The following is a 57671-nucleotide window of genomic DNA, read 5'->3' on the forward strand; positions in this document are numbered from 1 at the left end:
TACGTCGTGACGAGTTTAGAGCTTCCAAAGCGATGGTGCACCGCGTGCTCAACACACCCAATATCGAAGTACACTATAACTCGGAAGCGCAAGAAGTATTGGGTGACGGGCAAGTAGTTACGGGATTACGCGTTATCAACAATGTTTCTCAAGAAGTCAAAGATCTAGATATTACAGGATTTTTCGTTGCGATTGGGCATACACCAAACACCGACTTATTTAAAGGAATTTTGGATATGGACGAGACCGGCTATCTCATTACAAAACCTGATGCCACGGCTACCAATATCCCCGGTGTATTTGCTTGTGGTGATGTGCAAGATCATGTGTATCGCCAAGCGATCACGGCAGCTGGTACAGGTTGTATGGCCGCATTAGAAGCCGAACGTTATTTAGCGGCCAAAGAAGTTTTTGCATAGAACTTTCATGGCTTAGCCAAACAAAATCAAAAAAGCGTCGTTTCCCTTAAAAGAAACGACGCTTTTTGCGTTTCCATATCACACTCATTAATATACGAATATGAAATCATTACTATTTATGTTGCCATTGGCTCTGGCCATATCCTGTACATCGGCTAATAAAAATAAAGCTGAATCAAATGATGGACCAGAAGTAAATCCAGCGATAGATTCGCTTCATGCGGCGAGCAACTTTTTAGATTGGCCTGGTAATTACAAAGGTACCATACCCGGAGACGGTAAAGATAGCACGATCATGGAAGTAACTATTAATCGGGATAATACCTTCGCGGTGAAAGTAAATAAGAATGCTGGAGCGGAAATGGTTGAAGATAAGGGAGAAATCAAATGGGAGAGCAATGAGACTTATGTCGTGCTGAAAGGCACCAAAGTTGATTATTCTTTTCGTTTAGGGGATGATGAAATAACCTTCTTGGATAATCCGGAAAATGTATCTGAAACAGCAACTCCGCAAGAATACCGATTGGTGAAACAGCAGGAATATGCGACGCATGATAAACATCAGCGTTTTCCAACAGAATAGGGTAAGTTAAGTGACCAATAAATTCTATAAAATTGTGTAACTTTGCCCTTATTTTTAGAAGCGTAGCTCTGTAGGCCGCGTGGACTTAATTTTTTGAAAAACGATGAAATTATCTCAATTTAACTTTGATCTACCTGAATCGCTCTTGGCGTCAGAGCCTAGCGAAAACCGTGACGAATCCAGATTAATGGTTCTTCACCGCGAAACAGGACAGATCGAGCATAAGATCTTTAAGGACGTATTAGACTATTTTGATGACAAAGATGTCATGATCCTAAACAATACAAAGGTGTTTCCAGCACGTATGTATGGTAACAAGGAGAAAACAGGCGCTACGATTGAAGTATTCTTATTACGTGAGTTGAATAAAGAACTTCGTTTGTGGGATGTTTTAGTAGATCCAGCACGTAAGATTCGCGTAGGTAATAAGTTGTACTTCGGTGAAGACGATTTGTTAGTAGCAGAGGTGGTTGACAATACTACATCACGTGGCCGTACTATCCGCTTTTTGTTTGATGGCACGGATGAAGAATTTCGTCGTAACATCGAGATCTTGGGTGAAACACCATTACCTAAATACATCACGCGTAAAGCTACTCCAGAAGATAAATACCGTTACCAAACAATCTACGCGAAGAATGAAGGCGCTGTAGCTGCACCAACGGCAGGTTTGCACTTTTCTCGCGAATTGATGAAACGTCTGGAATTGAAAGGTATTGATTTCGCTGAAATTACATTACACGTAGGTCTAGGTACTTTCCGTACGGTAGAGGTAGAAGATTTGACCAAGCACAAGATGGATTCCGAGCAAATCATCATCACGGATGAAGCGGCTCGCATCGTGAACAAAGCTATTGATGGCAAAAGACGTGTATGTGCTGTAGGTACGACATCTATGCGTGCTATTGAATCTGCTGTATCTGCCGATAAACACTTAAAAGCGAGTGATGATTGGACTAGTAAATTTATCTATCCACCATACGATTTTAGCATCGCGAATTCGATGATTACGAACTTCCATACGCCAGAATCTACACTTTTGGTGATGATCGCAGCGTTCGCTGGATATGAAAACACGATGAGAGCATATGAAGTAGCTGTCAAAGAGAAATACCGTTTCTATAGCTATGGAGACGCGATGTTGATTATCTAAATCAACAAAATAATAATAACTTTGAGCGTGAGTACTATTCGACTTGCGCTTTTTTTATGTCCGAAAAGTTTGTCATCATTGTTGCAGGTGGGGTGGGTTCACGCATGAATAGCACCCTGCCAAAGCAATTTCATCTGTTGGGAAATTTGCCCGTATTAATGCATACGATTCGCCGCTTCGCGCAGGCAGATTTGGGATTGCGTATCGTAGTAGTCTTATCGGCGGGCATGCAAACCTTTTGGGAGGAGTTATGTGTAAAACATCATTTCACCGAAAATCACCACGTTGTTGCAGGTGGCAGCACGCGTTTCCAATCGGTGCGAAACGGACTAAATTATATTCAAGAAAATTTTACGAGTGAACAGCTGAATCAGGCAAAAATTGCTGTGCACGATGGTGCACGACCTCTAGTATCATCAACGTTAATTCAGAATTTATTCGCGGCGGCGAATGAATTACAGGCGGTAATTCCTGCTGTGCAGAGTACCAATAGCATTCGCATTGGTAACAAGGAAAGGAGTGAGATTACAGATCGTGATCACGTGTGGCAAGTACAGACTCCACAGGTTTTTGCTGCACATTTACTTTTTGAAGGTTATAAACAAGAGGAGGACCGTAGCTTTACAGATGATGCTTCGGTGGTAGAAAAAATGGGCAATATCGTTCGGATTTTAGAAGGTGATCATTTCAATTTGAAAATAACACATCCTGAAGACCTCGATATTGCCCAAGTATACTTGGATAAACTATTTACTTAGTTACGCATTGCCTCGTATTACACGTAAAAGTACCACGATGATTGCGATAACTAATAGGGCGTGAATGATTCCGCCTGTGGCATATCCGCCTAAAAAGCTAATTGCCCAAATAATAACTAAAATTACTGCGATTAAATACAATATGTTTCCCATAGTGATTGATGTTTAATAAAACTTTTGTTCGTTTAAATGTATCTTATCAACAAATAATCACCACATAGGTTTTTGAAGAATTGCAAAAATCTAAAAATTGGGTTTAAGCAGATACTTATCGTAAAACCTACAAATATGTTCTACCGCTTCTTCAGCTGTATCTACCATACGATATAGGTTCAGGTCTTCTTCGCTAATGTAGTGGTTGCCCAACATCGTCTTCTGAATCCAGTCGAACAGGCCCGACCAGTACTCGCTGCCCACCATCACAATAGGGAAACGGGCAATTTTACCCGTTTGAATTAAGGTGATCGCTTCGAAAAGCTCATCCATCGTGCCAAATCCTCCCGGCATCACAATGTATCCCTGCGAGTACTTCATAAACATAACTTTGCGTACAAAGAAGTAGTTGAATTCCAGTAGCTTGTCACGGTCAATATATTTATTGTGAAACTGCTCAAAAGGCAATTCAATGTTTAATCCTACCGATTTTCCACCAGCTTCGTAAGCACCTTTGTTAGCAGCCTCCATAATACCAGGGCCACCGCCAGAAATGACACCATAACCACGTTCGGCAAGCAATCCTGCAATGTCTACCGCCAATTTATAGTATTGATGATCGCTTGGTGTACGTGCTGATCCAAAAATAGACACACAAGGTCCAATTTTAGCTAATTTCTCGAATCCGTCTACGAATTCGGACATAATTTTAAATATTTGCCAAGAGTCTTTTACTTTAATTTCTTGCCAAGTTTTGTTCGCGAAGGAACGGCTTATTCTATCGTCATTTGCCATAAAAAATATCGAAATCTCGCTTTATAATCTATAATTCCATTTTTTTTGTCATGCTTGTTCGCCCGACATAAGCAATATAAGTATTTTCGTTGTCATTAAAAAAGAACGCTGATTACCTTTTTTACGCGAAGCGCAGATATGTATTTTTCTTTCGTAAATTTGTGCATGCATTTCTCGTCTAAACTATTGGAGCAGGCCGTGGAAGAGTTTGGAAAGTTGCCCGGCGTGGGTAAAAAGACGGCTTTACGCTTGGTGTTACATCTACTCAAACAATCTAAGGAAGACGTCAACCGTTTTTCTCAAGCCTTTACGCAGTTGAAGGAACATATAAAATATTGTAAACACTGTTTTAACATCTCTGATACAGATACTTGCGAGATCTGCCAATCTCCGAAAAGGGATCGCACAACGATCTGTGTGGTCGAAGATACACGCGATGTCATGGCCATCGAAAACACCAATCAGTATCAAGGTGTATATCATGTATTAGGCGGATTGATCTCCCCGATGGATGGCGTAGGACCTGCAGATTTGCGCATCGATGGATTGGTGGATCGTGTACGGCAGGGAGATATCAAGGAAGTGATCTTAGCGCTCAGTGCTACGATGGAAGGTGATACCACGATTTTTTATCTCTATCGCAAACTGCAAGAATTTTCGATCGAAGTATCTACGATCGCACGCGGTATTGCCTTTGGTGGAGAGCTGGAATATGTGGATGAAGTGACATTAGGACGCTCCATCATGACCCGCGTACCTTATGAGCGTAAAGTGGGTTAATAAAAATAGGCCAACAACAAAAATGGCGGTGATTCTAAAAAATCACCGCCATTTTTACTAGCTCCACATCTGCTGATCTTCGCGCAAGCTCGGATCAACCGTATAATGCTGAGCTATATAGCGCTTGTTACCGCTTTTCTTATCAAAATAATAATCAATCCGACCCAGATTCACGCCGCCATATCCCATTTGGTTTACCAACGTGATTTCGCCATCCAGATTTTTTACTTCTGTCGGTTTGTCTAAGAAAGTATGCGTATGTCCGCCGATGATCAAGTCAATTCCGCGAGTTTGCGAAGCCATCACCAAATCAGAAACCTGATCCGTCTTGTATTCGTATCCGATGTGCGATAGGCAGATCACCATATCACATTTTTCTACGCTACGTAATTTTTTGCTCAAACGGTTAGCTACTGGTATCGGATCTAAATATTTAACGCCCTTGTGATTATTCGGATCTACCATGCCGTCGAGCTTAATCCCGACTGCAAAGATGCCGATTTTCAAGCCTGACCGTTCTAGAATGATATATTCCTTTGTTTTTCCTGCTAGGATGGTGTCACTAAAATCATAATTTGAGGTAATGAAAGGGAAATTAGCCTTGTCAAAATGCTTGAGCAAACCTGTCAATCCATTATCAAACTCATGATTGCCAAAAGTACCGGCATCATAAGCCATTTTGGACATTAGTTCCAGCTCTACTTTTCCTTCAAATAGATTAAAGTAGGGTGTGCCTTGAAACATATCCCCAGCATCAAGCAGGAGCACATTCTGCTCTTCTTGGCGGATTTTTTTCAATAACGTACTCCGTCTGGCCACACCGCCTAAACCTTGCAGGCGCGATCCATCCATAGGGAATGGTTCAATACGGCTATGCACATCATTAGTATGCAGTATTGTCAGTTTGATTTCTTTGCCGCGATTTCCTTGGCCGAAGGTCGGTAAGGTACCCAAAGTTGCTAATGCGCCTAGCGCACCTGCTTTCTTGATGAAGCTGCGTCTATTGTACAATGATAATTCTTTCATCGCGTTGTGCATTAATTTGTTTTCCTTGTTTGCTTAGAGATTCTATGTAGGCGATCAATCCTTCTCGTACACGAGTGGGCGTATCTACTCTTTTAACGGGCGTAGCAATACCTTCAATATTATCACCACCGTTAGCTAGGTAATCATAAGTGACCAATTTATAGGTTTTATTTTTGTCTACTGGTTTGTCCTGTATTTTCATCGACACGAGTTGCTGATCTTTGATCGTGACCGACATTCCGGCGACCGGTTGTCCGTTGGTCTTCGCAATGAATTTACCAAGCGCTAAAAGGTCCTCTCCGCTCAACGTAAGTACCGTAATGGAATTCTCAAAGGGCATCAACTCAAACACTTTACCGACTTGAATATCTCCCTGCGCTATGTCTACTCGAATCCCACCTTGGGTGCCCAATGAGCAGGAAACTTCCGGATCTAGTTGCTGGCCAAGCGCTAATAAAGCATCTGCAAAGAAATTACCCGCCAAGCTCTGTCCGTTCACAGTAGATCGCGGCAACATTTGTGCAGTTTGGCCAATGACCGTATCCATTTGCGCTTGCAAGCGTTGTTTGTAGGGCGCAATGTAATTGGTGAAACTTGAATCGGGTTCTATATGCTGATCGATCGCTAGTTTGGTGGGTTGATAGTTGTTCTTTTGCCAATGTGTGGTCTTACACGCGCCGAAAGCGAATAATAGAGCAGCACTACAAGGCCAAATAGATCTAAACGAAATATATGTCATACTAAATGGTAATACGAGGCAAAACTATTAAGAATTATCGAAACAGTAGGCTATCGTCCTATTATTTTTACGATAAGTTAGGGGGAACTATTGCACCAGTAAATTGCAACCGCGAATGTCACTATGGTCGAATCTGCCTAAAATTTCGAACTGACCATCGGAATGCAATTTGCCTAAATCTTGGGTAGCGATAAAGGCACAGGAAAGTGTGTTGGCAAGATCTATGATATTGATCGCGCCTGTCTGACGATTTTGTAACAAGGTGAGTGGATCATTGGTGTCGCGCATTAACACTTTCATCCATGGAGGAGTTTGAAAGATTCCGTTTTGCTTTGCATAAGCCTGACTAAGCAGTTCGGTCATTCCGTATTCGGAATGCACATGCGATACACCAAAACCCGCTCGCAGTAGATCGTGTAATTCTGTCCGAATCAGCTCACGACGGCGACCTTTCATTCCGCCGGTCTCCATCACAATCAAATCCGGAAATTCAATCGGATAGGCATCAATAAAATCGAGTAGGGCGTAAGTCACACCGAACAGCATTGTTTTTATGCCTTTTTCCTTTAGCGTAGTAAGCGTTTCAAATAAGGCTTGATGATCATATAGGAAATAGCCGCTTTCTGGTACTTGGCTTTGAGAAATAAGATCGTTGACCATATAGATCAGCGAAGATCCTTCGCGTTCTTGATAGGATGGCAACAAAGCTAGAATGGCCATCTCGGATGGATCACCATAAAACCGCTGAAATGCTTGATTGTAACTTTGCTCGTAGAACGAAGGGTGAGCCACCAAGTGCTTACTGGTTACAGATCCGGTCGTCCCTGAGCTCGTAAAAGTGATTTGAGGATTTTGTCCTTCCGCGATCACTTCTTGCGTTTTAAAAAACTCAATGGGTAGAAATGGGATGTCTGTGTAATGTTGGACATCAGACACATTTCTACCCAGATAAGCTATATATCGCTTGTAAATAGCGACATGATTTGCCTGGAAGCGAAAAACAGCTAGCGCTTGCGCATTGAATGCTTCTTCGTCACGGATGGTGAATATAGCGTCTGCTTCCGGCAACATTTCTTTATATTTTATAACATACCGCCGTCTACTGCCAATACTTGGCCGTTGACGTAGCTGGATAAGTCTGAAGCCAAAAACAAACATGCATTTGCTACTTCTTCGGTTTCGCCGGCACGTTTCATTGGTATGCCAGCTTCCCATCCTGAAACCACTTTTTCATCCAAAATATCGGTCATTTCCGTGCGGATAAATCCAGGAGCGATCACATTGGTACGTATATTACGTGAACCTAATTCTTTTGCAATTGATTTAGAAAAACCGATGATACCCGCTTTAGAAGCAGCGTAATTTGACTGTCCCGCATTGCCTTGAATACCGACTACCGAGCTCATGTTGATGATAGATCCTTTGCGACTTTTCATCATCACTTTTGTAGCCGCTTTGGTCACATTGAAGACCGATTTAAGGTTGATGTCGATGACGTCATTCCACGCATCTTCGCCCATACGCATGAGCAATCCATCTTTAGTAATACCTGCATTGTTAACTACAATGTCCAACGAACCAAAGTCTGTCATGATATCAGCAATTAATTGTTCTGCTTCATCAAATTTAGAGGCATCTGAACGATAACCTTTGACCTGCGTTCCATTTTCCTGTAAGGCAACTTCCAAAGCTTGTCCTTTTTCTACTGAAGAAAGGTACGTGAATGCCACGTTGGCCCCGTGCTGTGCGAATACCTCAGCGATTTTACGGCCTATTCCTTTTGAAGCGCCAGTTATTAATGCGGTTTTACCTGCAAGTAGTTTCATGTATTAAGATCTTTATTTAGTTGTTTTGCATAGATTAAACGCCAGAAGTAGTTTAAAATTGCAGGTGCAAAAATGTTAAATAATTGTTGTAATAACAACTTGGCATCTCAATGATCCAATTATAACTGCAATTTCCATGCTCTAATAAGGTTTAAAAGTTGGCACTGTAAGAACCAAGATGTTGGCAATTTGTTATAATTAATGAAACATTTGTGACAAATTCATTCGCAAAATCATGCCTCAAATGTTAAATTTGCATCACACAAGATTACGATGGGTAAAAAGACGACAAAGACAGAAGTAGATGTAGTGTTGATCGGCGCCGGTATCATGAGCGCGACCTTGGGAACGCTGATCCACGAGCTAAGTCCTGATATCACAATTGAGATTTTAGAACGATTGGATACGGTTGCAGCCGAAAGCTCCGACGCTTGGAATAATGCAGGCACAGGACATTCTGCCCTATGTGAACTCAACTACACACCACAACGACCAGATGGTTCTGTGGATATCAGTAAAGCGATCTCTATCGCGGAGCAGTATGAAGTGTCCAAACAGTTTTGGTCTTACTTAGTGGAACATAATGTCATCAAAAATCCAGAAGAATTCATTCGTCGTGTGCCGCATATGTCGGCCGTATTTGGTGAGAAGGATGTGCAGTTTTTGAAAACACGCTATGAAGCGCTTACGCAGCATAACCTCTTTAAAGGAATGGAATACTCAGAAGACAAATCTTTGTTAAATGATTGGATTCCATTGATGATGCAAGAGCGTGATGCCAATGAGCAGATAGCGGCTACTAAAATGGATATTGGCACCGACGTGAACTTCGGTACTTTGACGCGAGATCTGATCTCTTATTTAGATAAAAAGGAAAATATCAACCTTTCTACAGGCAACGAAGTAAAAGATATCGAACGCTTGCCTGATGGTAGATGGCAGGTAGAGACCAAAGATCTTAAAACGGGTGCTAGAAAAAATATTCAAGCAAAATTCGTATTTATTGGTGCTGGTGGGCATTCCTTATTGCTGTTAGAAAAATCAGGCATTCCAGAATCCAAAGGTTATGGCGGATTTCCGGTAGGCGGACAATGGTTACGTTGTACCAACGAAGAAGTAATAGCCCAGCATCACGCGAAAGTATATGGAAAAGCTTCGGTAGGAGCGCCGCCTATGTCTGTACCACACTTGGATACGCGCTATATTGATGGCAAACAAGCTTTATTGTTTGGTCCTTATGCTGGATTCTCTACTAAATTTTTGAAAAAAGGTTCTTACTTTGATCTTCCTGCCTCGATCAAGTTGTCAAATATTCGTCCGATGCTTTCTGCGGGATTAGATAATCTACCGTTGACCAAATATCTTATTACAGAGGTAATGAAAAAACCAAAAGATAAGTTGGATGCCTTGAAGCAATTCATGCCGACGGCGAAGATGGAAGATTGGGAGATTGAAAAGGCCGGTCAACGCGTTCAAGTGATTAAGAAACATCCTGTTCACGGAGGAATTTTAGAATTCGGGACAGAAGTAGTTTCGAGCGCCGACGGATCCATCGCGGCTCTTTTGGGAGCTTCTCCAGGTGCTTCTACATCCGTAGCAGTAATGATTAACCTCTTGAAAAGATGTTTTCCAGATCGTGCGAAAGGAGATTCGTACAGAAGTAAACTGCGGACGATGATCCCATCGTGGGGCAAAAATCTAAATGATGATGCAGAGCTTTGTGCCAGCACTAGAAAATGGACGCACGATACCTTGAAGCTTAATTAAACATTGACATACATTATAGAGAGCCTGCTAGTCAGGCTCTTTTTATATACTCGAAAAATACCACCGCTACCGAACATAAATGGATATTGTCACCTTCACCACATCCTTAGCGCAAGCATTTGAGCAAACATCGTGGATAGAGCGATTGTCGGTGCTATTTGGCATCTGCCAAGTGCTATTGTCCAAAAACAATAAGATCGCGAATTACCCTGTCGGTATTATTGGTATTGTGCTGGGAATGGCGGCGCTTTATGGTGCAAAGTTGTATGCCGAGATTCTGCTCAATGTTTACTATCTCGTGATGAGCGCCTATGGTTGGTGGTATTGGACGAGCAATCGAATCCAAACCGAACAACCTATTACCAGCGCTAATCGTCGTGATTGGGGCATCGTGATAGCGATTGTCTTGGGCGGTTTCGCATTGTTGTATGTTGCGTTGCGATCATTCACCGATTCGGATGTACCATTGTGGGATGCTTGGGTTTCTTGTACCGCGTGGGCTGGTATGTGGCTATTAGCACGCAGGAAGCTCGAAAACTGGCTCTTACTCAACTTGAGTAATCTTTTTGCGATCCCATTATTGGTGCACAAAGAACTGTATTTGTTTGCCATACTAACTACTTTTCTTTTTATTGTTGCATTTATCGGCTTCGCCAAATGGCGTCGTATCATGAAAACACAAACCACACATGCTTAGCCAAGATATCATCCATCTCATACAAGAACATCAAATTCCTGCTGCCAAAGCGGGAGTGCTGCCCGATGTGATCTTACAGAAAATCAGGGAAAATAGCTGGTTTGATCTTTGGGTGCCAAAGGAATATGGTGGATTGGAGCAGTCCTTAGTCGAGGGATGTCGATTGCTGGAGTCATTGGCGTATTGGGATGGATCCTTGGGCTGGACAGTCACGCTGTGCGCTGGTGCCAATATGTTTGCCGGATTTATTGATGCTGCTACCGCAAATGCTTTATTCAGTACAGGCAATGTTTGTTTTGGTGGGAGCGGACGCGCATCTGGAAAAGCCATCCAAGTAGCAGACGGCTACCGATTAACAGGTAGATGGTCTTATGCGACTGGCGCACCACATCTTACACATTTTACCTGCAATGCCGTTGTGATTGATGGTGAAAAGGAATTTTCTGGGAAACCAGAAGTCATAAAGTCGTTTTTTGTCCCGCGAGATCAGGTTTTGATTGAGCCCGATTGGCAAACATTTGGATTAGAAACGACGGCTAGTCACAGCTTTACCATACAAGATGTCTTTGTGCCTTCCGAGAATAGTTTTGAGCTTAATCCGACTTATGCTACGTACCCTGGCAAACTATTTCAATATCCATTTCAGCCCTTTGCGGAATGCACGCTGTTTGTCAATTATTTGGGTATGTACGCACGCTATACCGATTTGGTACAGAAAAATTTCTATCTACGTGCGAAGCATACCGAATGGCAGGATAAACATGGGAAGTTATTTTTTAAGCAATTAAACATCGCACAGCAGTTAGCAGTAAATACGAGGCAAACTTTGTATGATTTAATGGTACAAAGTTGGAGCAGTTTACTGCAGAGTAGGGAAAAGGATAATGTGGTTATCTATGAAAAGATTGGTAGGCTAACACGACAAAGTTTAAGTGCTATGAGATCTCATCTACTAGATCTGCATGTAAAATGTGGTATCGAGGCCGCTCAGTTAGATTCAGAGCTGAATATCGTGTTCCGTAATTTCTTTACGGCTACGCAGCACGCACTGCTTCAATCTTAGGCAAAAAAAAACTTAAACCGATTGGCTTAAGCAACTTAAATAAAACACCACTGGAGATATAGAAAACTAATCTTCCAGTGGATTTACGTCATCTCCATCGTACAACCATTCCATGGGTTGAATCGGTTCTTGAAATTCTAATTCTTCGTCTTTAATCATGATATTTATATTTTAATTAATTTAAAGATAGTTATTCTATGTTTAATAATTATCACATTGTTGTTATTTTATTGTTAATCAATTATCGTTACAGCATGCTATTCTTAATCCTTGGGCTTGATAACTTGGACCATGCGATCGCTGAAGCTAGTTATGTCAGATTTCAAACCTACCATCACGGTTAGTACGTTAACGGGATTCCCCTGTATATTTCTGAAATGATGCATGTAATCTAATTCCAATCCAAGATAAAAACCTCGGAACTTATAATCTGACCCAATACCAAATTTAACCGCTGGCGAAAAGCTATAAATTTTTTCCATTCGCGTACGATCATTGCCAATATCATTAATCCGAGATTCCACATCCATCGCAAAGGCCGGTCCTGCGTAAGCATATGTATTGAGTCGATTTACTTGTTTCCGCATACCACCAGCCAAGCTAAGTGCATATATGGTCGCTTGGCCATTCTCCAACGTCCTATTGTAGTTGGGATCATTTTCTAGCTGGTTATAATTAAATCCTAGCGTAAACAATGTTGGTATTAGAAAATATTTGGGATTACGCAAAGCAATATCTAGACCGATACTTCCCGAAAAAGCTTGCGATGAAAGTGCATCTTTAGTCTTACCTAACGGGAAAGCCAAACCAGTACCACCAAAATAATAGATCTTATTATAGTGTAATGTATCTGGGCCGGTATAAAAAATAGTGGTCGTATCGGCATCCGTCTGCGCGCTAGCCTGAGCTACCCATAGCACAGCTAGTAAAAATAGGACTAATCTTTTCATGAAAATCTGCTTATGAAACAGATAACATGAAATGGGGAATAAAGTTTGAGTTAAATACGCAATTAATTTTTTACAGATAAGACCTCGATTGAGGACCTTGGTTGAACAACAAATCAATGATGCTCAGATCTGGAACAAAGCCTGTTTTGTCCTCAAACACCTGATAATAAGGATTTGGATCTGTCATTAAACTTGGTTTCTGCGGTTTAGCATCTTTACGCCAGTCTATTGCTGCATCAATATTCTTCATGAAACTCTCAGACAAGATCACCTCGCGGTTGATTTTTAGTAATTTCAACAGCAGCTCGAGTTGCGCCATATTGTAATCCAACAGAAACTCGAATTGTTCGGTGTAGAAACGATTGAAATCATCCTCATAATACTCAAAGTAAGCAGAACTACGATAAGCCGTCTCGATGCTAAGCCAATGTAGACGCTGCCAAGGATGATCGTAATTAATGCGTATATCTTTCACCGGAACATGCATTTTTTTGCCATGTACTATAGGAACAATCAGATCCAATCCTCCGTTTGCCGTGCCGATACGCGTTCGCGTCCGGTACGTTTGTTTAGGGAAATGCTCGTGTTGTTCGATACAAATGCTTCCTTTATGCTGGTAAATCGCCTGAAAATAAGATACATTCGGCAGGTAAAAGGAAGGCAATAGTAATTGTTCTGTCATCGCTATAAATATCCAGTGTCAAGATGGCACAAAAGTAAGTTTATTTGAGGATATTTGCAGCTTAATCTACGGACGACTTGATGAAAGAAAGAATATTGACGCTTATTTTGTACGTTATTTCCTTGCTTCCATTTTGGGTGCTCTATCGCATTTCAGACCTGTTGTTTGTGCTGATCTATTATGTATTTGGCTATCGTAAGAAGGTCGTGTTAGAAAATTTGCGCAACTCTTTCCCAGAGAAATCGGAGATAGAAATTCAACAGATTGCACGTCGGTTCTTTCGTCATTTGCCAGATATCATCGTAGAAGCGGTAAAGGGTAAAAGTATTTCACGCAAGCAAGTACTTGAGCGAGTAGAATTGCTAAATCCTGAAGAAGTGTATCGACATTTTGAGCAGGGCCGTGGTGTTATGGGTGTCACAGCACATTACGCCAATTGGGAGTTGGGTATTCATCGTCTATCGTTAATGACTGAATTTCCTCGTTTAGTAATCTACAAGCCCTTATCCGATAAAGCCTTTGGTGGTGTGTTGAATGCGATTCGAAGCCGATTTGGCGCTACTTTAGTACCAATGAAACAGATTCTACGACATTTAGTGAAGCTGAAAAATCAGCCCCATATCTCGATGTTTGTGGCTGATCAGACGCCCGGATATCAGGATTCTGATTATTATATGGATTTTCTCGGACAAGACACCTTAGTGTTTACTGGCACAGAGCGTATTGCCAGGGCGATGGACGTGGCGGTAGTATTCTGTGAAATACGAAGAAAACCGAGACGTGGTTATTATTCATGTAAATTCACTACATTAGTAGAGCATCCTAAGGAATGTGCTGATAAAGAAATTATACACCGACATACCGCCTTTACCGAGCAAATTATACGTGATGAGCCTGCCTATTGGTTGTGGTCGCACCGTCGGTGGAAAAGAAAAAGACGACAATAAATGACAACAAATTATCCTCAAGTTGCAGTGGTGATACTGAATTGGAATGGACGCTATTTCCTCGAGAAATTTCTGCCCTCCGTCTTTAATAGTAGTTACCCTAACCTGAGTTTCGTCTTGGGAGATAATGCTTCCACGGATGATTCTGTTGCCTTCGTTCGAGAATGTTATCCTACAATAAAGATTATAGAAAACGGAAGTAATAAAGGCTTTGCCGGAGGATATAATGCGGTATTAGAGCAGGTCGATGCAGACTATTTCGTATTGCTCAACTCGGATGTAGAAGTGACCGAAAAATGGATCGAACCGGTGATTGAGATGCTGGAGCGTAATGCTAATATGGCGGCTGCACAACCCAAAATTCGTGCTTTGCACGAGCGTTCAAAATTTGAACATGCTGGTGCTTCTGGTGGTTTTATCGATGCCTATGGCTACCCGTTTTGTCGTGGCCGAATCTTGTCGCATACCGAAGAAGATACAGGGCAATATGATAATTCGATAGATGTATTTTGGGCAACAGGAGCAGCATTATTTATAAAAGCTGATGCTTGGCGTGCCTCTGGCGGTTTTGATGCTGATTTCTTCGCGCATATGGAAGAGATTGATTTGTGTTGGCGGTTGAAGCGCATGGGGTTTCGTATCGGAGTTTGTCCGAGTTCTGTGGTATATCACGTAGGCGGCGGCACGCTGAATGCAAGTAATCCCAAAAAAACCTTTCTGAACTTTCGCAATAATTTGATGATGTTGCAGAAGAATTTGCCATTCTGGACAGCCTGCCGCGTGATTTTTGTACGTTTATGGTTGGATTTGTTTGCTTTAATACAATTTCTACTGAAAGGAAAATTCGGCGATGCTTGGGCGATTAGTCGGGCGCATCAAGAATTCTTTTGGTACTTCTTTCGCACGGCCTCCAAACGAAAAAAACTACTTGGTCCGTTTTTTGAACATGGAATATACAAAGGGTTGATCGTTTCGGCTTATTATTTCGGTGATAAAAAGAAGTTTTCCAGTTTGTCCAGTAAAGACTTCATTCGGTAGAATTCCTATTTATTTTGTATTTTCGTTGTCTATGTCGATGGATGTGAAACAACAGATTGCAGCGCTTACTGCAACGCTTAACGAATACAATTACCAATATTATGTGTTGGCCAATTCGGAGATTTCTGATTTTGATTTCGATCAAAAACTAGCTGAATTAGACCGCTTAGAGCGAGAGCATCCCGAATATTTAGACCCTAACTCACCGACCCAAAAAGTAGGCGGAGATATTACCAGTAAATTTGAAACTGTGCCGCATCGTTGGCCAATGCTGTCATTGGGCAATACCTATAATGAACAGGAATTGAAGGAATTTGATGCGCGTGTGCGAAAAGCTGTCGGAGACAACGTTTCTTATGTGTGCGAACTAAAGTTTGATGGCTTGTCGATTGCTATCACGTATGAAAATGGACAGATGCAACGTGCGGTAACGCGTGGCGATGGTTTGAAAGGGGATAACGTGACCGAGAATGTGAAAACAATTCGGCGTGTGCCACATCAGGTCAAGGCCAAAGGTTATCCAGATTCCTTTGAGATTCGTGGCGAAATATTGATGCATAAATCTGCCTTCCTCCGCCTCAATAAAGAGCGAGAGGAAAAAGGAGAAGTGACTTATGCCAATCCGCGAAACTTCGCATCAGGTACGATCAAGTTACAAGATCCAAAGGAAGTTGCCAAGCGCCCCTTAGATTGTTTCCTTTATTTTCTATACGCCGATAATCGGAGCAAATTATTTAAAACCCACTGGGAAAGTCTAGAAGCCGCAAAAGCTTGGGGTTTTCATGTTTCCGAGCATTCTAAACTGTGTCACTCTATCAATGAGGTGCTGAATTTCATTCATTACTGGGATACCGAAAGACATAATCTGACATACGATATCGATGGTATCGTGATTAAGGTGAATGATTACGCGCTGCAAGAGGAGCTTGGCTTCACTGCCAAATCGCCTCGCTGGGCTATTTCGTATAAATATCAAGCGGAACGTGCCGAAAGTATTTTGAAATTTGTGAGTTATCAGGTCGGTCGTACGGGTGCCGTTACGCCAGTAGCGAATCTAGAACCCGTATTATTGGCTGGAACAACGGTCAAGCGTGCTTCATTGCATAATGCCAATGAGATTCAGCGTTTAGATCTACACGAAGGCGATTCCGTTTACGTGGAGAAAGGTGGCGAGATCATTCCTAAAATCATGGGCGTGATTACGGAGAAGCGTTTGTCTGGCTCGAAAGCCATACATTATCCCACGCATTGTCCAGAATGTAATACCGAGTTGGTACGGCAAGAAGGCGAGGCGGTGCATTATTGTCCTAATCATGCTACTTGTCGTCCGCAGATTGTGGGCGGTATGCAACATTTTATCGGGCGCAAAATGATGGATATTCAAGGGCTTGGAAAAGAAACGGTGGAAGCGTTGTACAACAAAGGTTTGGTGAGCAAAATATCCGACTTATATACCTTGGCCGATCGCACAGAAGATTTGCTCACGATGGAACGCTTCGGGCAGAAATCCATCGACAATATGTTGCAAGGTTTGCAGGAATCTTGCCAAAAGCCGTTTGAAAAGGTATTATTTGCCTTAGGAATCCGCCATGTGGGCGAAACAGTTGCTAGAAAGTTGGCGCAACATTTCAAGTCGATCGATCAATTAGCGGCAGCCTCTTTAGAAGAAATAGCAGCCGTTTCCGATATCGGTGAGCGTATTGCCGAAAGTGTCTATGTTTATTTGCATACGGAGGCCAATTTGGAAGAATTAGAACGCTTGAAAAGGGCTGGTCTTCAATTTGTTGTCGAGGAAAAAGAAGTTGTATTGGCTGGAGATCATTTATCTGGCAAAACTTTCTTAATTTCGGGCGTCTTTGCAGATCATAGTCGTGAAGAGCTAACGGCCATTATCGAATCGCACGGTGGGCGAATGTTGAGTAGCATATCGGCTAAGTTGGATTACTTAGTAGCCGGCGATAAGATGGGGCCAGCAAAATTGGCGAAAGCCGAAAAATTAAAAGTTCCGATTATTTCGGATCAGGAATTGTTTCAAATAATTAATCAGTAATAACAGTATATACAGATAATGAGAGAATTACATGGAGCGGGAGTCGCATTAGTGACACCATTTCACAGCGACGGATCGATTGACTTTGAATCTTTAGCAAAGTTGATTGAACATCAGATAGCGGGCGGAATGGATTATCTGGTTTCTTTAGGTACAACAGGCGAAGTAGCCACATTGAATAAGGAAGAGAAATACGCCGTTTGGGAATTTACAGCCAAGCAGGTTGCTGGTCGAGTGCCGCTAGTCGCTGGTATTGGTGGAAATAATACAGCGGAAGTAGTAGCAGCCATTGCTAGCTTTGATGTATCCGGTTATTGTGCCATCTTATCTGTTTCTCCATATTATAGTAAACCGACGCAAGAAGGGATTTACCAACATTATAAAGCGATTGCTGAAGCAAGTAAATTGCCGATTATTCTATACAATGTACCATCAAGAACAGGTAGCAGCATTTCACCAGCTACTACGATTAGATTAGCGGAAGATTTTTCAAATATCGTAGCTACCAAAGAAGCTTCGGGTAGTTTTGCGCAGTTTAGTGAAATCATGCGCGACAAGCCAGCTGATTTCTTGTTAATCTCTGGTGATGACCCGATAACTTTACCGATGATGGCTTTGGGCGCTGTTGGCTTAATCTCGGTGGTAGCCAATGCCTATCCAAAGCAAATTGCTGATGTTGTGCATACTTGTGCGGCTGGAGATTACGCCGGTGCGCGTGCTACGCACAGTAGCTTGTTAGAAATCACGGATCTGTGCTTTGTAGATGCCAATCCATGTGGCGTGAAGTACATTTTACAAGAAATGAATATCGGTACAGATCACGTTCGATTGCCTTTGGTACCTGCGAGAGATGTGACCAAAGAAGCTATCAGACGCAGCATGTCTGCCTTAGTATAACCAAACAAAAGCCTATCACTAAAATAGTGATAGGCTTTTGTTTGGTGAAAAATTAAAAGTGTTAATTTAACACTTTTAATTTTTTTTAGTACCTTTCGACCAATATTTTACTTTTATAAAGTACTAACCACATTTATCTATGCTAAATTTTTCAGACCATCCGCATACGCGTCTTAATATTCTGACCGGCGAAAAGGTGTTAGTGTCTCCGCATCGAAGTAAGCGCCCTTGGCAAGGACAGGTAGAAGACCTGGTGCTAGAGCAACGGCCTGCATATGATCCTGAATGCTATCTTTGCCCGGGGAATAAACGGGCTGATGGTACAATCAACCCAGATTACACTGATAGTTTTGTTTTTGTCAATGATTTTTCCGCTTTACTTCAAGACACGCCAAACGAGCAGTATAATGATTCAGATCTGTTGCAAGCCGAAAGCGAGCGCGGTATTTGTAAAGTGATCGCTTTTAGTCCTCGTCACGATCTGACGCTTCCTGAAATGGATCAAAAAGCCATTGAAGCGGTGGTGGATTTGTGGCAACAAGAATTTACAGACCTTGCCAAAAATGACTGGATCAAATACATTCAGATTTTTGAAAATAAAGGCGCTATCATGGGTTGTAGCAATCCGCATCCGCATGGACAGATTTGGGCGCAGGGCAATGTGCCGGTAGAAGTAGAGAAAGAAGACGCACAGCAGAAAAATTACTTCGCAAAGCATAGCAAATCCTTGTTGTCTGCGTATGTAGACCTAGAATTGCAAAAACAAGAGCGTATCATTATTGATAATGCGCACTTTGTAGCGCTAGTGCCTTTTTGGGCAGCATGGCCTTATGAAACAATGATAGTAAGCAAGCGTCATGTTATCGACATCACGGAATTTACGACAGTAGAAAAAGCTGATTTGGCGAAGACATTGCAAGAACTGACGATCCGTTACGACAATATATTTAATACCTCTTTTCCGTATTCTGCCGGTATGCATCAGGCATCAGTCAATAATGGTGATCAATCGCATTGGCACTGGCATATGCATTTTTATCCACCATTGCTACGTTCGGCTACGGTCAAGAAATTCATGGTTGGCTATGAAATGATGGCCAATCCGCAGCGCGATATCACACCAGAATTTGCGGCAGATTTATTAAAGAAACAATCTACTATACATTACAAAACACGTCAAGATGGGTAAGGAGAATATATTAACGGATAGGTATCAAGCGCTTTTTGGCAATAAGCCGGATTTGATGGCCAAATCACCGGGACGCATTAATCTTATTGGAGAGCATACCGATTACAATGAAGGTTTTGTGTTGCCTACGGCAATCGATAAAGCTATTTATGTAGCGGTGGAGGCGCGCGACGATGACAAGATTGTGCTGTATGCCGAAGACTTTTCAGAGTATTACGAATCTACAGTAGATACAGTTAGCCCGTCCGATAAAGGCTGGCCAAACTATATCTTAGGCGTGGTAGATCAATTAAATAAGCTGAACTTAGCTGTCAAGGGATTTAACTTATATGTGGATGGCGATGTGCCATTGGGTGCGGGTTTATCCTCTTCTGCCGCTGTTGAATGTGCGACTGGTTTTGCTTTGAACGAACTTTTTCATTTCGGCTTGAGCCGACAAGAGATTGCTAAAATTGGTCAAATGGCCGAGCATACTTTCGCTGGCGTGAAATGCGGCATTATGGATCAATTTGCATCTGTGCTGAGTAAAGAAGATTTTGTAATCAAATTAGATTGCCGCTCACTCGAGTATGAGCATGTGCCGTTGCTATTGGGAGATTATGAGTTGGTGCTGTTCAACACCAATGTGAAACACTCCTTAGCTTCTTCTGCGTACAATGATCGTCGAAATTCCTGCGAGCAAGGAGTAGCTTGGTTGCAAGAAGCATATCCTGAAGTGCTGAGCTTACGCGACGCGACGGTAGACATGTTGGAAGCGGTGGTAGAACCGAAGGACGAAGAAGTATTTACCAAATGTAAATATGTGGTAGAGGAAAATATCCGAGTAGAGCTAGCTTGCGAAGCATTGAAATCGGGCGATATCGAGGAGCTAGGCCGCCAAATGTTCGTAGCGCATGATGCGATTAGTAAAGATTATGAGGTGAGCTGTGCCGAGCTCGATTTTTTAGTGGAATATATGAAAAACCAACCCGAAGCTGTAGGAGCGAGGATGATGGGTGGTGGTTTTGGTGGTTGTACGATCAACATTGTGCAGAAAGGACACGCGGAGCGTATTGCTAAGCAAGTAGCACCAGCGTACAAAGAAGCTTTTGGCTTAGAACTAGAATCAATTTTTGTTGCAGCTTCCGGCGGATCAACTTTGTTAGGTTAACCCGAAGCATTCATACGAAATAAGCGCGGCCGATCAGATGATCGGCCGCGCTCGTTTTTATTAAGTTGGTGTGATTTACTTGTTTAAAGTGAATTTGGCAACTTGTGTATCACGGGAGTTGGTGCCCACGAATACTTCAAATTCTCCGGGTTCTGCGACCCATTCCAATTCCTGATTAAAGAATTTAAGATCTTCCTCTTGCAGGGTGAACGAGATTTTCTTCGTTTCTCCTTTTTTAATAAGTACCTTTTCAAATTTCTTCAATTCTTTGACCGGACGAGTTACTGAACCGACTAGATCACGAACGTACAATTGTACGACTTCTTCTCCGTCCCAATCACCAGAATTAGTTACATCCACCTGCACCTCGATCGTACCGCCTGCAGTCATATTAGCGGTAGAAAGTTGTGGCTGTCCGTAATCAAATTGGCTATAGCTCAAACCAAATCCAAAAGGATACAAAGGTTCGTTATCTACGTCAATATAATTCGAACGGAACTTTTCAAACCACTTTCCTTTTGCTAGTGGACGTCCTGTATTTTTCTGTGCGTAATACAGCGGAAGCTGACCTACATGTTTTGGGAAACTAGCTGGAAGTTTACCTGACGGATTCACATCGCCAAATAGCACATCCGCAACGGCTTTTCCAGTTTCTGATCCACCAAACCATACATTTATGATCGCTGGTACGGATTCACTTTCACCTACAATGGTCATCGGACGGCCCGCAAAAAGAACTAGTACGACTGGTTTTCCAGTTGCCAATAGCTTTTGTAATAAGCGCTGTTGGATTTCAGGAACGCCGATATCCACCCGACTAGAACTTTCGCCAGACATTTCAGAAGCTTCACCCAAGGCTGCGACGATTACGTCTACATCTTTGGTAGCTGCTACCGCTTCGGCCAAGATGGTTTCCTCATCACGCTCATCGCGTGGGATGGTGCGCCCAAACATCGTTGCGCGCTCTTGATAGGCAGCATCTTCTACTAAGTTTGAACCCAAGTGCGTGATGATTTCTACTTTGTTGCCCAATGCAGCACGCATGCCTTCCACCAACGAAGGTGTATTTGCATGATCGGCACTCACGCTCCAAGTTCCTGGCATGTTGCTGCCGGTATTGGCCAGTGGGCCAATGACCGCTACTTTACCCTGTTTTTTCAGAGGCAAAAGCTGGTTTTCATTTTTCAACAACACAAATGATTTGCCGGCTGCTTCTCGTGCTTTCTGCAAATGCGCTGGGGTATAGATATCCGTTTTCGCTCGTTTCGGATCGGTATTTTTGTACGGATCGTCAAATAAACCTAGTCTGTATTTCGCTTCTAATACGGCGCGACATGCTGCATCAATACGTTCTTGTTTTACGTTGCCTTCTTGCACGGATTTTTCCAAGGTAGTCAAGAATCCTTCGCCTACCATATCCATATCCATTCCTGCATTCAGTGAAAGCTTAGATACTTCTTGTAGATCTCCTAATCCGTGTTCTACCAATTCGTTAACTCCGGTATAATCGGATACTACTAAACCTTTGAAACCCCAATTTTGGCGTAATACATCAGTCAATAACCATTTATTAGCGCTGGCAGGTACACCATTGATGTCGTTGAAAGATACCATGATAGATCCTACACCCGCGTCTATCGCTGCTTTGTACGGCGGGAAATATTCGTTGTACATTCGATGCAAACTCATATCGGTGGTATTATAATCGCGTCCGCTTTCTGCCGCGCCGTACAACGCAAAATGTTTCACACAGGCCAACATGGCATCTTTCGCGCGCAGATCATCCGATTGTAGTCCACGAACCATCGCTGCCGCAATCAGACTTCCCAAATAAGGATCTTCACCACTCCCTTCGGAAATACGGCCCCAACGCGCGTCGCGACTAATATCTACCATAGGCGAGAATGCCCAATGGATTCCATCGGCCGTCGCTTCTTTGGCAGCAATACGCGCCGTTTGCTGAATCAGATCCAAGTCCCAAGAAGCCGCCAAACCTAACGGAATAGGGAAGGCGGTGCGATAACCGTGGATCACATCCATTCCGAAAATAATCGGAATCTTTAGGCGTGATTGCTTCATCGCAATTTCCTGTGCACGACGCGTTTTTTCTGGTGTGCTCAGGCTGAAAATACCGCCTATTTTTCCTTCGGCAATCTTTTGTTCCACTCCGGTGGATACGACTGAGCCTGTCACTGCTTCACCAGCAGTCACCAAGTTGAGTTGGCCGATCTTTTCTTGTAAAGTCATCTTAGACATCAAATCGTCTAAGAATCGGTTCATCTTGGTATCATTTTGCTGTGCTTGCGCCAGAAAAGGAAGCGTTAGCGCACAGATTATTAATCCAATTTTACTTTTGTTCATGTTAATCGTTTTTGCTTAGCGGATTCTAGGTGAACTGAATCCTAGCTTTTTCAATCCGGCTTTGATCTCTGGCGCTTCCATAAATAGGTTCCACAATAATCCAGAACGGTAATTCTCGATCATCACGACGATGGGACCCTGATCGATCGCCAGATAATGCTGCGGAAACCAATCTTCGGTTTCCGAATACGCATCATAAAAACCATATTTGCCCCATACTTTAGTGCCTAAAGAGTCCGTAAGATAATGAGCGAATGAAATACTTTCTTCTGGTGTGTATGGCATGGACGAAAGCGCTGCTGTTGGACTGATCACACCATGATCGTTATCCGGATGGTGGGCATCATATCCTTTTAGCGAATAGCTGGCTGTCAAGCCCCAACCTTTATCCGCACCATAGCCTTTGTAGCCTTTTGGATTTTCTTGCGCATAGGCAATATTGATTTTGGCGTGGTTGCTTGTCACATCCCAATAATTAGCGTAGCGATCTTGCAGACCTTTTGGATCTAATCCTAAATAGGAGTAGTGTGCCCAAAAAAGTGGACCGATCTCACCCGGACGGGCATTGTGCTTAATGCTCAAAGGAATATTTAGTTTTTCTGCCGAGGAACGAATCTCGCCCGAGCGTGCCCAGCCTTTATGATATACCGCTGTATCAATCGCGTGTGTGGGAGAAGAGGCTGCCAAAATGTAGGTGATCAAACCTTCGTCGTAGCCGCGAACGGGATGATTCATGCCGAAGTCTACCGTTGGACTCCAATGCCAGAAAATTACATTTTGTCCATTCGTGTAATGGTTCCAGTTTACGCCTTTCCACAATTCATCGGCGCTGCTGGCTACCGCTTGCTCTTCATCGGTTCCGTTTTTTAAGTATTCGCGAATCGTAATTAAAGATTGCGCGAGGAAGGCTGTTTCAACAATGTCGCCGCCATTATCTTTTTCGCTAAATGCCTGCACTTTCTTGGTGTCACCATGGTACCAATGTGCCCAAGCTCCTTTGAAGCGTTCAATTTCCGACAGGTAATTCATCACATGCGCTAATCTTTTTACGCCTTCTTCCCGAGTAATGAATCCTCTTTCGATTCCGGTAATGATGGCCATGAGGCCGAAACCACTGCCACCGATGGTCACTACATTTTGATCATTCTTCGGATAAATGCCATCCAAATGTATACGCTCACGCGCCATGCCTGAAGTAGGTTCAGCGCCCTCCCAGAAATATTGGAAGGTATTGCGCTGAATCTCGGTGAGCAAAGAATCATCTTTGCTACTGTGCTCTGTTTGTGTTTTATCGTCGTTGGCTTGACTACCGGTATTATTCTGGCAAGAAAAAAATAAAGTTGCCGCGAATAAGGAGAGGGTAGCTGTTGTCAGTTTCTTCATAGATTTCTAGTAATTCGCTCTTTTATGTATAGTCACTATCGTTGTTCTAGACCGACCAATTGTGGTAAAATGTCTTGCTGTGGCAGTGGATAAGGATAAAAACGACCCGAAGAAGGATACGTTCTTCCTTCGTAGTTTAGCTCCGTTGTGCGATCATGTCGGATCAGATCATAGAAACGGATACCCCATTCTGAACCGAATTCGGCAAATTTTTCTGCTAACACATTATCCAACGTTACACCGGAGATAGCGTCCAGTTTCGCACGACCACGCACTAGATTAACCGCTTCGTCCGCACTTAGGACACTACTAGAAGCACCGCTAACCAACGCCTCGGCATGCATTAATAGAACTTCCGCGTAGCGAATGACAATCATGTTTTTGTTCTCTCCATAATTTGTACGATCCTGCGTCAATTGCGTGGATGGCAAATAATGCTTGCCACTTAAGAATAAATAGCGAGGATGGTTGTTAAATACATCACCTTCACGCGTTGTATTACTTACAAATTCAGGCAGTTCCGCATGAGCCGGATCACTTTGCAAGGCTTCGATTCCACGTGGTGTAAATAATACGGTAGTCTCTAAGCGATCAGTTTCACCACGATCCAACATGAATTTGATATATTTCTGACTTGGTTCGTAGAAACCCCAACCTTGACTGGCCCCAGCACGAGCTGGCGACCAGCTACTTGGGCCATAAAAATCCCAAGGAAATCGGTACGATGTACCTGTTCCAGTTCCTAAGTCTGAATATTGGTATTCCAATAGGTTTTCGTTATTCAGCTTTCCTGGTATCTTAAATAATTGGTAGTAATCTTCCGACAAACTATACAAACCGCTACTAATAATTTCACTCGTCGCTTCAGCAACGGCTGGATAATTCTTGGCTTCCAAGTTGGCCATTGCCTTCACGGCTAAAGCCGTGTGGCGAGTAACACCACCGCGGATGTCTGTGCGTTGGTTAGGTCGCATATCGGGTAATGCGGGTACAGCTTCATCCATCAATGTGGAAATATGTGCCATCACACCGGCAAAATCCGTAGGCTCGACATTAAACATATCTGCCGGCACCGAACTTGTTGGGATTAGGATTGTTCCCCACAAACGCGCTAATTGCAGCATTTCAAATCCCTGCATTACCTTAATTTCGGCAATGTACTGCTGTGCCGTTTGCTCGGAAGCTCCAGCCTCCTGGTATTTCTGAATTTCTTCTATAGCGCCCTGCCAATTAATTAGGTCAGTGTATAGATTTAACCAAGTAGAGTTGAGCATCCAGAAATTACGATCATAACGGTAGTTGTCTGCATTGGCAAATAAGGGTTGATCACCAAGACCACCTGCATTGATATCATCTCCGCGAACGCCGATTAAAGGCACCGTTTCCCATTCCATGCTATACAAGTCATTGTATGCGCCACGTGCGAGCAATACCATGTCAGCACTTTGGGAATAATCTATTTCATCCGCGATAATCTCATTCTCCAGTGGTGCATCTAAAGAGCAGGAGCTAGTAAACCCTAGCACGAATAGCGCTAGAAAGGCACGCGGTATAGTATATATTTTTTTCATTTGAATCATTGTTTTTGTGCTACTTACAATTTAATCATCACGCCAAAAGTGTATACAGCTGGAATTGGGTACACCTCGCGGTCAATACCATCTGCCACTTCTGGGTTGAACCCGTTGTATTTGAAAATGGTCAATGGGCGTTCTGCCGTAAATGTTAAACGTGTTTCTGGCCATTTGCTCTCACTGCCAAAGAAAGTGTACGACAGACGAACATTCTGCAAACGGAAGTACGAGCCACTTTCCATAAAATAGCTGCTCATGTTTTGGTTCCAAGCACGACGTAAGCCAGATGCCGAAGGATACTGGTTGGATGTGCCTTCGCCTCTCCACATATTTTCGGCTAGATCAGCATCAATGTTGGTGTCGTTAGTGAAAATCATCTCCCCACGTTTACGATTTAGGATACTGAAGCCAGACTGCCCTTGAAATAGCGCAGAGAAATCCAATCTTTTATAACTAAGACCTATGTTTCCTCCCCAAGTAAATGTTGGCAAGTAAGATCCGAGCACCGTACGATCTAGATCATCGATCACGCCATCACCGTTGACATCACGGAAAATTAAATCACCTGGACGAAGACCATTGGCTTGAATAAATTCTTGTGTATAACCACTGTTTTGAATTTGCTGCTCATTTTGGAATACACCTGTTACATCATAGCCAAAGAAAGCTTGATAAGGCTGGCCTATGATGGAGCGCTGACGAAACTCTGCCTGTCCAGCATCCAAAAATGGCGCATCACCGAGACTACGTACCTCATTTTTCAACGTGGCAATATTACCACCAATGCTGTACGAGAAATCTTCGTTGATATTGTCCTGCCAGTTGAGGTTCATTTCAAAACCGGTATTACGGAAAGCGCCTACACTACGACGCTCCGATCCTCGAAGTACTGGTGGAATAATGTTTACCGCAAGGTTGCGCGTGTCTCTGATAAAGTAGTCTGCATTCAAAGACAAACGATTATTAAGAAACTGTGCGTCGATACCTACGTTGGTTTCTACTGTGGTTTCCCAGCTGCTGATCAAGTCAAATAGCGGATTCAGGAAGCGACCCACAACACGACCATCTCCAATCGCACCCGTGTTTTCTTGATATCTTGGGCGGCCTGCAGCAGGATTGATACCATCATTACCTAGCTGACCCCAACCACCGCGAAGTTTTAAGAAATCGATTCCCGGTACGTTGAAGAACTCTTCTTGAGATACTACCCAGCCTGCACCAATCGTCGCAAAGTGACCCCATTTCTTTTGAAACTTATTATTACCGTCACTTCTCAATGTACCATAAAGCAAGTATTTGCCATCGTAGTTGTAGGCTACCCGACCGAAGAAGGAAAGGAATTTCAAATTCGCATTTAATGTAGTTTCATTGGCATCACCAATGTCATTCAAATCAAAATCTGTTGCATTGGTAAGGTACCAAAATTGTTCTGCAGCGCGTGTTGGCGCTGGATTGATCGCGGTACCTCTAGCGAAAAGCAATTCGCTGTATTCGCTGCGATACGAATGCCCTAAAACGGCGTTTAAATTATGTTTGCCAAACTGATCATCGTAGGTCAAGAAGTTGTCCCATACCTGATCATAGCTGCTTGTATTATTTCTACGAATGGCTGATGGTACCTGAGTCACGCCATCGTTATATCCCTGATCTACGCGACGCGTATTGTTAAATGCCAGACTGTAATTGTATTGAGTACGGAATTTCAGTTTGTTTTCGATGATCGTGGCTTCTAGATTGAAGTTACCCAATACTTTGGCGATATGATTTCTAGTATCCACAAAATTTAATGGGAAAAAGGGATTTTGTACGCCTCTATAGCCCAACGATTGTGCGTTAGATAACCCTAGAGGAGTAGCTGCTGTATTTTGTGGATCAAATACAGGTAAAGTTGGCACTGCAAAATAGGAGCGGAACCAAGCGGTATTCTCACCTTCGTATTGACGGGCAGTACTTACATTAAAGTTACCACCAACCGTTAGCCAGTCACGCACACGACTATCCACCTTTGTTCTGAAATTCAGGCGGGTAAAATCATTACGCTGATCGTTTAATAAACCTTCTTGATTGAAGTAACTTCCGCCTATAGCGTAGCGTGTTTTCTCGCTACCACCACTAAAGGATAAGTTGTGGTTTTGGATCGGCGCTGGCGACATCACTTCGTTATACCAATTGGTATTGACATTAGGCAGTGCTGGATTATTTGGATCTGCACCAAAGCGGTTGATCGCGTTCTCGATAAATGCGATATCGGCAGCGCTTCCCGTTTCGTTAATATAGCGAACAAATTGCTCAGTATTGGCCATTTTTAAGACGTTTTGAGGATTTTGAATACCCCAATACCCATCGTACACGATTTCAGCTTCTTGATTGTAAGCACCTGATTTCGTTTCGATGATAATAACGCCATTGGCAGCGCGTACCCCGTAAATAGCAGCAGCAGATGCATCTTTCAACACATTGATGGTCGCAATATCGTTCGGATTTAAGAAGTCGATATTATCAAAAAACATATTGTCTACCACATACAATGGTGCTGAAGCACCTTCGGCAGAGGTAACACCACGTAAGCGAACAGTTGGCGAAGCGCCGGGTGCACCATTACTTACGATCTGCAATCCCGGTACGCGGCCTTGCAACGCCTGCATCGGCTGTGCTGCTGGTGTTTTTACAATGTCATCAGCACGTACAGTCGCGACTGCGGTGGTGAGGTTACGTTGGCGTTGTGTACCGTAACCAACCACAACAATTTCTTCCAAAGTCTGATTGCCATCTTCTAGCAATACATTTAAGACGGTGTCGCCTGCAGTGACCGTGACAGTTTTCGTTTCGTAACCTAAAAAAGAAAATGATAGTGCATCGCCGGTGGTAGCGTCGATCGTAAAACGACCCGCATCGTCTGTTTGCGAAATGGTAGATTTTCCAGAAATGCGAATGGTAGCACCGGGGATACTCATTTGCGATTGGCTGTCTTTTACTGTTCCCCGTATGGTGGTTTGGCCATACACTAGAAGGCTGCTGTATAAAAACAGCAAGGAGAGTAAGAGTGACTTCCTCATAGATAGTGTGTAATTAGAATAAGTGATTTAATTTATAATGGCTTCGATATTTATGTCCCAATCATCATATGTAGCCGAGGACATAACAAATATCAGTATATAAGGTTTGGTCGGGGAATTTTGCACTAGCACATCATTACTACGCCAGTGAGATAGTTCCTTTGGATATTAGTTTATAAATCTAAATATCTATATACTAAGATCTTAATGTTTGTTCCAAAACCAAAACTGTCTACAAAAAATAGCTGTTTGTAGTTTATTTAAAGATTTAATGTGTAGTAATGTTGTAGTGCTGTACCTATATTTCTAGTAGGAATTCGGTCAAATTCTTTTGTGTTTCGAGCTGAAGCTTCTTGCGCAATCGGTATCTGCGAATCTCTACACCGCGCAGACTGATGTTGAGAAGTGAAGCAATTTCCTTGCTGGACATATTGAGCCGCAGGTAAGCACAAAGCTTCAAATCGTTAGGTACTAAATCAGGGTAATCAGCCTTCAACTTCTTGAAAAAGTTGTCGTGCGATTCATTAAAACTGGATTCGAAGAGCTGCCATTCACGTTCATCATTTTTAGCTTCGTCAATGAGCTTATTTACTTTCTTGAGTTGATCGGAACCGAGGGATTTGCCTTCGGCATCTTTAATGTTTGCCACTTCCTCGTGTAAGGTTTTTAGCAATTCATTTTTGTACACCACATTGGTGGCCATATTGGATAATTCACGCTTTTTATTCACTAATTCTTGCTCCAGCTGTTGGTTTTTAAGCTGCATCATTTGCTGCGCATTCAACTCATTTTCTCGTTCAAGAGCATGTTGCTTTTCTTTTTGCAGTTTCAGCTGTAGTTCCCTTTTTGCGCGATGAAGCTTTTTCTTGTACCATTTACGGATCAATATCGTTGCGACGACAAGAAGCACGGCGTAGCAAAAGATAGCGAACCAGCTCCAATACCAAGGTCTAGCAATCTCGAAGGTGAAGGAATTGATGTCAGATATGTTTCCCATAGCATCCATACTTCGTACTTCAAATACATATTTCCCATGCGGAAGATTGGTGAAGTCTTTGTACGCATCTACGCCCCATTCGGAGAATGTTTTGCTAAATCCGATTAAGCGGTGTTGGTATTTTGCTGGACTAGCATCATACCAAGGCACGCTGTATGAAATGCGTATATTGTTTTGACTGTACGAAATAGATTGATCGGTGTCTAGTGGAATTAATTCGGACGTGCTATTCCAAAATCCAGTTAGTAGCGGCGCGCCAATACGGATCTCGTCATTTTTCAGATCGCGCATGTACAAGGCAAAACCATCATTGAGGCCGATAAGATCCATGTTCTCACCAATGCGTAGTAGATTTTCGTAACCACTCATCATTCTTCCGGATAAGGGCCGCCAAGTGGTAGAATCGATCTGTGCTGCGCCATCATTTTGGAAACTGAGCTTGGCTAAATGCGAATCCTTGAAAAACCAAAAACTATTCTTATGATCCGCTTGAATACGATTGGTAGTCGCGAAAGGTCCTAATATTTTGTTTAATTCATCGTAACGCGTAAACTCATTCAGCACATGATCAAAGCGAAAAAGACCGGTATCGGTTGCGAATACATGCTGGCGCCCCATATCGTAGATCCCATAAATCTGGGTATTGGGCGGGATTCCTTTAGTTGTGGAGTTGTGTGCTTTTATGCTCGAAAAATCGTCTGCAAATTGTACAAACTGCAAATTGTCTTCATTACCAACCCAATATCCTGTTTTGCTTTCTCGCATGATATATTTGATCGGTTGCTTAATCAATGGGTATTGCTGCAGGTGTTGCAAAGGCTTGCTGGAACGGTAAAACAAAGAAAGTCCGGTGTAATTTCCCTCTAAGATCAGATCGCTATCGGGAATGGAATTCAACACTAAACTGCCCGTGTAATCCGACAATCGATTAAGTCGATTACCGTCTACTGCAAAAATGCCCGCATTATGACCACAATACAGCACACCATTAATCTCACGCAGATACCAAACTTGTCCATTCGAATTCTGCACAAATTGAAATTGCAGTGGCTTCTCTGAAAAGACACCATCCCATGCACTTTTGAAAAGACCTTGGTTGGTACCAAGATATAGTTCGCCTTGAAAAATAGCCGACGAGTATACCGTACCAAGCATGCCTGTCTGATCGGTATAGTAATAAAATGGTCTATGAAGATCCAGACGGTCAATCCCATTATCTAGTCCGATCCAAAGGTTTGATTGCCGATCCAGTGTTAAACTCAAGATCGTATTATTCTGAAGTCCAGAGTTTTTATTGATTTGTTGTACGATTTCGCCTTGGGAGTTGATGATAATCAATCCATTTTTAATCGTTCCGAATGCATACAAATCTTCGCCTACCTGCAACCCATTGTTGATTTGATGCTGCTCAAATAAGGCTTGCGCATTGGTGCGCCAAGGACGAATACGCTCTTGCTGATCCATTAGATAGAGGCCGTCTCGCTCGGTAGCGATTACCGTTTGATTTTGCGTAAAAGGCAACATACTTAGGATACGCTTTCCGCGTAGTATATCTTTATCGCGAATGGGAATAAGCTTGCCTTGTGCGTAGCGGTGTAAACCAGATGGTATTTGTTCAAAATACAACTGCTTACCGACTGCAAAGGAGAATAAAAATGGTTCTCCAGCAGCGCTGATGATCGATATTTTATCATCTTCTAAAACGTACGCTTTAGAAAAAGACTGAAATAATATCTGCTTGCCGTGTGAAATGATGCGCCAGATCTCGTCGTTCTGCAACCCAGCATCCGCTGGTACCAGCGAAGCTAAGCTCGTATATGATAACCTTCCGAATCCTTTGTCGGTCCAATAACCAAATTCTCCTTTGCCACCGGTGTAAATGCGTCCATCAGGAGTCGCGTTCACGCTGCGCATAGGCATTCCTTTTGTGGATCGATGCAAGTGCCACTCTTGCCCGTCGTAACGCAATAATCCCGCATTATTAGCTGCGTAAATGACGCCCTGCTTGTCGACCGAAAGCCCCCAGTTTTGATTATCTGCCAGATAATCCGCTTTGCTATAATGCGCCACATGCGGTTTAGCAATGCGAGGCAGTTCTTGCGCAGTCAGATATCTCGGAAAGCAGATAGCACTTAAAATGACTATACGATAGATAATGTTCAACATCCGGTAGAATTTTTGCGGCTACAAGTTGTAATGCTTGCGATAACGTTCAAAGGTTTGCCAGTATTTGTCTTTGTAAATGTCGTAGCTTAAAACCATATCGCCGTCTCGTTCATCCAAGAACTCATAAATAATCTTGGAGCAAATTCGAAATTCCTTACTGACGAAATAAATTTCCCGTACGCCGTCTCCCGTTTGTTGGCCAATGTAAAGATAAGTAGATCCATCTTGCAAATTATCGACCAAGGCCTCCTCTAGATTATTCAATGCGATCATAGTTTCTTCATCTGGAATCCCATCGGTATGCGTAGATTGGTACTCCAAAGATATACGGATGATATAAGGGCGAGAAGGTTTGTTTTCCCATTCCAATAATTGCGTGTTCATGTAAGCGACTAGGGGAAATCCACCCTTTATCTCGCCTTTGTATACGGAAAAGCTATCGTTGTCGTCGATGGCGTAGTTGCTTTCGTATTCTTCGACAAATTCTGTTTTTCTCCAAGTCAGAAAATCTTGTAGACTCGTAATGGGAATCAATTCTTGATTGGCAGATTCTCTTCCGATCACTGTCACACTATCAATTAAGGTGATGGATTGTAATTCTCCGAGGTAGTTATCCAGGAAGATGTAAATACCACTGGTGATAATTTCATCGGCACTTTCTTCATATTCATCGTACACGATGGATAGATCAATCTCATCGGGATATATACGGTGTTCATTGGCATAAAAATGCAAATTGTCTTTGGTGAACACATAATGGCCAACTTGTATAGATGCATTTTCAATAGAGGTTGGCGGTTTTAGCGCTGTAAAGACCCAATTCGGCAGTAAGGGTGCCATGGACACAATCTCTTCGGCAAAGACAATGTTCTTAATGTTTCCATCGGGCGTAAGTACGAGCTCGGCTTTCGATCCAAACAAACCCGTTAAGAAAAATATTCCAGGATGTAACTTAGCAAGGCGAGGAGCTAGCAATTTAAAAAAACCATCTTCTACATTTCCCGTTTGCACCGCTTCAAAGAATCGTGCTTCATGCTCAATGAACCATCCCCAAAATTCGCTGATCGCTTCAGGATCTTTGACTACATCTTTTCGAATATCCTGTTTCATGATCAAATTTTAAATAACGTCACCCTCATGAGGCGCTACTAAGCTAAATTACTAAAATCGTAGGAATATTAGGCGTTACAACAGACTATTTATGCCGCAAACGCAGGTTAAGACTAACTCTTATGAGTTTCCGATGATTTTGTATCTTTGCGCCAAGTTTAGAAAGCATAGCAAAAGACCGAATGGCAAACAAGAAAGCAAACCCGAAAGTAACTACACCCAAATTTGATAGACCGGTAGATAGTTATTTCTATGAGATGGATCAAGGATTGCAAGGAAATAAAACAGTATATGCTTTGGGCGTATTCCTCACATTCTTTAGCGTAATGGGTTTGATTTGGATGATTCCGTTCCCACAGTTAGCTTTTTTGGAGCGTATGCAAGCGCAAACCTTTCTAAATTGGGGATCGTTCTTTATTGCAATCGTGATCTATATCTACCTGAAGTTGGCCGCCACGTTGTCATACGCGATGTTATTTACGATCGGAGGGATGAGCTACCTGATCGTACAATTAGAATATGTGGAGCGCGATCACGGTTTGCCCGCGTGGATGGTATTCGTTGCTTTGGCACTGATCAGTATCGTCATGCTTTTTCTGCATTACCAAAAAGAGCAACCGAGCAAAAAACCCGTTTCTTTTTTACGTCTAGTAACCGTTGGCCCTATTTGGCTTTGGTCAAAAGTGTTTCAAAAACTCGGGTGGCGCTATTAGATTAATGACTAGTATGCTGTTCGAAATAAGCGCGAACACTTTCCTCGTCGCGCTGAATCTGAGCTTGCAATTCTTCTAGGCTTTCAAACCACTGATCGTGTCGGATAAAGTGCACAAAACGTACGCGAAGTGTTTTCTTGTACAAATCATCTTTGAAGTCCAATAGATTAACCTCGATTTTGCGACTCATATCATCGATAGTAGGTCTCGTACCAATGTAACACATTCCTTTCGCTACACGCTCCGGTTGTGGTGAGATATATGGACCTGACTCAATAGAAGGCACGCGTGGATAGATTTCTACTTCTACAGCATAGATACCGTATGCAGGAATCAACTTATGACTTTCGTGCACATTGAGGTTTGCTGTCGGAAAACCAATGGTACGACCAATCTGATCTCCTTTCACAACAGTTCCTGTCAACTCAAATGGGTAATCCAAGTATTTATTTGCTGTCGCAATATCTCCTTTAATCAAAGATTCGCGAATGCGTGTAGACGATACGCCCACATCATCAATATCCTGTTTTGGGATTTCACTCACCTGAAAATCAAATATACTGCTGTACTTGGTAAGCTCCTGAATATTTCCGGCGCGATCTTTTCCAAAATGATGATCGTAACCAATAATGATCGATTTGCAACCAATCTTATTCACTAGTACATTAGAAATGTATTCTTCGGGTGTTTGTATAGAGAAATCTCTGGTGAATGGCGTGATAATCAAATGGTCGATACCTGCCAATGCCAAGCGATGCGTTTTTTCTTCGATGTCATTGATGAGCCGAAGGCTATCATCCTCTGGATTAATGATCAATCTTGGATGCGGAAAGAAGGTAAGCAAAACAGTTTCTCCGCCCGTATTACGAGCCGTTTCTACCAATTTGCTCAGTATGCGTTGGTGTCCGACGTGTACACCATCAAACGTACCAATGGTAACCACCGCATTGGGTATTCGTTCGAATTCGTCTAGACTTCTATAGATTTTCACTGTGGAGCTCTTTTAATTAATATGTTACGTCTACGGACGTACTTTAATTATTGTTGTTGCGCTTTAATCGCTTGAATCAAATCTTGCAGATTCCAAGCATCTTGTACGTTGAAATCACCGCTCTTTGTACGGCATAGCGCCGATAAGTGACTTCCATTTTGCAATCGCTGGCCAAAGTCGCTAGCAATAGAACGAATATAGGTGCCTTTAGTGCATTTAATTCTAAAATAAATCTTCGGCAGCTCAATTTTTTCCACCTCAAAACTATGTACCGTGATTTGTCTTGGCTTCAATACTACCGTTTCACCACGACGTGCTTTTTCGTACACGCGTTCGCCATCAATCTTGATAGCAGAATGTGCGGGCGGATATTGATCCTGTTCTCCAACGAATGACGCAGCCGTGCGATATATATCGTCTTCCGAAATAGTACTGATGTCAAATATTTGATCGATATCACTCTCTAAATCAAAGGTTGGAGTTGTAGCTCCTAAAGTAATTGTTCCGGTATATTCTTTATCTTCCGCCTGAAAACGATCAATCTGTTTGGTCATTTTTCCCGTACAGATAATCAATAATCCGGTAGCCAAAGGATCTAAAGTGCCCGCATGACCTACTTTTATTTTAAGCGGTTTCATGGTGTTACGCAACTTACCAACCACATCAAAACTCGTCCATTCGTAAGGCTTATCCACTAGCAAAAGTTGTCCTTCGGCAAAGTGAAACTGCTTTTTCTCCTCCATCATCAACTCCGACATTCCTTATAAAATTTCGAGGCTATAACCACCAGCCATCAAAAGAATGATGATCGTGCCTATCGCAATACGATACCAACCAAAGGCTTTGAAACCATACTTGGTAAGAATTCCTATAAATGTTTTTATGGCAATAATTGCCACAATAAAACCGACCACATTACCAATAATCAATAAATTGATCTCATCCGAGCTAAATGCATGTCCTTCTTTCAAAAACTTGTATAACTTCACAATAGAAGCACCCAACATCATTGGGATGGCCAAGAAAAATGAAAATTCTGCTGCCGCTTTACGCGTCAGCTTTTGTGTCATACCACCTACTATGGTACTCGCTGAACGAGATGTACCCGGAATCAACGCTAGACATTGATAACAACCAATGATAAAGGCTTGTTTGTACGAAATGGCATCCGAATCATCGGTGGTCGGTTTATTAAACCATTTATCTACAAAAAGTAAGATCACACCACCAATCACTAACATCACCGCGACCATAAATGGGCTTTCCAATAAATCATCGATGAAATCACTAAATAATAAGCCAAGAATAGAGGCCGGGATGCCTGCTACAACTAACTTGAAATAGAAATCAAAGGATTTGAAAAAACGTTTCCAATACAACACTAATACCGATAGGATGGTACCTAGCTGAATAATGATCGTGAACAGTTTGACAAATGGGGTAGGTTCGATACCCATGAACGCGGTTGCGATAATCATGTGGCCAGTAGACGAAACGGGTAGAAATTCTGTAAGGCCTTCAATAATGGCCAAGATAATTACTTCTATATAGGTCATTATCCTTCGTTGGATTTAGCGGGTTTTGGTTTATATAAAATAGCTACAAAACCTAGCGCAAAACCTAGAACAACTACGAACGGCGCTATGGTGATTTTTGTAAAACTGTACAAGTCATCGGTACCAATCATTAAGATAAATCCAATAGCTACCACTAAGATGCTCAAAATGAACAACTGATAGTTTTGTTTTTTGAAAACGATAGTAGCTTTGCTCGCAGAGCCCACCTTAGTGGTCGATTGCTTTTTTACTTGAGCCATATTTTAGACGTTTTTTGGTGTTAAAATGTGTATTAACGATACAAACTAGATGATTTTGCTTTTAGATACTTCGTTACCGCAAAGTAGGTGCTTGCACCAGATATCAGGATGCCCAATATCACTACTGCCATAAATATGAAGATGAATTCTAGCCAATCGCGCAAGAAGACCAACTCAGGCACCTGTTGCTGCGCAAAATGCAAGGTCAATAACAAAAGCAAGATCGCGATTAAGGAACCGATCAACCCATGCACAATACCATACAAGATATATGGTTGGCGGATAAAGCCTTTTGTAGCACCAATCAACTGCATGCTTTTTATCAGGAAACGCTGTGAATAAATCGCTAAACGAATCGTGTTATTTATCAATGCTACCGCAATGATTAGCAAAATCACCGCAAATGCGAGCAGGACAATACCGATCACGCGAATATTTTGGTTTACCATATCAATCAGGTTTTCCTGATACACGATTTCATTAATACGACTATTGCGAGAAACTTGCGTTATGAAAGCCTGAATGCTATCATTATTCGCATAATCCTCATTCATATATACATCGATGGAAGGCAATAAAGGATTGTGTCCTAAATATTCGACGAAGTCTTCACCTAAGTCTTCTTTTAAATTTTTAGCGGCTAATTCCTTACTAATATATTCGGTGCGTAATACGTGCTTATTGCGATCCAAATCTTTTTGTAATGCCAACACATCGCCCTCATTGACATTGTCATTTACAATCACATTAAGTACAATGTTTTCCTTGACGTATTTAGATAGGTTTTTAGCGTGGACTAGGATCAATCCTAGCAAGCCTGTCATCAGGAGTACCAATGCAATACTGATAACAGTGGATACATATACCGATTTCGTCTTTTTTCTGGAGGAGCCTTCTTCTATTATTGACATATGTTCTTGCGATCTTATATATACCCTGCGAAAGTAATCATTATTGCCGACTATAGAAATAGGCGTTAACATAAACTAACACTTTTCAAGAGCCATTTTGGGTTTGTTTCGCATTAATCTTTGGAAATCGTTATTTTCGCACTTGTTATAAGATCATTGCATTTATTATATGGAGTACAATCATAAAGTCATTGAAAAGGGATGGCAAACTTTTTGGGCGGAAAACGGCACATTTCGCACGAGCGAATCGACCGATAAGCCAAAGTATTACGTGCTAGACATGTTTCCTTATCCATCAGGAGCAGGGCTGCACGTCGGTCATCCACTTGGATATATCGCCTCCGATATCTTTGCCCGATTCAAAAGATTGAAAGGTTTCAATGTGCTTCATCCGATGGGCTATGATTCTTTTGGTTTGCCAGCAGAGCAATATGCGATCCAGACTGGTCAGCATCCTGCGATCACAACAGAGGTGAATATTGATCGCTATCGCGAGCAATTAGACAATATCGGATTCTCCTTTGATTGGTCGAGAGAAGTCCGCACTTCAGATCCAGCGTATTATAAATGGACGCAGTGGATTTTCATGCAACTATTCCATGCTTGGTACAACAAAGATGCTGATAAAGCAGAATCAATAGATACTTTAGTTGAACGCTTCCAACAAACAGGTAGCGAAGGAATTAATGCTGCTTGTGACGAGGATGTAAAGACGTTTACCGCGCAAGAGTGGGCGGCCTTCATGCCGGAAGAACAATTGCAGGAATTATTGAAATATCGCTTAGCTTACCTGCGTGAAAGCACCGTAAACTGGTGTGCGGCATTGGGTACGGTATTAGCAAATGATGAAGTGATCAATGGTGTTTCGGAACGTGGCGGATATCCTGTCGAGCAGAAAAAAATGATGCAATGGTCCATGCGGATCACGGCTTACGCCGAACGTTTGCTGACGGGACTAGATACCGTGGATTGGCCAGAGCCTTTGGTAGAGATGCAGCGCAACTGGATCGGAAAATCCATTGGAGCGACGGTGCGTTTTCCGCTGCCGCAATTGGATACCAATATTGAAGTATTTACCACGCGCGTAGATACCGTTTACGGCGTTAGTTTTGTGGTTTTAGCACCGGAACATGAATTAGTCAGCGCTTTAACAACGGATGAACAACGCGCTGCTGTAGAAGAATATATCGCGACCACCTCCAAAAAATCGGAATTGGATCGTATGTCGGATGTCAAAGCCGTATCAGGTGTTTTCACAGGCGCGTACGCTAAACATCCGTTGACTGGTCAGGATGTACAGATTTGGATCGCCGATTATGTGTTAGCCGGATATGGTACCGGAGCGGTGATGGCCGTACCGTCGGGTGATCAGCGCGATTACTTATTTGCCAAGCATTTTGATTTACCGATTATCCCGATTTCAGATTCGCAAGACATTAGCGAAGCAGCAGACCCAAATAAAGACGGTCGTTATATTAATTCCGAAATCATCAATGGCTTGACGTATGAACAAGCCGTTCCAGCGGTCATCGATCAGTTGCAAGCTTTAGGATTAGGTAAAGGAAAAATCAATTACCGCATGCGCGACGCGATCTTTGGTCGTCAACGCTATTGGGGCGAGCCAGTTCCGATCTATTTCAAAGATGGTTTACCTTATTTGATCGATAAAGAAGAATTGCCTTTGTTATTGCCAGAAGTAGATAAATATCTGCCAACTGAAACCGGCGAACCACCTTTAGGTCGTGCGCAAGATTGGAAATATCAAGGCAGCAATATGTACGAATTGAGCACCATGCCAGGTTGGGCAGGTTCATCGTGGTATTGGTTCCGCTATATGGATCCAAAAAATCCAAATACATTTGCTTCTCGGGAAGCAGTGGATTACTGGAAGTCAGTGGATTTATATATTGGTGGTTCTGAGCATGCTACAGGGCATTTGCTATACTCACGATTCTGGAACAAATTTTTGAAAGACTGGGGTTGTCAGGGAGAAGAAGAGCCATTCAAAAAGTTGATCAATCAAGGAATGATTCAAGGACGCTCTAACTTTGTGTACCGACTTAATAATTATGCCACCGCTGGTATTGACGAAAAGATTGACAACATATTTATATCGCACAATCTTTTTGTACATTTCAAAACTTTTATGAAAAACCTTCCTCCGGATAGTTCCTTGTTTCTGTACTCGGATGGTATTTATTATAATAGTGAAGTACTAGTTGATGATTTAGTGGGTTTTGGCAAATGTTTAGGTAAGGTTGTATTTGATAAGTATCCTGGATTAGCTAATGTCACTTTGTATCAAAATTCTTTTTCACCTCTTCATGTAGATGTGAACATTGTATCAAACGATATATTGGATCTAGAGAAATTCAAAGCTTTCCGTCCAGATTTTGCTGATGCAGAGTTTATTTTGGAGGATGGCAAATACCATTGTGGACATGAAGTAGAAAAAATGTCTAAATCCAAGTTCAATGTGGTAAACCCAGATGATATCATTGAGCAATACGGTGCAGATACACTACGCTTGTACGAGATGTTCTTAGGCCCATTAGAGCAATCTAAACCTTGGAATACCAATGGTATAGAAGGCGTTTATAAATTCTTGAAGAAACTGTGGCGTCTGTTTCACGATGCGGAAGGTAATTTCCAAATTTCCAACGAAGAGCCGACGAAAGCAGAATACAAGGCTTTGCATAAAATCATTAAAAAGGTTGAAGATGATATCGAAAGATTCTCTTTCAATACCTCGGTATCAGCCTTTATGATTTGTGTAAATGAGTTGACAGACTTAAAATGTAACAAAATCAAAATCCTACAGGATTTGGTGATCGTGCTACAGCCTTATGCTCCACATATTGCTGAAGAATTGTGGTGCTTGATGGGACAGCAAAAAGGAACTATTTCTTATGCGTCATATCCAGTATTCAATCCAGAATATTTGGTGGAATCGGAGTTTGCATACCCAGTTTCTGTTAATGGAAAAACTCGCTTGAATTTGCCATTGGCTTTGGATTTAGACCAGAAAGCAGTGGAGGAGATTGTGTTGGCGAATGAAGATGTACAACGCTATATTGATGGTAAAGCGATTCGTAAGATCATCTTTGTTAAAGGTAAGATTATCAATATTGTAGTGTAAGCTAGTAATAGCTTGTTAGGAATGCGGCGCTGGATTATATCCAGCGCCGTTTTTGCATGTATGATATTTGATATCGCTCAGGATGTAAAATGGTACAGGAGTTCATTTGTATTAATATTTAACTATTTCGTATTAAAAGACAAGGTTATAACAATATTCTATTATGTATAAAATGATTACATTTGAATACATAATGATATCACAATGAATACAACAACTTTGAAAAAATCGACATCTCTGCGTTTAGACAGAGAATTGTATAATTACATCGAAAAGTTAGCAAAGAAGGAAAATAGAAGCGTTAATAATTTTATAGAAACAACTCTTGCTGACGCAACGCATTTCTATGAGCCAAATGAGGAAACTAAAAAAGCTATTGATGAAGCGCGTAAAGAGAGTGCGAATCTCAAAGGATATACGAGTGTGGATGAGCTTTTTGCTGACTTGTCAAAATAAATATGTACACCATATTTCCCTCAACGCGTTTTAAAAAAGACTACAAAAAATTTCTGAAACGCAAAAAGGAATTAGAAGCTATACAGGTCACTATCCAATTATTGTCTCAGAATGGGCACGATGCGCTACCCATTAAGATGCATCCTCATAAACTCATTGGCAACTATAAAGGAGCTTGGGAGTGCCATATATTTCCGGACTTGCTATTGATTTGGCAGCAAGAGGAAGAGCCAATAAATAAGATAATCCTAATTCGAGTTGGTAGTCATTCTGAGCTTTTTAATTGAAATTTAAGGAAGATCGCATTCGCATAGTCTTTTTCAAAATTCCTTTCTTACTCTTTAGCCGTCATCACGCGGAGGTACGACAACGTGATCACAATTGCGAATACAGCCTTCGCGCTTCGGCTTTGCAAGACGGGAAATGTTCCGATGTCAATATTTACTTACTCACTGGTCTCAGGCACTTGCTCCAATATTCCTTTCATATAAATCTCCTGAATCAAGATCATTATTACGACCAAAATTGGTGTCGCAAATAAAATCCCCCAAGCACCGGATATTGCGCCCATCAACAATTGGAAGAACAACACCAAAGCTGGTGGCAAAGCAAGCATTTTCTTACGGACGAAAGGTCCGAAAACGCCGGATTCTAATAATTGTACTAACAGGAATAAACCAATAAGCCATAGTGCCATTTCAGGTCCGTCCATTAGTCCAATCAATGTGGCCGGTATCAATGCTAAGGTCGGACCAATATTTGGAATAAAAGTCAAGGTTCCAGCGATAATTGCTAATATCAACCACAATTCGGCGCCGAGAATCAATGCCCCAATAGCAGTTAGTGTAAATACAAAGACCATTTCCAACATCTGCGCTTTCAACCATACTTTGAGGTCATTTCCCATTTTGCTTAAGATATGATCCGCCTTAGGTTTATAATTATGGGGTACTAATGCAATCACACCATTCTTATACTCTTTAGGAGAAATCATCAGAAATAATCCAAGAAAAATCACCGCATACAAATCCCCAAAGAAACCAAACGTAGACTTAAAAAAGGAACTAGCGTGCTGCATCATTTTATCTCCGCTATCTTCTAGCGAAGGACTTGCATCTTTTACCTTGTCGCCCCAACTTTGATCTTCCAAGTAAGTTTCTACATTCTTTAAAGTCTTTGGGATTCCTTCTTTAAACTGTTCGTATTGTTGCGCCATCGTATTTCCGATCAGATAAGTAACTCCCGAAATGAAACCAAAAACGATAAAAAAAGACAGCGTAAGCGTGATGCCTTTATGCCAACTTGTCCAAGAGTGAATACGATTAGAAATTCCTTGAAAGAAAATGGATAATAGGAGACCCCCGAACAATAGAAGTAATATGCTAAACGTTTTTACGAACAGCGAGGCAAACAGTACAAACAATAAAACGACAAAGGATATCAGCGAAGTTTTACGCATGATGGCTTTTTTTTCCGATTTTTCCATAATACCCGTACAACAACGGACTTTGGAAAACGTTTTGCCTTTTACGTAGCAAGAAACTATTTGGATTGATCTGTACTCAAATAGAAAAAGACCGCGTGAAACGCGGTCTCCAAAATTTCCGAATAGGACTACTTGATAATCAGCAGTAAGGGGTGTGATTACCCTTCCAATTCCATGATTTCTTCGGCCAATTGCTCCCATCTTGTTTGCAATTGCTCCCAAGCTGCTTTAGAAGAATTGTATTCTCGAGTAGCTGTTTTTAGCTTTTCGGCATCTGAAAAGACTTCTTCCGTAGCTAATACCGCTTCCAATTGATTGACCTCTTTTTCTGAAGTGGCGATTTGTGCTTCCAGCTGCGCCAGTTCTTTATTTTTCTTTTGTAGCTGCGCTTTAGAATCGTCCGTAAGCACGGGTTTTGCTTTTTTCTCTGCTTTTGGTTTTTCTTCTTTTTTCTCCGCTGGAGCAGGTTTTGTCACGCGCTTGCTACTCCAAGCTTCGTACTCTTCGTAGGTTCCTGGATATTCTTTGATGTCTTTTTCTTCGATGTACCAAATTTTGTTGGCTACATGATCCAGGAAATAACGATCGTGAGAAACTACGATCAAGGTGCCTTCGTATTGCTGCAAAGCCTGAATCAAGATATTCACCGAAGCCATATCCAAGTGGTTGGTAGGCTCATCGAGCACCAAGAAGTTCGCATCTGCGGTCAATGCCTTTGCTAACGCCACGCGAGATTTCTCACCTCCAGACAAAACCTTGATTTTCTTGAACACATCATCTCCGGTAAATAAGAAACAGCCCAAAATAGAGCGTATTTCCGTTTCTGTATGCTTAGGAGCGAAGTTTTGCAGCTCTTGTAAAATAGAATTTTCCAAATGCAAGGCTTCCAACTGATGCTGTGCAAAGAACGTTTGCGACACGTTATGTCCTTTCGTAGTCGTACCGGCGAATTCCGAATCATCGTCCGCCACAATGCGCAGCAAGGTCGACTTACCTTTACCATTGGCACCAATTAAAGCGATTTTATCACCCTTTTCGATTAATCCATCGGCATTTCGCAGGATTTCAATATTTGGATAACTTTTTGAAATGTTTTCTAAGGTCACTACGTGGCGACCAGAAGGTTTGGAAAACTTAAAGCTGAAGTTTACTTCTGGATTATCGTCATCCACGTCCGAAATCTTTTCCATCCGATCCAACGCTTTTATACGCGATTGTACCATCTTGGCTTTCGATGCTTTCGAACGGAAACGCTCAATCAATTTTTCTTCTTGCTTAATCTTCGCTTGTTGATTTTTAAACTGATTGCCTTGTAATTCTTCGCGAAGCGCTTTCTCCTCCAGATAGAAAGAATAGTTACCAGCATACAAGGTCAGCTTACCTTTGCGAGATTCTACCGTCTTGTTGATGATCTTATCTAAGAAATACCGATCGTGCGAAACGATGATAATTGCACCCTCAAATGATCCCAAATAATTCTCCAACCATTTGATGGAAGGTAAGTCCATGTGGTTGGTTGGCTCATCTAATAGCAAAATGTCGGGAGTTTGCAGTAAAATACGCGCTAACATCACGCGCATCCGCCAACCTCCAGAGAAGGTGGCCAAAGGGCGTTTTTGCTCTTCTTCGGAGAAGCCCAAACCCGCCAAAATCTCGTTTGCACGAAACTCGATGTTGTAACCGTCTAGCGCTTCAAACTCCATTTGCTTGTCGCTCAATTTGTTCAGAATATCATCCGAATAGTCGGTTTCCAATTTCTGGAGCAAATTTTCTATTTCTTCGTGCAACTGATTTTGGCGTTCAAACGCTTCCATTGCCACTTGCACAATATTCTTTTCGGAATGGTAAGACAGCAAGTCCTGATTCAGGTAGCCGATCTTCAGATCTTTGGCCATGGAGACCGTGCCCGATGTGGGCGTGTATTCACCTACGATAATCTTTAGTAAAGTAGATTTTCCTGTTCCATTAGCGCCAATAAGCCCTACTTTGTCGCCCGGTTTGATGTGCCAGTTGGCATCATCGTACAAAGCCCGAGAGCCTATTTCAAAAGTTAAATTATTAATCGAGATCATTTCCGCAAAAGTAGTGAATATTTCTGCTTCTTTGGCTAAATTTGCCGTACTATGTATAAACTTGTCAAACCATTCTTTTTTAAAATGGATCCTGAGTCGGCACATCATTTGGTGACCGGCGGATTGACCAAAGTGTCCAAAATCTGGGGTTCAAAAGCAGTATTAAAAGCTTCGTATACGGTAGAAGATCCTCGCTTGGAACGCGAAGTGTTTGGTTTGAAATTCAAAAATCCAGTGGGCCTTGCTGCAGGTTTTGACAAGAATGGATCGTACATAGAAGAAATGGCTTCTTTCGGTTTTGGATTTATCGAGATCGGAACCGTAACGCCAAAGCCACAACCGGGTAATGATAAGCCGCGGATGTTTCGCCTGATTCCAGATGCCGCGCTTATCAATCGCATGGGTTTTAACAATCAAGGTGCTGATGTGGCGGCAGGTCGTTTAAAACATCTTAAAAATAAAGGCAACTTAATTATTGGTGGTAATATTGGTAAGAATAAGCTGACGCCAAACGAGCAAGCAGTCGATGATTATCTGTACTGTTTCCACGCCTTATATAGTTATGTCGATTATTTTGTTGTGAATGTGAGTTCGCCCAATACGCCCGGGTTAAGAGAATTGCAAGAGAAAGAACCGCTGATGCATATCTTAAACACCTTGCAAGCGGCCAACTTGCAAAAAGATTCGGCGAAGCCGATCTTATTGAAAATAGCACCCGACTTGACCGATAGCCAGTTGGATGATATCGTCGAGATCGTACAAGAGACAAAGATTGCCGGCGTGATTGCGACTAATACGACTATTTCACGAGACGGACTAAAAAGTGATTCGCGATTGGTGCAGGAATTAGGAGGTGTGAGCGGAAAACCATTGACCAAACGTTCCACAGAAGTGATTCGCTATTTGGTTCAAAAATCTAACGGAGCATTTCCAGTAATTGGTGTCGGTGGTATACATTCTGCTGCAGATGCGCAAGAAAAATTAGAAGCTGGTGCCGCCTTAATTCAATTGTATACGGGTTTCATTTACGAAGGTCCGGGCTTGGTCAGCAAAATCTGCAAAGCGTTACTCAAAAAGTAATTCATTCGCTGTGCTCAAAATCGCCTATCATCCAGCTTATGTACATCCTGTGCCCGACAATCATCGGTTTCCGATGGCCAAGTACGAATTGATACCAGCGCAATTGCTGCACGAAGGATTGGCTACTAAAGAGAATTTCTTTGAACCAATATTAGCAGATCGCGCCACGATTTGCCTAGCGCACGATTCCGAATATGTCGATCATTTGCTCGATCTTACCTTGGATGCCAAAATGGTGCGCCGCATTGGCTTTGCGTTATCCGAATCTTTGATTATTCGCGAGCGATTGTTGGTCGATGGTACGATCAAAGCCTGTCATTATGCACTAAAATATGGCGTGGCTTTCAACGCCGCTGGAGGTACGCATCATGCTGGGCGTGATTTCGGGGAAGGATTTTGTTTGCTCAATGATCAGGCGGTTGCCGCGGCGTATCTACTAGATCAGAAGCTTGCGAATCGAATCTTGATCGTAGATCTGGATGTGCATCAAGGAAATGGCACAGCACATATCTTTCGGGATCATCCCGATATTTTTACCTTTTCGATACACGGAGAGAAGAATTATCCTTTCGTAAAAGAACAGTCGCACCGCGATGTAGGATTGAACGATGGCATTGGCGACGCGGATTATCTAGCGAAACTGCTGGAGACATTGCAGCCCGTATTTGAGCAGGTAAAACCTGATTTTGTGTTCTACCAAGCTGGCGTCGATGTGTTGGCGACCGATAAGCTGGGCAAATTGGGATTGACGGCGGAAGGTTGTCGACAGCGTGATGAAATCGTATTTGATTTGTGCCGCAAATTTCAAGCTCCTGTACAAGTCAGCATGGGCGGCGGATATTCCGAAGTTTTGCGCCATATTGTGGATGCTCATGTGAGCACGTACCGCACGGCGATTGACCTGTACAATTTATAATTATAGTATTATTTAAATTTCAATAAGCATGTTTTTTCATCAGGACGCTACGTTCGAATCCTTATCTATACATCGCGTGGGCAACAAAGCTCGCGACGAATATTACGCCTTGTCCGAGCAGCCGATTGACCTGAGTCAAGACGAGGTGTTACCCGATTTGCTGATGCAATATTTTATGAAGCCTTTTGCGAAAGTGAAAGAAGTATATCGATTCTTTCACCCGAACGAAGATTTGCAACTCAATGAAGTATATCATTTTGCGCATGCATTTTTTGAGGGGAAAATGCCTTTTCATGAGTTTTCGGAGCAAGTAACCAAGCATTTATACGAAGTATCATCGCACCCGAATATTAAACCGGGCGAATTGTATGTGGTAGCGCTCAAAAATATACAAATGGAAGGTGAGGAGGGATCTGCTGTTGGTATCTTCAAATCAGAAAACAAGGAAACTTATCTGAAAGTATATCCGGATCAGGGGGGATTTGGGCTGGAGTACGAACAGGAAGCCATCAACATTAATAAGCTGGATAAAGGTGTGGTGATCGTGAAAGCGGATGCCGAGGAAGGATACAAAGTATTGGTAACGGATCAAACCAATGGCTCGGATGCCGTGTATTGGAAGGATGATTTCTTGCAATTGCGCGTACGCGACGACAACTACCAGCAGACTGGTAATTTCCTCAAGGTGTACAAAAACTTTGTCAACGAAAAGATTGATGAAGTGTTTGAAATGGATAAAGCGGAGAAAGTGGACTTACTCAACCGTTCGATGAACTACTTCAAAGCACACGAAACTTTTGAAGAAGAAGAATTCTCGGGTGAGGTTTTGGGCAATGCACAAGCGATTTCGTTGTTTAAGGAATACCGGGAGCAAGTTAGCGAAGAATTGGATATGCCATTCCAGACGAATTTTGATATCGCAGCAGGAGCTGTTAAAAAAATGTCTTCTGATTATAAATCAGTTGTGAAATTGGATAAAAATTTTCATATTTATATCCACGGTAAGCGAGATTACATCGAGCGGGGATATGATGAGGATCGCGGGATGAATTACTATAAATTGTATTTCGATAACGAACAATAGCTTATGCGGTCAGCAGGATCAAAAAACAGGCTCTATTTTTGGATAATAGGAGTTTGTGTCGTATTGGGCATCATCGGATATGTATTCGTGCAAGATCCTGCTCGGGTAGAATGGCTTTACTCTAGAAACCTTTATCCGCTGTACAGCTATTTGCCTACGATCCTGTTTAGCTGGCTTCCATTCAGTCTAGGTGATCTTTTCTATGGGTTTGCAGTGATCGGGTTGTTGCTGCTGTTCGTCAGAGGAATTAGATTTTTGATTCTCAAAAAATGGGAGCAAGCTGGCCGGTCAGGGCTACAGTTTGTTTGCACGATTTTATTGCTGCATCACATCTTTTATATGAGTTGGGGACTCAACTATTACCGGCAACCATTGGCGATGAACTATGCGTTGGATGTAGCAAATATCAGCACTGAAGATTATGAAATAGTATTAGATAGTCTGATTCGGCGAGCTAATGTTTTGCGGCAGCAAGTAGATGTCCAATTGATCGCCAATTCGCGTAACATGCAGCCGTTGGAGCATGTGATGTTGGCAGATACGACTTTTAACACTATATTAAGTAAGAAGCATATTAGCGCAAAGCATCCTGTATCTAGCACATTAGCTTCCTATTTTACGGTAAATGGTTATTTCAATCCCTTTACGCACGAAGTACAGGTGAATGCATTGATTCCTTGGCCAAGTTTTCCATTCACGGTAGCGCATGAATTGTCGCATCAAATGGGGATTGGTTTTGAAGATGAGTGTAATTTTATTGCATACCAAGTGCTGTCCGAACATCCGAATCCGTGGTATGCTTATAGTGCACATTATGCGGCCGTTCAATCTTTGCTCGGAGCTATGCGCTATGCAAAGCCGCAACTGTTTAATACCTATTTTAGGAAGTTGGATCCCGCAATTGTGCGCGATTTGCAATCAGAACAAGATTTTTGGTCTAATTATAGCGGTCCAGTTAATTACATTTCTGGAATAATATATAACCACTATTTGCAACACAACAATCAGCCTGAAGGTACCCAACGCTATAGCATGATGAATCGCTTGATCGTGGCTTGGTACAAGAAAGAGAATATAGCCAAACGCTAAATTATGCGGTTGAATTTTCTTCTGTATTGATAGGAAGTGTGAAGCTAAATGTAGAGCCTTTGTCCACTTCACTATCTACCCACAAGGTACCGCCATGCTTTTCTATAATCTGCTCGCAGATATATAATCCTATTCCCATGCCTGGAAAATGCTGCTGAATATGGCGAGCGCGATAGAAACGCTCAAATATCTTTTTCTGATCATTTAGACTAATACCCATTCCAAAATCTTGAACGGAGAACTTGATGTATTTGCTGATTACGGACAGAGAAACTTCTATTTTTCGAGCTTTGGGCGAATATTTTACTGCGTTAGCAAGAAGGTTTTTAACGACTTGGCTGAGCTGCGCTTCATCACCCACGTAAGATCCTTCAATACCACCAGAAAATATAATTTCATGGCTATCCGTTGTTCGACTCATGGATTCGACAGCTTCCTCCACCATATTATTGAAGTCAAATGCCTCGCGATGCACTTCCAAATTGCCCGATTGTATTTTAGATACGTCCAATAACTCTGCAATTAATCTATTCAGTCTATCCAATTGGACATTCGCTTTGTCCATTATATCGATGATTTTGGCATCAGAGTCTTTCGGTAGCAAACGCGTCGCGTATTGTAAATATCCTTTCACAGTGGTAAGTGGTGTTTTCAGTTCATGACTTGCCACGGCCAAAAAATCATCTTTACGCAATTCAATGGCGCGCCGATCTGTAATATCTTCAATAGCTAATAGGATACGATCTTTGTAAGTACCTTCCAATTCTATACGATGCGCGTTAAGCAACATCAGTTTTTGACCGATATGTGGAAAGTTGTGTTCCACTTCAAAGTCAAGCACTGGATTATTTGTGGGAAGAATCTTTTCCAGCAATTCTCGCAAAGCATCAATGTTCCATTGACCATTTCCCAAATCATACAATTTCTTATTGATTGTTTCAGACCGATTAACTTTAAAAGTGCGCATGAATTCCTCATTGGCTGTAAGTACCTTTAAATCAGAATCCAACACTAGCAAGCTTTCACGCACCGTCTCCACGATGCTTTTAAGATATTCCTCACTCAATCGCAAACTCGCAGTGCGTTCATTTATTTTCTGCTCCATGAGCTCACGCTGCAGGTGTAGCTCTTGTTCGGCCTTTTTGCGATCAGTTACGTCATTTTGAACTCCAATAAAATGAGATACCTTTCCAGCATCATCCACAATAGGAGAGATATACAATTCGTTCCAAAACAATTCGCCAGCTTTTGTATAGTTCCTAATCTCCACGTTTGCATGTTTCCCTTCTTTTACGGCATCGCGCAGTTTTTTTCGCATCTCCTGTTCTCGATCATCTCTTTGCAGAAATCGACAATTATGACCGATAATCTCTTTGCGATCATAACCGCTGATGCGTTCAAATGATTTATTGCAATATACAATAGGGTTGTCTGGCAAGTTATTGTCTGTAATAATAATACCAGAAACACTTGCGTCTAGTGCGGCATGAAAAAGAGGACTAATATCTTTGGTGCTCCAATCTGGCGTAACTGTCTGTGATGGTTCACGTTCTTCTTTCATATAGCAGTTATCTATGAGGATAGTCGCAGATAATTACTAATTGATGTTTTAGTAATTATCTGTCCAATCCGTCGAGTAATATAGAGGTTGCGATTTGTTCGCAATAATCTTCCGGATTTCCAGCTGTCAATGCGCCTAGGTAGGCGTTTGTTGCCCATCGAGATCTTTTTGTAATAATATCATTATGAATGAACTTCTCTCGCAACTTCCCCGACAATGTTCTTTTCAATTTTTTTTCAAATCGAACAAAGTGCTCATTAAAAATCATATCGTTCATGTACGTGTATCGTTTTCTTTTAGCCAGTATTTACAACTTTAAGGCCAAAATATTCCAGAAATTAGCTCGGAATTATAATTTATTTCGATTACGCATTTATAACGAGAGATATAGGTATCTATACTTTTAACATATAATAACACTTATCTGATTTCGACTTTCGCAAGACAGGCATCGCGACATTAAATACGGGAATTCCTTCTTTGGTTTTTCCCTCAAGAGTACCCGCGTGTGCATGTCCATGAAACGCGGCGAACACATTGCCACGGTTAATCGGCTCGGCCAAGCGAGAGGATCCTAAAAATGGAAATAACACTTCGGGCTCACCAACTACTGTTTCTTGGATCGGTGCATAGTGCAATAAGGCAATCTTTGGTATCTCTGGGTGCTCCTGATCTAAGCGAGTTAAAGCCCGTTCGAGTTGTAAAGATTCGTTTACCACTTCATGTACGAAAGATTTCATCATATCTTCCCCAAATATTGAAAGCATGTATTGATCAAAACCACCACCAAAACCTTTCACACCTGCAAAACCGATATCGGCTAATACCGTAGATTCACCGTCAAGTATGGTCATTTTGTTTTCCATCAGGATTTGTTTTATAATCTTTTGCCTTCCTTTCTCATAATCGTGATTGCCTAAGACACCTACTACCGGGATCTGCAAAGCCCGAAGATCTTCTGCTAAAATTGCAGCTTCATCCTCGTCGCCTGTATCGGTGAGATCACCACAAATAACCAATACATCCGCCTCGTGAGATACTTCTTCAAAGATCGTTTTCATCTTTCCGCGATCGTTCATCTTAATATGTATATCCGCCATCGCGGCTACTCTTTTTGCTGTACGTTTTGCGTTCATACTATATTGTCGTAATGGTATATGATTTATAATTCCATTCTTTAATATCTACCTGGTATTGCGTCTGATCAATTAGCGGTCCGCGGCAGACCTTTTCTACCGGTGCCGGAAGATCATACTGTTCTTGCGCGCGTGCGATTAATTCATCAAACAACCATTTTGGTATGATGGAGCGATAATCTGCGGGATATACGAATTGAAAGGTGAGCAATTGTGCCAATAAAATATGCCAATGCCGATCCATTCGCGACAACAAATGCTTCCAATCAACATGTTGACCATAGCGCAATAGGATATGATTCACATCAGCGCTATCATTACGTTCCCGATTTTGTACATACAGTTTGCACCAGATCAGTTCCTCTACAGGAATAAATTTGACGGGCAGTTCAGCGAACTCACCTTCGCTCGCCCGTTCGTACCAGCCATCATCTACCGTGCAAATGTTGTTGACAGTATCAAATATGATGTCAATGAAATATTCACCATGAAATACCTTGGCTAACCAACGTACATCGGTCAGCTCCGTGCGGTATCCTTTTTCGGCAAAAGCTTTTAAAATTTTGGGATACTCGCTGCTTTTACAAAAGATATCCAAGTCTTTTGTATCTCTAAAGATGCCTGTATATTGAAACATCGCGAATGCTCCGCCCAACATAAACTGACAGTCATTGTCGTAAATTAATTGCAAGGCATCCTTGTAGAAGGCCTGAGATTCTAATTTTTGTTTTTCTGTCTCTATCATATTTCTGATCCTTCATTATACGGCTAAAAAATCTTCTAAAACGCGCTCGTCTTCGCCCGGAAATCCCCGATCGGGAATCTCCGGCATATGGATAGTTGGATCGCCTTCCTCCAGTGGAGTAGGATGATCGCGCTCGTTAGGATCTGGTACATCTTCGTGATCTGGTATCGCGTTAGCATAACCATTTTTGATATATACGTTAACCTGTAAAGAGGTCGGATTAAGTTTGTTCATAGATGTGTATTAAATAGGTTTTATAAAACCGTGCTTTCATCATAACAGCGCAAAACAAAAATGGTTGTAATATAAATACGCATATTTGCTGCGACATTTAGGAGTTAACATATAAGAATCAAACATGTCTCTACAAGATTTGTTGTACCAAGAGCTATGACGAAAAAGACTTACCATGCCATGCATACATGGTTTTTAGGTATATTGATGTGGTCGGCACTGCCACTATATGCCCAACAAGACAGCATATCTGATGATAGTAACAGCTCCGATACGACCACTATTGTTAGAAATGATTTAATAGATACTACACAACAAGCATCTAAGGAACAACCTGTAGTCGTTGATCTGAAATTAAATGCCCTACAAGGGCGAGTCGTCGCTTTGACGCAGGAGATTGATAGCGCAAAAGCGGATCAAGATACCTTACGAAATAATGTAGGTGTTTTAGATACTGTTATACAACCATCTACCGTCTTCTTGAACGAAAAGGTGCGAGACATTACCGTGTTAAAGCGGGAGATAAGCCGATATAGGCAAGATTTGCAACTAGAACGACAAAAGCAAAGCACGTCAGCTAATAATGACAGCAACCGTGTAGATGGCGTTTTACATGAATTGCAATTGGGTATCGAAGATTCACTCATGCGTCTTGACCAGCGTTTAGATGGCCTTTTGGCCAATGTGGTACAGATTCGTGAAAACCTGACGAATCCTGTGTTGACAGATACCTTAGCGCAAGATTCTAGTTATAGCGCCACGATGGAAATGCCAACAAGACGGCGTGTGATGACCTCTATTCGCAATAATTTGGATAGCGATAAACCGTTGGAGCAGTTTTTTGATTACGCCGCTTGGAGCAGTCGGCTGTTATTGATTTTACTCACTTTAGGATACCTATATTGGACATTCCGCTTAGGTAGAGAAGAAGAAAGCACCAAACAACGATGGCGTCTCTTTAAGCACTTTCCACTTTGGATTCCATTGGTCAAATCCCTTATTTTCTTCTTAATCTTATTGCCGCTAACTGCTTATGTGATTCCTATTTTCATCATACAGATGAGTTATCTCATCATCTTTATGCTACTGTATGGCTTACATTATAGTCAGTTTTCCACGGTACAGAGAAATGCCGTTCATGTGGTATTTGGTGTATTTTTATTGCTGATCGTAGCCAATCTGATCATTTCCGAAGCTTTGTGGATTCGTTTGATTGCAGGCGTGTTGAATGTATTTGGACTAATCGTTACATGGCGAATAGGACAACCGACGAAAGAAGGTGAACCAGCCAATCATATTCGTCCAGTAGCTAAGTGGGCTATCTTGCTTGGCTTCACAGTCTCTATCATCAGCAATATCTTTGGCTACGTATATTTAGCACGTATCAGTAGTATCGCTGCTAGCGTTGGACTTATTCAAGCGCTAGCTTTGCGTGCTTTTGGCACCATGTTGCTGAAAGATTTAGACCAGCATTATAATAAAGTTTCGAGGGAAAATCTTATACGTCGATTTGATTTGCAACGCATGCTTAACAGCCTGAATAGGCTGATTTCTTTAATCTGCTTGATTATTGTAGCAATCGTAGTGGTAAACAATTTAAATATTACTGCACGCACAGCAAACTTTCTACAAGGCGTGCTCTACAAAGAACACGCCTTAGGTAGTATAACGTACAATTACGCGAACCTTTTGTTGGCAATCCTAGTATTGTGGGGTTCCAACTGGTTGCAAAAGAATTTGAAGCATCTACTGAATGATCCGTCTTCGGATGAGCTGCAGATGAAGCGAATGACTTTGTTTCCGTTATTTCGATTGATTTTGGTTGTTGTTAGTTTTTTCTTTGCAATCAGTATTCTAGGTTTAGGATTAGATAAGTTGACGGTGATTGTCGGCGCACTCACAGTAGGTATTGGTTTTGGTTTGCAAAACATTATCAACAACCTTGTTTCCGGAGTAATATTAGTCTTCGAAAAACCATTCAAGATCGGTGACTACATCGAGTTAGCGGATAAAAAAGGGCAGGTGCTAGAAATCGGTATTCGCTCTAGCGTACTATTAACAGACCAGGGTGCTAAAGTGATTATTCCGAATGCGGACCTATTTTCAGGACGCTTAGTCAATTGGACTTTCTCATCCACAGATATTCGGGTAAATTTGGATTTATCGATTACAGGTAGCAATAATATTGAAGATGTCAAAGAGCGATTGCGTAACCGCCTGAAAAATGATCGTTTTGTAGATAAATCCATTCCCATCAAGGTGTACACAAAAGATATTCAGCCAGATACCTATAAAATTTCTATTCAGGTTGGTGTCAAAAATGTAAGACAAATTGAGCGATTTAGAAGTCAGTTTTTAGAAGGAATAAAGGAAGAATTACATACACTGCAAGTGAATATTGCATCCGTATAATCGGTGCAAAATAAATATATGAGTGATCAACAAAAAATTATGCTCGAGACCTTGCGTCAATCTAGCGTGGCAACGGCTATATACACGTCGGCGGCATTGCATATAGGATTTATTAATAAAGGCATGCTAGCACTATGGGGATATGCTAATGAGAATGAAATTGTACAATTTCCAGATCTACTGCTCGACAGAGATCAGCAATATCTTGCGAGCTTGCTTTCTGATGTTTGGAATCAAGGTAAGCCATTTCATGTGACGGCGTATCCTGTCGCTATGAATGGTAATGAGACTGGTAAAAAGCTTTATGCAGATATCCATTTGCAGCCAATCCCGAATTCGAATGGCGAAACAGAGTATATGATTCACACCATGCAAGAAGTAGAAAATCCGTTTTCGAATTGGCACGTTGACAATATACAAAGCAAAGAAATATTAGCCGACGAAAAGTTACAACAATGGAGTCGCGCGCTTTCGCACGATCTACGGAACCCACTTTCGGTTGCGAAGTTAGGATTGCAATACATGCGATCTCGTACTGATATGAACCCTGAGGAACAAAATAAATGGACTACTGTGGTGTCCGATGCACTAAAGAGTGTTGAGAAGCTAATAGTGGATGTCGTTGAGGTAACTAAACAGGAGAGAGTATGCTCTGAAGCTTCAGAGTTGTCGGATGCATTTCGGCAAGTTATTAAACAGAATCAAATATTGATTAATGAGTCAAAAAGCAAGTACAATTACGAAATCATTACCGCTGCGCGTGTAGAAGCCCCGCTCTTCTATGCTATCTTTAATTTGGCTATTCAAAGTGCTGCACAATTTTCAGGAAGTTTGCAGCATCATATGGTGAGTACAACATGTGTGTTAACTGATAATGTTTTGCAATTTGTTATCTCCAATACCGATACTGGTACTTCACAGGATTTTATTGGCTTTACCGTTTTAGAGCAGTGGATACAGCAAATCAAAGCGGCAGAGATCGTACGAGATTCTGTCAACAGACAGCTAATATTTAGTTTACCTATTCTATAATTATATTTTTTCGGAAAGTAAACTTTCTGGTATGAGAATTGGTCTATAGAAGTACAGACAAGTTAATCGCATTTTTGAAAGAGAAGAAGTGTAGTATTAGGCGGCTGCAATATATAGATAGCAGATAATTATGGCACAGAAAAAAGTTTTCATTTGTGATGATGATAAGGGCATAACCGATATGTTGGAAATGGTATTGGAATTGGAAGATGTAGACACCATCACCGAAACGGATAGCATTTACGCTTACGATAAGATGATCGAGTTCAAACCCGATATTCTAATCGTAGATTTATGGATGCCGGTAGTCACAGGCGATCAGTTAATTAAAAAGATTCGCGCTAGTGAAGAGCTTAAGCATATTTTTATCATTTGTATTTCTGCAAGTCGCGATGGTTTGCAAGTCGCGAATGAAGCGGGTGCTAATACCTTTATAGCGAAACCATTCGACGTTGACGAATTCTTAACGACAGTAGAAAACGCGGTTATTAGCGCCGCGTAAACCAAACCGGTTTGAGTGATATTTCATTCCGAAGCCGCGATGAAGATGTAAAGGAAAAAGATAAGTTAAGTAGAAGGCGTCATTGCGAATCCGAGGAACGAGGATGTGGCAATCTGTCAATCTTATTAACTATATGTACTCACAGGGAAAACAGATCGCTTCGTTCTCTCGCGATGACGGCATAGAAAAAATATCTTTCATCACAGCATTTATACAAATAGAGCCGAGATAATTTTATCTCGGCTCTATTTGTATTATTAAGTTTGTTTTTGAGACTTAAGATCCTAAGAATTCAATTAAATCTTTATTTAATTCCTCAGTGTGGGTGACATTCAGTCCATGCGGCGCATCCTCATAAACCTTGAATTCACTTCCGGAGATTAGTTCTGCAGCTTGTTCTGCTGAAGTAGCAATCGGCACGGTGCTGTCTGCTTTGCCATGAATAATTAGTGTTGGCAAGCTTATTTTGGCTGTTTCAGGTCTGAAATCAGTATCCATCCATGCCTTCGCCGCTTCAATCGTAGCTTCCACATTGGCTGCAGATGATACAACCAAATCTGCGTCTAATTGAGATTCCGGTACTGCATCAGGTTTTTTGTCTACATTATAAAATTGTTGGTGAAACTCTTTTAAGAAAGCTATGCGATCCTCCTTCAAATTGGCCAAGATATCATCCAAATCTTCCTGTGGCACGCCATCAGGATTATCATCCTTTTGTTTTACCAATGGAATGATCGAAGCGACCAAAGCGAGTTTAGCAATTCTATCTGTTCCGTAATTAGTGACGTATCTAATCACTTCACCACCGCCCATTGAAAAGCCGACCAAGGTAACTTCTTTCAAATCCAACTCTTCCAGCAGTGCATGTAGATCAGAAGTTAAGCTATCGTAATCGTACGCACTTCCAGTAGTTGAATCACCAAAACCGCGACGATCATAAGCTATAACGCGGTATCCTGCATCCACCAGTGCGGTAGTTTGGTTATT

The 57671-nt window shown here is 41.9% G+C and carries 52 protein-coding genes (2 of these 52 cut by a window edge); 25 read left to right on the forward strand and 27 right to left on the reverse strand.

The genetic code is table 11. From position 1 onward, the window contains the following. The 4 genes from trxB to DC487_RS09065 form a co-directional block, all read left to right on the forward strand. On the forward strand, window positions 1-419 hold the 3' end of the coding sequence (trxB, locus tag DC487_RS09050; RefSeq protein ID WP_116775659.1) for a thioredoxin-disulfide reductase. 544 nt of this gene lie to the left of the window's left edge; only the last 419 of its 963 coding nucleotides appear in the window; its start codon lies beyond the left edge, outside the window; the stop codon is at window positions 417-419. A 100-nt stretch (window positions 420-519) separates the two neighbouring features. Then, window positions 520-1002, forward strand: coding sequence for a copper resistance protein NlpE N-terminal domain-containing protein (locus tag DC487_RS09055; protein ID WP_116775660.1), 483 nt, complete (start codon window positions 520-522; stop codon window positions 1000-1002). Window positions 1003-1105: 103 nt separating this feature from the next. Continuing rightward, window positions 1106-2155 (forward strand): tRNA preQ1(34) S-adenosylmethionine ribosyltransferase-isomerase QueA, encoded by a 1050-nt coding sequence (queA, locus tag DC487_RS09060; protein ID WP_066752070.1) that lies wholly within the window; start codon window positions 1106-1108, stop codon window positions 2153-2155. A 56-nt stretch (window positions 2156-2211) separates the two neighbouring features. Continuing rightward, a complete protein-coding gene (locus DC487_RS09065) occupies window positions 2212-2913 on the forward strand; it encodes a 2-C-methyl-D-erythritol 4-phosphate cytidylyltransferase (protein ID WP_116775661.1) in 702 nt (233 codons plus the stop codon). Here DC487_RS09065 and DC487_RS09070 read toward each other — a convergent pair whose 3' ends face one another. After that, a complete protein-coding gene (locus tag DC487_RS09070; RefSeq protein ID WP_116775662.1) occupies window positions 2914-3066 on the reverse strand; it encodes a lmo0937 family membrane protein in 153 nt (50 codons plus the stop codon). A 90-nt stretch (window positions 3067-3156) separates the two neighbouring features. Continuing rightward, a complete protein-coding gene (locus DC487_RS09075) occupies window positions 3157-3861 on the reverse strand; it encodes an LOG family protein (protein ID WP_116775663.1) in 705 nt (234 codons plus the stop codon). A gap of 165 nt (window positions 3862-4026) precedes the next feature. On the opposite strand from DC487_RS09075, the gene recR reads away from it, so the two are divergent. Then, window positions 4027-4641, forward strand: a complete 615-nt coding sequence (recR, locus tag DC487_RS09080; RefSeq protein WP_116775664.1) for a recombination mediator RecR — start codon at window positions 4027-4029, stop codon at window positions 4639-4641. A gap of 57 nt (window positions 4642-4698) precedes the next feature. Here the strand turns inward: recR and DC487_RS09085 are convergent, their stop codons facing one another. The 4 genes from DC487_RS09085 to fabG all read right to left on the reverse strand — a co-directional run bounded on the left by DC487_RS09085 (window position 4699) and on the right by fabG (window position 8232). Beyond that, complete coding sequence (locus tag DC487_RS09085) at window positions 4699-5667, reverse strand: metallophosphoesterase (protein ID WP_116775665.1); 969 nt, start codon at window positions 5665-5667, stop codon at window positions 4699-4701. After that, window positions 5642-6406, reverse strand: a complete 765-nt coding sequence (locus DC487_RS09090; RefSeq protein ID WP_116775666.1) for a 5'-nucleotidase C-terminal domain-containing protein — start codon at window positions 6404-6406, stop codon at window positions 5642-5644. The genes DC487_RS09085 and DC487_RS09090 overlap by 26 nt, the downstream gene beginning before the upstream one ends. Window positions 6407-6493: 87 nt before the next feature. After that, window positions 6494-7477 carry an acyl transferase gene (locus tag DC487_RS09095; RefSeq protein WP_116775667.1) on the reverse strand — a complete coding sequence of 328 codons (984 nt, stop codon included), beginning with the start codon at window positions 7475-7477 and terminating at the stop codon, window positions 6494-6496. Between the two features lie 11 nt (window positions 7478-7488). Continuing rightward, complete coding sequence (gene fabG, locus DC487_RS09100; protein ID WP_116775668.1) at window positions 7489-8232, reverse strand: 3-oxoacyl-[acyl-carrier-protein] reductase; 744 nt, start codon at window positions 8230-8232, stop codon at window positions 7489-7491. Between the two features lie 273 nt (window positions 8233-8505). Between fabG and DC487_RS09105 the strand changes: the two genes are divergently transcribed. The 3 genes from DC487_RS09105 (at window position 8506) to DC487_RS09115 (ending at window position 11759) form a co-directional block, all read left to right on the forward strand. Then, window positions 8506-9999 carry a malate:quinone oxidoreductase gene (locus DC487_RS09105; protein WP_116775669.1) on the forward strand — a complete coding sequence of 498 codons (1494 nt, stop codon included), beginning with the start codon at window positions 8506-8508 and terminating at the stop codon, window positions 9997-9999. A gap of 79 nt (window positions 10000-10078) precedes the next feature. Next, window positions 10079-10696 (forward strand): nicotinamide riboside transporter PnuC, encoded by a 618-nt coding sequence (pnuC, locus tag DC487_RS09110; protein WP_116775670.1) that lies wholly within the window; start codon window positions 10079-10081, stop codon window positions 10694-10696. Beyond that, entirely contained in the window at window positions 10689-11759 is a 1071-nt protein-coding gene (locus tag DC487_RS09115; protein WP_116775671.1) for an acyl-CoA dehydrogenase family protein, read from the forward strand. Before pnuC ends, DC487_RS09115 begins: the two co-directional genes overlap by 8 nt. A gap of 263 nt (window positions 11760-12022) precedes the next feature. Here the strand turns inward: DC487_RS09115 and DC487_RS09120 are convergent, their stop codons facing one another. Next, complete coding sequence (locus DC487_RS09120) at window positions 12023-12709, reverse strand: hypothetical protein (RefSeq protein WP_239016352.1); 687 nt, start codon at window positions 12707-12709, stop codon at window positions 12023-12025. Window positions 12710-12779: 70 nt separating this feature from the next. Then, a complete protein-coding gene (locus DC487_RS09125) occupies window positions 12780-13391 on the reverse strand; it encodes a WbqC family protein (RefSeq protein ID WP_116775672.1) in 612 nt (203 codons plus the stop codon). An 80-nt stretch (window positions 13392-13471) separates the two neighbouring features. Here DC487_RS09125 and DC487_RS09130 point away from each other — a divergent pair, with 80 nt between their 5' ends. The 6 genes from DC487_RS09130 to galK all read left to right on the forward strand — a co-directional run bounded on the left by DC487_RS09130 (window position 13472) and on the right by galK (window position 20662). After that, window positions 13472-14338 carry a lysophospholipid acyltransferase family protein gene (locus DC487_RS09130; protein WP_116775673.1) on the forward strand — a complete coding sequence of 289 codons (867 nt, stop codon included), beginning with the start codon at window positions 13472-13474 and terminating at the stop codon, window positions 14336-14338. Beyond that, window positions 14339-15376 (forward strand): glycosyltransferase family 2 protein, encoded by a 1038-nt coding sequence (locus DC487_RS09135; RefSeq protein ID WP_116775674.1) that lies wholly within the window; start codon window positions 14339-14341, stop codon window positions 15374-15376. Window positions 15377-15407: 31 nt separating this feature from the next. Beyond that, window positions 15408-17426 carry an NAD-dependent DNA ligase LigA gene (ligA, locus tag DC487_RS09140; protein ID WP_116775675.1) on the forward strand — a complete coding sequence of 673 codons (2019 nt, stop codon included), beginning with the start codon at window positions 15408-15410 and terminating at the stop codon, window positions 17424-17426. Window positions 17427-17444: 18 nt separating this feature from the next. After that, window positions 17445-18323, forward strand: a complete 879-nt coding sequence (gene dapA, locus DC487_RS09145) for a 4-hydroxy-tetrahydrodipicolinate synthase (protein WP_116775676.1) — start codon at window positions 17445-17447, stop codon at window positions 18321-18323. A 139-nt stretch (window positions 18324-18462) separates the two neighbouring features. After that, on the forward strand, window positions 18463-19512 hold the full coding sequence (locus tag DC487_RS09150) for a UDP-glucose--hexose-1-phosphate uridylyltransferase (protein ID WP_116775677.1): 1050 nt from the start codon (window positions 18463-18465) through the stop codon (window positions 19510-19512). After that, window positions 19505-20662, forward strand: a complete 1158-nt coding sequence (gene galK / locus DC487_RS09155) for a galactokinase (RefSeq protein WP_116775678.1) — start codon at window positions 19505-19507, stop codon at window positions 20660-20662. The genes DC487_RS09150 and galK overlap by 8 nt, the downstream gene beginning before the upstream one ends. 75 nt (window positions 20663-20737) lie before the next feature. Here galK and bglX read toward each other — a convergent pair whose 3' ends face one another. The 6 genes from bglX to DC487_RS09185 all read right to left on the reverse strand — a co-directional run bounded on the left by bglX (window position 20738) and on the right by DC487_RS09185 (window position 33309). Continuing rightward, window positions 20738-23023, reverse strand: a complete 2286-nt coding sequence (bglX, locus tag DC487_RS09160) for a beta-glucosidase BglX (RefSeq protein WP_116775679.1) — start codon at window positions 23021-23023, stop codon at window positions 20738-20740. A 15-nt stretch (window positions 23024-23038) separates the two neighbouring features. Next, window positions 23039-24406, reverse strand: coding sequence for a glucoamylase family protein (locus DC487_RS09165; RefSeq protein ID WP_116775680.1), 1368 nt, complete (start codon window positions 24404-24406; stop codon window positions 23039-23041). Between the two features lie 35 nt (window positions 24407-24441). After that, the gene (locus tag DC487_RS09170; protein ID WP_116776042.1) at window positions 24442-25977 is read right to left on the reverse strand and encodes a RagB/SusD family nutrient uptake outer membrane protein; all 1536 of its coding nucleotides are present in this window, start codon (window positions 25975-25977) and stop codon (window positions 24442-24444) included. A 23-nt stretch (window positions 25978-26000) separates the two neighbouring features. Then, window positions 26001-29036, reverse strand: coding sequence for a SusC/RagA family TonB-linked outer membrane protein (locus tag DC487_RS09175; protein WP_116775681.1), 3036 nt, complete (start codon window positions 29034-29036; stop codon window positions 26001-26003). Between the two features lie 298 nt (window positions 29037-29334). Beyond that, window positions 29335-32199, reverse strand: coding sequence for a ligand-binding sensor domain-containing protein (locus DC487_RS09180; protein ID WP_116775682.1), 2865 nt, complete (start codon window positions 32197-32199; stop codon window positions 29335-29337). An 18-nt stretch (window positions 32200-32217) separates the two neighbouring features. Next, window positions 32218-33309, reverse strand: coding sequence for a DUF695 domain-containing protein (locus DC487_RS09185; protein ID WP_116775683.1), 1092 nt, complete (start codon window positions 33307-33309; stop codon window positions 32218-32220). Between the two features lie 182 nt (window positions 33310-33491). Between DC487_RS09185 and DC487_RS09190 the strand changes: the two genes are divergently transcribed. Next, window positions 33492-34022, forward strand: coding sequence for a DUF962 domain-containing protein (locus DC487_RS09190; RefSeq protein WP_116775684.1), 531 nt, complete (start codon window positions 33492-33494; stop codon window positions 34020-34022). Window position 34023: 1 nt separating this feature from the next. On the opposite strand, the gene DC487_RS09195 is transcribed toward DC487_RS09190, so the two are convergent. Genes DC487_RS09195 through DC487_RS09215 form a run of 5 tightly spaced genes read right to left on the reverse strand, consistent with a single transcriptional unit; the run spans window position 34024 to window position 37740 of the window. Beyond that, a complete protein-coding gene (locus DC487_RS09195; RefSeq protein WP_116775685.1) occupies window positions 34024-35013 on the reverse strand; it encodes a bifunctional riboflavin kinase/FAD synthetase in 990 nt (329 codons plus the stop codon). 47 nt (window positions 35014-35060) lie between these two features. After that, window positions 35061-35771: a tRNA pseudouridine(55) synthase TruB gene (truB, locus tag DC487_RS09200; protein ID WP_239016353.1), complete on the reverse strand. Its 711-nt coding sequence runs from the start codon at window positions 35769-35771 to the stop codon at window positions 35061-35063. Between the two features lie 3 nt (window positions 35772-35774). Further along, entirely contained in the window at window positions 35775-36569 is a 795-nt protein-coding gene (locus DC487_RS09205; protein WP_116775686.1) for an undecaprenyl-diphosphate phosphatase, read from the reverse strand. Next, window positions 36569-36829, reverse strand: a complete 261-nt coding sequence (locus DC487_RS09210) for a DUF3098 domain-containing protein (protein WP_116775687.1) — start codon at window positions 36827-36829, stop codon at window positions 36569-36571. Before DC487_RS09210 ends, DC487_RS09205 begins: the two co-directional genes overlap by 1 nt. Before the next feature lie 32 nt (window positions 36830-36861). Then, window positions 36862-37740: a cell division protein FtsX gene (locus DC487_RS09215; RefSeq protein ID WP_116775688.1), complete on the reverse strand. Its 879-nt coding sequence runs from the start codon at window positions 37738-37740 to the stop codon at window positions 36862-36864. 169 nt (window positions 37741-37909) lie between these two features. On the opposite strand from DC487_RS09215, the gene DC487_RS09220 reads away from it, so the two are divergent. The 3 genes from DC487_RS09220 (at window position 37910) to DC487_RS09230 (ending at window position 41622) form a co-directional block, all read left to right on the forward strand. Then, window positions 37910-40879, forward strand: a complete 2970-nt coding sequence (locus DC487_RS09220; protein WP_116775689.1) for a leucine--tRNA ligase — start codon at window positions 37910-37912, stop codon at window positions 40877-40879. A 204-nt stretch (window positions 40880-41083) separates the two neighbouring features. Continuing rightward, complete coding sequence (locus DC487_RS09225; protein WP_116775690.1) at window positions 41084-41335, forward strand: hypothetical protein; 252 nt, start codon at window positions 41084-41086, stop codon at window positions 41333-41335. Window positions 41336-41337: 2 nt separating this feature from the next. After that, window positions 41338-41622, forward strand: coding sequence for a type II toxin-antitoxin system RelE/ParE family toxin (locus DC487_RS09230; RefSeq protein ID WP_116775691.1), 285 nt, complete (start codon window positions 41338-41340; stop codon window positions 41620-41622). A gap of 158 nt (window positions 41623-41780) precedes the next feature. Here the strand turns inward: DC487_RS09230 and DC487_RS09235 are convergent, their stop codons facing one another. Next, complete coding sequence (locus DC487_RS09235; protein ID WP_116775692.1) at window positions 41781-43022, reverse strand: AI-2E family transporter; 1242 nt, start codon at window positions 43020-43022, stop codon at window positions 41781-41783. Beyond that, window positions 42980-44893, reverse strand: coding sequence for an ABC-F family ATP-binding cassette domain-containing protein (locus tag DC487_RS09240; RefSeq protein WP_116775693.1), 1914 nt, complete (start codon window positions 44891-44893; stop codon window positions 42980-42982). The genes DC487_RS09235 and DC487_RS09240 overlap by 43 nt, the downstream gene beginning before the upstream one ends. Before the next feature lie 51 nt (window positions 44894-44944). Here DC487_RS09240 and DC487_RS09245 point away from each other — a divergent pair, with 51 nt between their 5' ends. The 4 genes from DC487_RS09245 to DC487_RS09260 are packed head-to-tail and all read left to right on the forward strand — an operon-like array spanning window position 44945 to window position 49062. Then, window positions 44945-45973 carry a quinone-dependent dihydroorotate dehydrogenase gene (locus DC487_RS09245; RefSeq protein WP_116775694.1) on the forward strand — a complete coding sequence of 343 codons (1029 nt, stop codon included), beginning with the start codon at window positions 44945-44947 and terminating at the stop codon, window positions 45971-45973. 10 nt (window positions 45974-45983) lie between these two features. Then, on the forward strand, window positions 45984-46889 hold the full coding sequence (locus tag DC487_RS09250; protein WP_239016354.1) for a histone deacetylase family protein: 906 nt from the start codon (window positions 45984-45986) through the stop codon (window positions 46887-46889). Window positions 46890-46917: 28 nt separating this feature from the next. After that, on the forward strand, window positions 46918-47973 hold the full coding sequence (locus DC487_RS09255) for a nucleoid-associated protein (protein ID WP_116775695.1): 1056 nt from the start codon (window positions 46918-46920) through the stop codon (window positions 47971-47973). A 3-nt stretch (window positions 47974-47976) separates the two neighbouring features. Beyond that, a complete protein-coding gene (locus DC487_RS09260) occupies window positions 47977-49062 on the forward strand; it encodes a DUF3810 domain-containing protein (protein WP_116775696.1) in 1086 nt (361 codons plus the stop codon). Between the two features lies 1 nt (window position 49063). On the opposite strand, the gene DC487_RS09265 is transcribed toward DC487_RS09260, so the two are convergent. The 5 genes from DC487_RS09265 to DC487_RS09285 all read right to left on the reverse strand — a co-directional run bounded on the left by DC487_RS09265 (window position 49064) and on the right by DC487_RS09285 (window position 52738). Next, a complete protein-coding gene (locus DC487_RS09265; RefSeq protein WP_116775697.1) occupies window positions 49064-50623 on the reverse strand; it encodes a PAS domain-containing sensor histidine kinase in 1560 nt (519 codons plus the stop codon). 55 nt (window positions 50624-50678) lie between these two features. Then, window positions 50679-50900 carry a DUF1896 family protein gene (locus DC487_RS09270; RefSeq protein WP_116775698.1) on the reverse strand — a complete coding sequence of 74 codons (222 nt, stop codon included), beginning with the start codon at window positions 50898-50900 and terminating at the stop codon, window positions 50679-50681. Between the two features lie 118 nt (window positions 50901-51018). Beyond that, window positions 51019-51759 carry a metallophosphoesterase family protein gene (locus tag DC487_RS09275; protein WP_116775699.1) on the reverse strand — a complete coding sequence of 247 codons (741 nt, stop codon included), beginning with the start codon at window positions 51757-51759 and terminating at the stop codon, window positions 51019-51021. A 1-nt stretch (window position 51760) separates the two neighbouring features. Beyond that, window positions 51761-52504, reverse strand: coding sequence for a nucleotidyltransferase (locus tag DC487_RS09280; RefSeq protein WP_116775700.1), 744 nt, complete (start codon window positions 52502-52504; stop codon window positions 51761-51763). A 15-nt stretch (window positions 52505-52519) separates the two neighbouring features. After that, window positions 52520-52738 carry a hypothetical protein gene (locus DC487_RS09285; protein ID WP_116775701.1) on the reverse strand — a complete coding sequence of 73 codons (219 nt, stop codon included), beginning with the start codon at window positions 52736-52738 and terminating at the stop codon, window positions 52520-52522. A gap of 156 nt (window positions 52739-52894) precedes the next feature. Here DC487_RS09285 and DC487_RS09290 point away from each other — a divergent pair, with 156 nt between their 5' ends. From DC487_RS09290 to DC487_RS09300, 3 genes are all read left to right on the forward strand, one after another. Further along, window positions 52895-55150, forward strand: coding sequence for a mechanosensitive ion channel family protein (locus tag DC487_RS09290; RefSeq protein WP_116775702.1), 2256 nt, complete (start codon window positions 52895-52897; stop codon window positions 55148-55150). An 18-nt stretch (window positions 55151-55168) separates the two neighbouring features. Beyond that, entirely contained in the window at window positions 55169-56182 is a 1014-nt protein-coding gene (locus tag DC487_RS09295; RefSeq protein ID WP_116775703.1) for a histidine kinase dimerization/phospho-acceptor domain-containing protein, read from the forward strand. Window positions 56183-56312: 130 nt separating this feature from the next. Then, on the forward strand, window positions 56313-56684 hold the full coding sequence (locus DC487_RS09300; protein ID WP_116775704.1) for a response regulator: 372 nt from the start codon (window positions 56313-56315) through the stop codon (window positions 56682-56684). A 276-nt stretch (window positions 56685-56960) separates the two neighbouring features. On the opposite strand, the gene DC487_RS09305 is transcribed toward DC487_RS09300, so the two are convergent. Further along, window positions 56961-57671, reverse strand: partial view of an alpha/beta fold hydrolase gene (locus DC487_RS09305; protein WP_116775705.1) — the 3' portion only. Its footprint extends 117 nt past the window's final position; the window shows 711 of its 828 coding nt (coding positions 118-828); its start codon lies beyond the right edge, outside the window — the gene reads right to left on this strand; it ends in the stop codon at window positions 56961-56963.

This window comes from Sphingobacterium corticibacter, assembly GCF_003076635.1.
Classification (GTDB): Bacteria; Bacteroidota; Bacteroidia; order Sphingobacteriales; family Sphingobacteriaceae; genus Sphingobacterium; species Sphingobacterium corticibacter.

Coding starts and splice junctions, on each gene's coding strand:
- DC487_RS09055 (WP_116775660.1), top strand. CDS start 520: ATGAAATCATTACTATTTATGTTGCCATTGGCTCTGGCCATATCCTGT.
- queA (WP_066752070.1), top strand. CDS start 1,106: ATGAAATTATCTCAATTTAACTTTGATCTACCTGAATCGCTCTTGGCG.
- DC487_RS09065 (WP_116775661.1), top strand. CDS start 2,212: ATGTCCGAAAAGTTTGTCATCATTGTTGCAGGTGGGGTGGGTTCACGC.
- DC487_RS09070 (WP_116775662.1), bottom strand. CDS start 3,066: ATGGGAAACATATTGTATTTAATCGCAGTAATTTTAGTTATTATTTGG.
- DC487_RS09075 (WP_116775663.1), bottom strand. CDS start 3,861: ATGGCAAATGACGATAGAATAAGCCGTTCCTTCGCGAACAAAACTTGG.
- recR (WP_116775664.1), top strand. CDS start 4,027: ATGCATTTCTCGTCTAAACTATTGGAGCAGGCCGTGGAAGAGTTTGGA.
- DC487_RS09085 (WP_116775665.1), bottom strand. CDS start 5,667: ATGAAAGAATTATCATTGTACAATAGACGCAGCTTCATCAAGAAAGCA.
- DC487_RS09090 (WP_116775666.1), bottom strand. CDS start 6,406: ATGACATATATTTCGTTTAGATCTATTTGGCCTTGTAGTGCTGCTCTA.
- DC487_RS09095 (WP_116775667.1), bottom strand. CDS start 7,477: ATGTTGCCGGAAGCAGACGCTATATTCACCATCCGTGACGAAGAAGCA.
- fabG (WP_116775668.1), bottom strand. CDS start 8,232: ATGAAACTACTTGCAGGTAAAACCGCATTAATAACTGGCGCTTCAAAA.
- DC487_RS09105 (WP_116775669.1), top strand. CDS start 8,506: ATGGGTAAAAAGACGACAAAGACAGAAGTAGATGTAGTGTTGATCGGC.
- pnuC (WP_116775670.1), top strand. CDS start 10,079: ATGGATATTGTCACCTTCACCACATCCTTAGCGCAAGCATTTGAGCAA.
- DC487_RS09115 (WP_116775671.1), top strand. CDS start 10,689: ATGCTTAGCCAAGATATCATCCATCTCATACAAGAACATCAAATTCCT.
- DC487_RS09120 (WP_239016352.1), bottom strand. CDS start 12,709: ATGAAAAGATTAGTCCTATTTTTACTAGCTGTGCTATGGGTAGCTCAG.
- DC487_RS09125 (WP_116775672.1), bottom strand. CDS start 13,391: ATGACAGAACAATTACTATTGCCTTCCTTTTACCTGCCGAATGTATCT.
- DC487_RS09130 (WP_116775673.1), top strand. CDS start 13,472: ATGAAAGAAAGAATATTGACGCTTATTTTGTACGTTATTTCCTTGCTT.
- DC487_RS09135 (WP_116775674.1), top strand. CDS start 14,339: ATGACAACAAATTATCCTCAAGTTGCAGTGGTGATACTGAATTGGAAT.
- ligA (WP_116775675.1), top strand. CDS start 15,408: ATGTCGATGGATGTGAAACAACAGATTGCAGCGCTTACTGCAACGCTT.
- dapA (WP_116775676.1), top strand. CDS start 17,445: ATGAGAGAATTACATGGAGCGGGAGTCGCATTAGTGACACCATTTCAC.
- DC487_RS09150 (WP_116775677.1), top strand. CDS start 18,463: ATGCTAAATTTTTCAGACCATCCGCATACGCGTCTTAATATTCTGACC.
- galK (WP_116775678.1), top strand. CDS start 19,505: ATGGGTAAGGAGAATATATTAACGGATAGGTATCAAGCGCTTTTTGGC.
- bglX (WP_116775679.1), bottom strand. CDS start 23,023: ATGAACAAAAGTAAAATTGGATTAATAATCTGTGCGCTAACGCTTCCT.
- DC487_RS09165 (WP_116775680.1), bottom strand. CDS start 24,406: ATGAAGAAACTGACAACAGCTACCCTCTCCTTATTCGCGGCAACTTTA.
- DC487_RS09170 (WP_116776042.1), bottom strand. CDS start 25,977: ATGAAAAAAATATATACTATACCGCGTGCCTTTCTAGCGCTATTCGTG.
- DC487_RS09175 (WP_116775681.1), bottom strand. CDS start 29,036: ATGAGGAAGTCACTCTTACTCTCCTTGCTGTTTTTATACAGCAGCCTT.
- DC487_RS09180 (WP_116775682.1), bottom strand. CDS start 32,199: ATGTTGAACATTATCTATCGTATAGTCATTTTAAGTGCTATCTGCTTT.
- DC487_RS09185 (WP_116775683.1), bottom strand. CDS start 33,309: ATGAAACAGGATATTCGAAAAGATGTAGTCAAAGATCCTGAAGCGATC.
- DC487_RS09190 (WP_116775684.1), top strand. CDS start 33,492: ATGGCAAACAAGAAAGCAAACCCGAAAGTAACTACACCCAAATTTGAT.
- truB (WP_239016353.1), bottom strand. CDS start 35,771: ATGTCGGAGTTGATGATGGAGGAGAAAAAGCAGTTTCACTTTGCCGAA.
- DC487_RS09205 (WP_116775686.1), bottom strand. CDS start 36,569: ATGACCTATATAGAAGTAATTATCTTGGCCATTATTGAAGGCCTTACA.
- DC487_RS09210 (WP_116775687.1), bottom strand. CDS start 36,829: ATGGCTCAAGTAAAAAAGCAATCGACCACTAAGGTGGGCTCTGCGAGC.
- DC487_RS09215 (WP_116775688.1), bottom strand. CDS start 37,740: ATGTCAATAATAGAAGAAGGCTCCTCCAGAAAAAAGACGAAATCGGTA.
- DC487_RS09220 (WP_116775689.1), top strand. CDS start 37,910: ATGGAGTACAATCATAAAGTCATTGAAAAGGGATGGCAAACTTTTTGG.
- DC487_RS09225 (WP_116775690.1), top strand. CDS start 41,084: ATGAATACAACAACTTTGAAAAAATCGACATCTCTGCGTTTAGACAGA.
- DC487_RS09230 (WP_116775691.1), top strand. CDS start 41,338: ATGTACACCATATTTCCCTCAACGCGTTTTAAAAAAGACTACAAAAAA.
- DC487_RS09235 (WP_116775692.1), bottom strand. CDS start 43,022: ATGGGAGCAATTGGCCGAAGAAATCATGGAATTGGAAGGGTAATCACA.
- DC487_RS09240 (WP_116775693.1), bottom strand. CDS start 44,893: ATGATCTCGATTAATAATTTAACTTTTGAAATAGGCTCTCGGGCTTTG.
- DC487_RS09245 (WP_116775694.1), top strand. CDS start 44,945: ATGTATAAACTTGTCAAACCATTCTTTTTTAAAATGGATCCTGAGTCG.
- DC487_RS09255 (WP_116775695.1), top strand. CDS start 46,918: ATGTTTTTTCATCAGGACGCTACGTTCGAATCCTTATCTATACATCGC.
- DC487_RS09260 (WP_116775696.1), top strand. CDS start 47,977: ATGCGGTCAGCAGGATCAAAAAACAGGCTCTATTTTTGGATAATAGGA.
- DC487_RS09265 (WP_116775697.1), bottom strand. CDS start 50,623: ATGAAAGAAGAACGTGAACCATCACAGACAGTTACGCCAGATTGGAGC.
- DC487_RS09270 (WP_116775698.1), bottom strand. CDS start 50,900: ATGAACGATATGATTTTTAATGAGCACTTTGTTCGATTTGAAAAAAAA.
- DC487_RS09275 (WP_116775699.1), bottom strand. CDS start 51,759: ATGAACGCAAAACGTACAGCAAAAAGAGTAGCCGCGATGGCGGATATA.
- DC487_RS09280 (WP_116775700.1), bottom strand. CDS start 52,504: ATGATAGAGACAGAAAAACAAAAATTAGAATCTCAGGCCTTCTACAAG.
- DC487_RS09285 (WP_116775701.1), bottom strand. CDS start 52,738: ATGAACAAACTTAATCCGACCTCTTTACAGGTTAACGTATATATCAAA.
- DC487_RS09290 (WP_116775702.1), top strand. CDS start 52,895: ATGACGAAAAAGACTTACCATGCCATGCATACATGGTTTTTAGGTATA.
- DC487_RS09295 (WP_116775703.1), top strand. CDS start 55,169: ATGAGTGATCAACAAAAAATTATGCTCGAGACCTTGCGTCAATCTAGC.
- DC487_RS09300 (WP_116775704.1), top strand. CDS start 56,313: ATGGCACAGAAAAAAGTTTTCATTTGTGATGATGATAAGGGCATAACC.